The organism is Sphingobacterium bambusae (genome assembly GCF_033955345.1).
Taxonomy (GTDB): Bacteria; Bacteroidota; Bacteroidia; order Sphingobacteriales; family Sphingobacteriaceae; genus Sphingobacterium; species Sphingobacterium bambusae.
Map to the genome: position 1 here is coordinate 2,997,871 of NZ_CP138332.1, position 57,671 is coordinate 3,055,541.

A 57,671-nucleotide genomic window follows, 5' to 3' on the forward strand; every position below is an offset into this window, starting at 1 on the left:
GGCAAAACTAGCGGAAAAGTTGGCGTTGTTCCGTTCCAAAGGAGGGAAAGTTCGTTAGTAGACCTGTTGGTACAGTGCGCTGAATAGCCATTTAAAAGTCTCGATTGTGTTGTGCTTTATAAGGCAGCTGTTTCTATGTACGGTATCCGCTAATTAGCTGTTAGAAAATTTTGTGAATATCAGGGCGGCCATGTTTGATGGTACGGCTATTGCACGAAAGCTTTGGGTGATGTGCGTGACTGTTTTGTGGATTGGTAAAAATAGCGGACGACATCCTAAATTTGATATCTTTGTAAAAAAATAATACATGAAAGATACGACGTTAAGCCGTAAAGAGAAAATAATGAAAGTAGCACTTTCGCTTTTTGCTACGAAAGGCTATGTAGATACGTCAACGAAAGAGATATCGGTAGAAGCGGGCGTTTCCGAGGCTCTTATATTTAAGCATTTTGGGAATAAAGATTCTTTGCTAGCGCATATCATAAAAGCTGGCTATCGTCGTGTGCTATCGCATCATAGGGGCATGATGACCTACCGAAACCCAAAGGAATTTCTGCAGAATATGATTTTTCTCCCCAGTAAATTGGTGGCTGAAGAACCTCTTTTTTGGAAACTGCAGGAACGACTTTCGCATAATAGCTTTTCTAAGCAACAACACGAGCAATTTATGAAACCTGTGCAGCCCATTTTGGTTAAAGCTTTTACTGAGCTGGGTTATAGAGATCCGGAGTTGGAAACACAGCTCCTGTTGTTACTCATCGATATGCTTTGGAAGCGTGAAGCTAGCGGCGATATCAATAATGGCGTAAGTTTGTCGCAGCTGCTGGAAAAGAAATATGAACTACTATAGTGCATGTTTTTGCGTGTTTTTATTTTAAATATGCAAAAATTTGACATTTTCTTTTTTTCATGTATATTCGAGGCGATAAATTACTAGATATGATCAAGAAACTTTTGCTTTTTTTAATATTGGCTGTGTGTATGCTTGCCGCCAAGGCGCAAAAAAAGCCCGATTTCGTACAGGTAATAAACAGCAAGAATGCCTGGGTCGATTCTGTTTTCAATAAGCTGAGTCAAAAAGAGCGCATTGCCCAATTGTTTCTCGTTAGAGCACATACGAATTTGGGTAAGAAATATATTGACTCCGTTGCGCAGGTGATTCGCAAAGAGCAACTTGGGGGGCTAGTGGTCTTTCAAGGTGGCCCTGTGCGTCACGCCCAAATGTTCAACCAGTATCAAAAGTTGAGCAAAGTTCCTTTGTTGATTACCTACGATGGAGAATGGGGCCTTGGGATGCGTATGCCGGACTCCACGCTATCCTATCCTTACCAAATGACACTGGGTGCTATTCAGAACGAACACCTTATCTATGAGATGGGAAGGCAAATCGCACGCGATTTTCAACGCATAGGTATGCACTTTAATTTTGCTCCCGTGGTGGATATTAATAATAATCCGAAAAATCCGGTGATCAACTTCCGCTCTTTTGGTGACAACAAATATAATGTCACCCGCAAAGCAAAGGCCTATATGGATGGAATGATTGATGGTGGAATAATTGCATCACTAAAGCATTTTCCCGGTCACGGGGATACAGATGTCGACTCGCACCATGATCTCCCTCAATTAAACTTCTCCAAGAAACGTTTGGACACCTTAGAAATTTTTCCATTCCGAGCGTTGATCAAGGCGGGTGCGCCAGCCATTATGGTGGCGCATATGAACATTCCATCCTTGGATGCTGCGCCTAATATCCCTTCTTCCATATCAAAGAAAGTAGTCACGGATCTTCTGCGTAAAGAGCTAGGCTTTCGTGGGCTTGCCGTAACCGATGCTATGGACATGAATGGCGTGAAGAAGTTCTTCCCGAATGGCGAAGCTGATGTTATGGCAATCGAAGCTGGCCATGACCTCTTGGAGGTGTCAGAAAACAGTGCCCGCGCCATTGATCTGGTTGAAAAGGCCGTAAAAAGCGGTCGCATCAAGCAAGCGGATTTAGACCAGCGTGTCAAGCGCGTACTGGCCGCGAAATACTGGGTTGGGCTCCATCAATATAGGCCCGTGCCGATGCAAAATCTGTTTACAGACTTAAACAGTAGCGCGGCAAAGCAGCTTGTGCAGCGTCTTGCCGATGCGGCGGTGACCGTCTTAAAGGCCGATCGGCGCATAAAGACCTTTGATCGTCGTGCAGAGACCGCGATTGTATCGGTGGGGATTGGACAGGCGCAGGACTTTGAAAAGGAGATAGCCACGCAGCTAACGGAAAAGACACAGTTTTTTGTTACAGGGAAGGAGACAGAAGATCAGTTAAAGGAATTGCTGAAGGAAATCCGAGGTTCGCGTCAGATTCTTTTGGTTGTTCATGACAACAGGCCGCGTCCGCGCAGTGAGTCAGACCTTTCGGAGCCTGTTCGGGAGTTTGTCGACAAGCTTGCCGGAAGGCGAACGATTACCGTGATGTTCACTAATCCTTACATGTTGGATAACCTTTCTGTCGATCGAAGTAGTGGCATCATCATGGCTTACCAAAATGATGGTTTTATGCAGAAAGCTGCCGTTAAGCTTCTACTTGGGCAGATCAAAGCACAAGGAAAGCTTCCTGTAGCGATCAATAAGAAGTTTCAATATGGCGATGGGCTTTAGGAGGTTCGTTTGGAGATCTGTACAATGTCATGCGGGTTGCTCTATTTGACGTCAACGATTCAAAAAGTAAAAACATATTATAGACAGAATATACAGGAACATCCCCTGCAATATGAATGTTGCCCGTTTCTACGCTAGATAGAAACGGGCAACATTTTTTTTAATGCGATATTGTTAAGTAAAGCGATTCGCTATTAGCATATTGCTAAATCTTTCTCCCAAAAATTGCTACGAATAATGGCGGATATTGATGCATAAACGATATTTTTGTGAGAGCTTAAATTTTGAAAATGGCAAACGAGCGAATCTCTATTTTTGATATGTTTAAAATCGGTATCGGACCTTCGAGTTCGCATACGCTTGGCCCTTGGCGGGCGGCGCAACGTTTCGTTGACCTGCTTAAACAACGGGGAGCGTTACAACATACCGTCGGCGTAAACATATTGTTGTATGGTTCGCTTGCAAAAACTGGCGTGGGCCATGGAACGGATATAGCGACCCTTCTTGGGCTTAGCGGAGACGATCCCGTCACGTTCGATGTGTATCAAGTGATGCCCAAGGTGCATGATATAAAAACTTCCGGAAAGATTTTCTTGGGCGGAGAGAAGGAGGTGCCTTTTTCGTACAAAACGGATCTTATGTTTCTGTACGCCGAAAGCTTACCCTTCCATCCCAATGCCGTTACCTTTCAAGCTTTTTTGGCTGATGGTACGGCGATTTCGGAAACATATTATTCTATCGGCGGCGGTTTTGTGGTTCAGGAGAACGATGCTGATGGCGTGTTGAGCGAGGTGGACCTGCCTTTTCCAGTGGATACGGCACAGGAGCTGATGGTGTGGTGCATGCGTACGGGATTGAAGATCTCGGAGCTAGTGATGGAGAATGAGCTCTCTTGGCGCAGCGAGGAAGAGACGAAGACCGGCGTACTACAGATATTCCATACACTCAAAGATTGTATATACAAGGGCTGCCATACCGCCGGCGTACTTCCCGGCGGGTTGCTCGTGGAACGTCGGGCGGCCAAAATGAACCAGCGGCTTTTAAAAGGTCGGTCCTATGCTGATTACGATACTTGGCTTGCTGCGATACGCGAGGGAGGAAAGGATTTCGGTTATATCCTAGATTGGGTAAGTTGCTTCGCTTTGGCAGTCAATGAAGAAAATGCATCTTTCGGTAGGGTCGTTACGGCGCCAACAAATGGCGCCTCAGGCGTTATTCCTGCCGTGTTACAATACTATATCACTTTCCATGACAGCTACCGCGAGGATAAGATTATGCAGTTTATTGCGACGGCCTCCGAAATTGGTTCTATCTTTAAAAAAGGAGCTACAATATCTGCTGCGATGGGGGGCTGTCAAGCGGAAATAGGCGTGTCATCAGCGATGGCTGCAGGAGCATTGACGGAATGCTTGGGCGGATCCCAGCGACAGGTGCTGATGGCTGCTGAGATTGCCATGGAGCATCATCTCGGCCTTACCTGTGATCCGATTGGCGGCTTGGTGCAGATTCCCTGTATCGAACGTAATACCATGGGTGCGGTGAAGGCAATAACAGCAGCACAGCTGGCGTTAAATTCTAATCCGGATAAGGCCAAGGTAAGCTTGGATGCTGTGGTGAGCACCATGTGGGATACAGCGCAAGATATGAACGTGAAATATAAGGAAACTGCCGATGGTGGTTTGGCGATTAAGGTGCCGCTCAGTCTTCCAGAATGTTAGGCCTTGATTAACGGGATAGAACAATATGCTTGAAACCGCAGGGATTAAAGAAAGGATTTTAATATGAAATATTGTGCCCTAGCTTCAGGGAGTAATGGTAATAGCTATTACATAGCGAATGGGAGCGATGCCGTGCTAGTCGACGTGGGTATAAATACCAAGCATATGGAGTTGCGTATGGCGAGGTTGGGTATTAATCCAGCAAGTATCTCGGCTATTTTCATTACCCATGAGCATTCCGATCATATTTGCGGCCTGTCGGTATTCTGTAAGCGCTATCAAATACCTGTTTATATCACCGCGGGCTCCTACAAAGGATCCCGGTTGCAGCTGCCGGATTATCTGGTGCACATCATCGAGCCCAACGCCAAAGTCGATGTCGGATCCATCTCAGTATATGGAATTCCGAAATACCACGATGCGAAAGAGCCATGCAGCTTTTTGGTAAGCAATGGAGCCTTTAATATTGGTGTGTTGACGGATTTAGGCCGAGCTTGCGATAATGTAAAGCATGTGATCAAGCATGCTGATGTGCTGCTGCTGGAGGCCAACTATGATGAGGAGATGCTCGAAAAGGGTCGGTATTCTTTTTATTTGAAAAATCGAATTCGTAGTGGTTGGGGGCATATCTCGAATCGTTTATCGTTGGAGGTTTTTTTGGAAAGTCGAACACCGCGTTTACGACATTTGATCTTATCGCACTTGTCTGGACAGAACAATACGGTTGAATTGGTGCATGCCACCTTTGCACCCCACTGTACAGATATCAAGCTATCGGTAGCCACTAGGTTCCAGGAAACGGAACTCTTTGATTTATACGCCCTCGCCAAAGAGGAAACGGTTGAAATCCGTTTGGAACAACAATACATGGGATGCCAAACAAGTCTATTTACAAAGGTTGACGAAGCCTAGCTGGCGAAAGGGACGTGGCTTTATGACGATCAAAGAGCGAGTGCTGCATATCGCAGAAGAGAAAGGCCTTTCGAAGGTTGCTTTTTTTAAAGAGTTAGGTCTATCCTATGCCAACTTTAAAGGTCCACAGATGCGATCTTCTTTAAGTGCAGATGCATTGGTCGTTGTGCTGCATAAATATCCTGAAATTAGTCCGGCTTGGTTACTGTTGGGAGAAGGGGTGATGCTACGCGCTACATCTGCTGATGCGGTTTCTACGGATGCATCCCTGACAATCGAGCCGCTCAACAGTGCTTTACAACAGGTTGTGTCTGCACAGGAAAAAACCATAACGCTGTTGGAGCGGCAAATTAGCCTGTTAGAGCAGGAGTTGCAGGCCTATAAGAAATAAGTTTCTACGCTTTTTGGGCAAGCTATAAATTTTGTGTACCGTTGATCAACAGCATGCCAAACAAGGCTGCAATATGCTGCTTGAGTTTTTCTTTCACTTCCTCAATATCGAGTTTTCTACCCAGCTCACGCTCCAATGAAGTGACATCTTTGTCGTCAATTCCACAGGGGATAATATGACCAAAATAACTTAGATCAGTATTCACGTTGAAAGCAAAGCCATGCATCGTTACCCAGCGTGATGCCCGCACGCCCATGGCGCATATTTTTCTTGCTTTCTCGTTGTCCGCATCGATCCATACACCCGTAAATCCATCATAACGTCCTGCACTGATTCCGTAGTCCGCACAGGTGCGAATAACAGCCTCTTCTAAGGTGCGCAAGTACAGGTGGATATCCGTAAAGAAATTGTCGAGATCAATAATAGGGTAACCTACAATCTGTCCCGGTCCATGGTAGGTGATATCTCCGCCGCGGTTAATCTTATAAAAGGTAGCCTGTTTAGCTTGTAGGCCTTCATCGTCCAATAACAGGTATTCCGGATGTCCGCTTTTTCCTAGGGTATACACATGGGGATGCTCCGTGAAGATCAAGTAATTTGGCGTGATGGTGTTCGTGTCATTTACGCGATTGTCATGCTTGATGGCAAGCGTGCTCGCAAAAACAGCTTCCTGCTTATCCCACGCTTCTTGGTAATCCAGCAATCCCCAATCCATGAATTGAACCTCTTTATTCTGCATCTGTTGTTCCATTATCTCTTTTACCCACTGCGGAAGGAGTACAGCAATGTTGTCCTGCAAATTTACACAATTCGAAGAGAAAACATGCTTATCAATATCCGGCCGATGTCAAGAGTGAATAAAAACGATTATCTTTGTATCCTTATACAAAAAGTACGATAAGCAATTGTAGGCCAACAAGGAAAATGAAGGCTCGCATGATGAATTATCGAAATAGCGAGGAACATTATGGCAAGAACAAAAATATACGATACAGCAATAAAACCCGAAACAGCTGTTTTGGTATCGGTCATCACGCCCGATAATACCGAAGCAAAAGCCCATGAATACTTGGAAGAGCTTGCTTTTTTGGTAGAAACGGCTGGTGGTGTGAATAAGGGTGCATTTACGCAAAAGTTGGCCTATCCTGATCGGGCAACCTTTGTGGGAAGCGGAAAGTTGGAGGAAATAAAAGCATACATCATTGCTGAGGAGATCGATATGGTGGTGTTTGATGATGAGCTATCGCCTTCGCAGCTGCGTAATATTGAGAAGGAGTTTCAAATAAAGGTTTTGGACCGCTCGAATCTGATTTTAGATATCTTCGCACGACATGCCCAAACGGCACAGGCGAAAACGCAGGTTGAACTTGCTCAACTACAATATCTATTGCCCCGTTTAACGCGTATGTGGACCCACTTGGAGCGGCAGCGTGGAGGTATCGGTATGCGCGGTCCTGGGGAAAGCCAGATCGAGTCGGATAGACGGATGATCCTGAACAAAATTTCCCTGCTGAAAGACCGTTTAAAGCAAATAGATAAGCAAAATGAGACGCAACGCAAAAATCGAGGTGAGCTTATCCGTGCTGCTTTGGTAGGATATACCAACGTGGGTAAATCGACGATCATGAATATGATCTCTAAATCGGATGTACTGATCGAGAATAAGCTTTTTGCGACTCTGGACACCACGGTACGAAAAGTGGTCATCGACAACTTGCCTTTCTTGCTTTCCGATACGGTCGGGTTTATTCGCAAGCTGCCGCACCATTTGGTGGAATGCTTTAAATCCACCTTGGATGAGGTTCGCGAAGCGGATATTCTCATCCATGTGGTTGATATCTCTCATCCGAATTTTGAAGACCATATCCTTGCAGTCAATGAAACATTGAAAGAGCTCGGCGCTTTGGATAAACCGGTGATTACGGTATTCAACAAGATTGACGCCTACAAGCCGGCCGTAACCGAAAGCGAGGATGGTGAAGAAATCAAAACCACTTTGGACGACTTCCGTAATTCTTGGATGGCGAAAAATGCAAATCCTGCGATTTTTATTTCTGCAACGGACAAAACCAATTTGGAGGAGTTCAAAGAAAAGCTTTATGAAATTGTGGTTGCGCTGCACAATGTGCGCTACCCGTACAATAATTTGTTGTATTAAGCGTATTAACGTTTGTTGGCCACTGCTTGGCAAGCCAACAAACGCTTAAGAAATCTTGTCCCAAGAGATGTTTGGTCCGCGTTGCGCCAAGTAAGCCACCAGCCGTCCATTTTTTTGCTGTGCAAGGCCGGGATCTTCCTTAAATATTTCTATAACAGCATTTCGTGCCTCGCTAAGTATCGCTTGGTCGGATGTGAGGTTGGCTATTTTCATTTCCAATATACCTGATTGCTGCGTGCCCGATATATCACCAGGACCGCGCAATTGCAGATCCACTTCAGCAATTTCAAAGCCATCGGATGTACGCACCATGGTCTCTAGCCTTGTTCTACCCTCCTTACTGAGCTTGTTGCCTGACATTAGGATGCAGAATGATTGCTCTGCACCACGACCAACGCGTCCGCGGAGCTGGTGTAACTGGGATAGTCCAAAGCGTTCCGAATTTTCGATAATCATCACGGAAGCATTCGGTACGTTTACGCCAACCTCTATCACCGTGGTGGCCACCATGATCTGTGTCTCTCCTTTCACAAAACGTTGCATCTCAAAGTCCTTATCCTTGACGGGCATTTTTCCGTGCACAATGCTGATCTTGAAGTTAGGTAGCGGGAATTCGCGCTGCAGGTTTTCCAGTCCGGCCTCTAGATACAGGAGATCCATCTTTTCACTTTCCTTTATCAACGGAAACACCACGTAAACCTGACGCCCCTTGGCGATTTCGTCCCGCATAAAGCCAAACACCCGGAGGCGCTGGTTTTCAAAAAAATGAACGGTTTTAATAGGCTTTCTCCCTGCGGGCAGTTCATCAATCACGGAGATATCGAGATCGCCATACATCGTCATGGCCAATGTCCTGGGTATCGGGGTTGCGGTCATGACGAGCATATGCGGAGGGATACTGTTTTTGCGCCATAACTTGGCCCGTTGTTCGACGCCGAAGCGGTGCTGCTCATCGATTACCACAAAACCTATGTTCTTAAATTTTACCTTATCTTCGATAAGTGCATGTGTGCCAATCAGTATATCTAATGTCCCTTCCTCCAGCTGTTGGTGGATAATCCGGCGCTCTTTTGTGCTCGTGGAGCCTGTTAACAGTTTAACGGTACAGATATCCTCTCCCAAAAGTGCGCTGATGCCTGCAAAATGCTGTTGTGCGAGAATTTCTGTCGGCGCCATCATACAGGCCTGGTAACCATTGTCGATGGCTAGTAGCATGGACATTAGCGCAACGACCGTCTTGCCAGAGCCGACGTCGCCCTGAACTAAGCGATTCATTTGTGCCCCGGTATTGGTATCTAATCGTATTTCCTTCATTACGCGTTTTTGCGCACCCGTCAATGGGAAGGGCAGTCGTTCGTTGAAAAATGTGTTGAAGGAATTGCCGACTTGGTCGAAACGATGCCCACGATACTTCTGTGTGTTAAGCTGTTTGTTGCGTAGTAACCGGAGCTGAATGAAGAATAGCTCCTCGAATTTGAGCCTCCTTATTGCAGCATTAAGGTCGTGTACCGTTTGCGGGAAATGTATGGATAGTAGTGCTTGCTGATAGCCGATCAGTTTATGCTTTTCAAGAAGGTATTCGGGTAAAGGCTCTTGAAGAGAACGCAAGATTGCCTCTAAGGCAGTTTGTTGCAACTTCTGTATGCCTTTAGTGTCCAGATTGAACTTTTTAAGCTTCTCTGTCGACGAATAAACGGGCTGCATGGTGAGGTTGCCTATCTTTTTTTCCTTGTTATCGAAAAGCTCCATCTCTGGATGCGTAATGGAAACTTGCCCATTAAATGCTGTGGGCTTGCCGTACGCAATATAGGCGGATCCTACTTTTAGGGATTTCTTTAGCCATGGGATGCTTTGGAACCAAACAAGCTCCATACTGCCTGTATCGTCTCGGAACTGTGCAACAAGGCGCTTACCTCGTTTCTCGCCCAGCTCCTGCAGGCTTATCAATCGACCAAGAATCTGCGCACCCACCATATCGGCATGTACTTCTTTTATTTTATGGAACTTCGTCCGATCGATATATCGAAAAGGATAGTATTGGAGCAGATCGCCGATGCTAAATAGCTGTAGCTCCAATTTAAGGACATCCGCCTTTTGTGGTCCTACACCTTTCAGGTACGCTATCGGGGTTATTGCAGATAAATCAGCCATTTTAGGAACGGCTAATTTAAGAAAATATTTTTTGTTTAGCCCGTTTTAAGCGATCTATGCTTTAGACGAAGATAGTACAGTTGATCTGTTGCAGCGAAGCATGGATCAATAGGTCAAAATGGGTTTTCCATCTCGACAAGAGATTCCCTTGGGCTTTCTGTAGGCCATGCAGTTGATCCGCGGAGCAATCATTGGGCGATAAATTGCGATGACCAATTCATAATCTTCAATAAGTTCCTGCAGTTGCTGTTTATCCGTTGTATTGTGATAGACTAAATGATCCAATCCACAGATCGTCTGTATATCTATCATTTTCCAATCCTTCGCATTGGTACATGGTTTACTATGAGCTAGGTTAATGATAGCTTCGTACTTTCGGTTGGCCATTTTTTCCAACTCTGGTTCAGGGTGGTCACTATAAGGATTGCTTTGCATCTCTCCTTTACTGCAGCCTGTCAATAGCACGACGAACGCAATAATTCTTAAAAGGGGATTTTTGATTAATAACGGCATAAGTAACTCGATCAAGTGGTTATGGGTTTATGAAGACAGGTCGGTTGTTTTCGCAGCGGATACCTGATGGGGGCATGACAAGCATACAATCCGATATTGTTCCATATTTTTTATTAAAAGCTAACTGTGCCTCCGTAAATCGCTCTACGAGATTCAGGAAGTGTTGGGTCTCGCTGTTTTTGGGATAGGCAATATACGATGCAGGACCTCCACAGGCCTTGCTGCCTAGCGCCGTAAAGTCCCATTGTGCAGGATCTGTACAGGGCGTTTTATTTGTGAGGGCTTGTATTGCGGTGTGTAGTTGGCGAAGCTCTTCCTCCGCAGCTGGCCGAGTGTTAAGTTCTGCTTTGTCACATGCTGCGTAGCATATAGCCAAAATGCTGAAAAAAATCAACAGTAAGGATTTCATATCTTTTACGTTTCGTTGGTTCGTTTCTCTTTATACGAAGGCGACCATGCAAACGCGACAGTGGTCAATTCTTTTATTTAGGAATTTTTCGAAAAATAGATCGTTGATTGCGTTTCGTTAGCGAATTAAGAATTTTCGTAAGGTCTGGAAGTTAAAAAGGATAATGGCCATTAGTAATATGCCGTAGGCTATGTACTTGCGTGGATCAACGGGCTCTCTAAAATAAAAGATGGCTAATAGAAACGCGATAATTGGATTTATATAAAGTAGTACGCCTGTTGTACCGGAGGAGATTCGCGTCAATGCATACATGCTTAAAAACAATGGAATGATAGTAAAAACCACTGCAATGAGGATGATCGATGTCCAAAATACGTAGCCTTGGGGAATGGGGTGCCCCTGAAGGATGAGGATAGGGATAATAAACAGGGAGCAAATGGAGAGCTGAATGGCCAATACATTAAGTTTGTCAAAGCCCTGCAGTACGCGCCCGCTAATGAGATAGAAAGCATATAGGGCGGCAATAGCCAAAGACCACATTCCATCGATAAGGGATCCGCTAGCAAGTAAACTGACACTGACAAGCGCGAAGGCCAAGGCCGCCCATTTCCAAGCGTTGAGCTTTTCCTTGAGAACAATAAATGCGGTAAAAGTAGTAATCAGCGGGCAGATCATATAGCCAAATGCAGCCGACTGGACGCTGATGTAGTTGATCGCGTAGATGTAGGTGTACCAATTGCCAAAAATACATATTGAGGCAAACAGCGTCAGCATTATTGCTCTTTTCTGTCCGTTAAAGGGTAGGCTACTGAAGTGTTTGATATCTTGATGTAGTGCCTTCTTTCTAAATATTAAGATGTACATCCATAAGATTACCAATCCGCTTAGGATACGAAAATTCAGGATGTCGTCAGCAGGCCATCCTTTGAGCCAGCGTACAGGGATGGACATAAAGCCCCAAATCAGGGGGGCTAAAAAAGCCGCAAAAAAGTAGGTTTTGCGGCTCTCCATATTTTCGGTATGTTTTTCCACCTATTAATCTTTCCAGGCAATCACGGATATTTCGACATTCACATTTTTAGGAAGCGTTTTTACAGCGACACACTCGCGTGCCGGCTGGTTCTCCGTGAAATATTGCGCGTAGACCTCGTTGATGGTAGCAAAATCGCCCATATCGCTGATAAAGATGCTGGCTTTTACCACATCGTTAAAGCTATATCCCGCGTTTTCCAATATAGCGGCTACATTTTTTAGTACTTGGTGGGTTTCGTCTGCAACGCCCGAGCTAACAAGTTCCATGCTTCCTGGGATCAACGGGATCTGCCCAGATACATAGAGGGTTTTTCCGGCTTGGATTGCTTGGTTGTAAGGGCCGATTGCCGCAGGCGCATTTTCTGTATTTAAGATTTGTTTTTGTGACATGTTTTAAAGCGTTATAAGAAGATGTAAAAGTTAAGCCAAGTAGGCCGAATTGACTAGCACCAAAAGCTATTTGTCGAAAAATATTTTGTAGACAATAGCCAATACAAACATCGTTATGGCGATTATATTCATAACGCGCATTGCTCTTCGGTTGAAACGAGAAGAAGCCGATAGTTCGGGTTGATTGTCCTTTGGTTTCATGCAGCTAATTTACAATCCAAAATCTGAAATAGCAAAATTGCATAGCCGAATAAATAAACGGAGGATTCTTTCGTTTGTTGTAAAATCATTAACTTGTCTATATTGTCATCGGTGATCTGCGTATGGAGCCTTCCTTATCGTCTTCACCAAAAAAGAGGGATTGTATGCAAAAACAAAAAATAGCACTTGTTAACGGACAAATCATCAATGGGCATGATGTATTTCTGGGCCACGGATTGCTTATGGATGCGGGGCGGATTCAGGGGATATTTCCTAGACAAAATATTCCAGTGGATTACACTCAGGTTGACGTACATAAAAGCATCATCTGTCCGGGACTCATAGATCTACAGATTTACGGAACGGGGAATGATCTGTTCTCTGCGGAACTAACCGTGGATAGCTTAGGCCGAATCGAAGATGGCTTGCTGAGGCAGGGATGTACGTCCTTCATGTTGACTTTGGCAACCAATAGTGCTGCTGTGTTTAAGGAGGCTATTCACGTCTTTCAACAAGCTCCGAGGAAGACCGCCTTAGGTTTGCATTTGGAAGGCCCCTTTCTGAATGCAGCAAAAAAAGGAGCGCACCCAGCGGAACATATGCTTATCCCATCACTTGAAAATATAGAAAGTTTATTGTCTGAAGACCAAGGTGCAGTCAAGATGATGACCGTCGCGCCGGAGTTGATTCATCAAGCGGCTATCGATGTACTACAGAGACGCGGCATCTTGCTGAGTGCGGGACATAGCGCAGCCTCATTTGAAGAAGCGATGCTCGGATTTTCGAAGGGAATACCTGCAGTGACGCATCTATGGAATGCCATGTCGAGTTTCCACCATCGCGATACCGGACTGCCTGGAGCTACCGTTCGGCATGAAGGTGTAATGGCTTCCATCATTGCAGACGGCGTGCACGTGGATTTTGAGGCGCTGAAAATTAGTAAACAGTTGTTGGGCGAGCGGCTTTTCCTTATCACAGATGCGGTAGCAGCCTGCGACAAGGATATTTATCAACATGTGCGGCATGAGGATCACTACACGATGCCGGATGGTACCCTTAGCGGTTCTGCACTCACACTGCTGCAAGCCGTGAAGAATTGTGTTGAGCATGCAGATATCGCGTTGGACGAGGCTTTACGAATGGCTACATCCTACCCTGCGCAGCTTTTGGGAAGAACAGATATCGGAAATCTAAACAGCGGATCTTTGGCTAATGTGTTGGTGTTCGATGCTGATTTTGTGCTGCAACAGGTGTATCTTGAAGGAGAACGTTTCGCTTAAAAAAGATAAGTAACGGACTAAAATAGGGCATTTTTCGTCGCGTAGGCTTAAAAAGTGTAGTTTTGCAATCTATGAATTTGAAACCGATAAAAAGTGCAGCAGCTTTGACCCTTGTGGCATCTGTACTGCTGTTTTCTTGTGCATCGCGTAAGAATAGAAAAAAGGCAAAGGAGCTGAAGTCTCCTGCTGTCGAGCTTGTGCTAGCGGATACCGCGAAATTGGATAAGCCATTGTCTGCGGTCACGCCTCCAGTCGTGACACGGGCGAAGCCCGCGGCAGACGCCCCTATTGAAGCCCCCTTGCGTGTAGAACTGCCGACGGTGAGCCGTGAGTTCCGCGGGGCTTGGGTTGCTACGGTCGCCAATATCAATTGGCCCACGAAAGGTAATTACAACACGGAATCTCAAAAACAGGAAGCTATTGAGTTGCTTGACTTCCTAAAAGATAATAATTTTAATGCCGTTATTTTTCAGGTTAGACCATCCGGAGATGCCCTGTATGATAGTCCTTATGAACCATGGTCCTATTTTTTGACGGGCACAACCGGTAAGCGTCCTGCTCCTTACTATGACCCATTGACATTTTGGGTAGAGGAAGCGCATAAAAGAGGCTTGGAGCTTCATGTGTGGTTAAATCCATATCGCGCTCACCATTCTAGTGGAGGAGCGGTTGGTAGCGAGTCAATGGTACGCAAGGCTCCCGAGATGGTGCTGCGGCTGCGCAACGGGATGTATTGGTTCGATCCGGCAAATCCTAAAACACAAGACCACGCGGCAAAAGTGGTCATGGATATTGTGAAACGCTACGATATTGATGGGGTGCACTTTGATGACTACTTCTATCCCTACGCCGAGTATAATGGTGGAGCTGACTTCCCTGATGACGCATCGTGGAGTGCCTACCGTGGCTCCGGAGGCAAACTTTCGCGAGGCGATTGGCGTAGAGATAATGTGAATCGCTTTATCGAAAGGGTATATAAAGGCATTAAGGCCGAAAAAAACTACGTGAAATTCGGAATCAGTCCTTTTGGTATCTGGAAGCCTGGCTATCCGGCCGGAATCACGGGTTCTTCGCAATATGATGAGTTGTATGCCGACGCTAAACTATGGTTGAATCGTGGGTGGATCGATTATTTTACCCCACAGCTTTACTGGCCGATTGATCCGGCGCGGCAGAGCTTTACAGCACTTTTGCGCTGGTGGGAGTCCGAAAATACGCAAAAGAGGCATGTGTGGCCAGGCTTGAATACGGTGGAAGTGCGCTCGCCAAATCGGCCGCAGGAAATCGTTCGCCAAATAGAGGCCACCCGGCAGCTTATCCCCAACAGTGTGGGCGCCGCACATTGGAGTATTGCGGGCTTGACCAAAAGTCCCAATATGGTGCGCGCGTTGAAAGACGGACCCTACCATAGCAAAGCCCTAATACCGAGGACGCCGTGGTTGCAGGTTAATCCGCTATTGGCACCTACATTGATCTTGACCTCCGAGAAGAGTAGCGTATTTGCAAAATGGCTACACAAACAGCCTGATCAGGTTTTTCAATGGGTAGCATATGCGCAGTATGGCGATGTGTGGGAATATGAGATCCTTGATGGCAGGCAGAGCGAAAGAAGCTTTCCGAAAATGAAAAACGGCCGAGAACTAAGGGCTATTGCGATAAAGGCCATAGATCGTTTAAGCAATGAGAGTGAGTATGTTGCTAAAAGAGCAATTTAGTACTATAACTAATAATTTACAGAACTACCTAAAATTTTTGGGTAGTTTTGTTTTTATGGGTAAGCGGATTGTAGGATTTTTTGTGTTTTTTGTTTGGTGGGTTCTGTCTTTTCAACTGCGGGCGCAGGAACGCCCTACTATCGTGCAGCGTCCGATTACTTGGAATAGCACACGTGAAGATCTTTCGCTGTCCTATCTGGAACAGCGTCATGGCATCAAAAGCGCTTCGGTGGAGATCGTTCCAAAGATGGTGGTGGTGCACTGGACGGATGTGCTTTCTGTAAGTAAAACCATCCGTACCTTTGATCCGGTGCAGCTTCCGGGAAGGCCCGGCCTCAAGAAAGCTAGTCTGCTAAATGTTTCTGCACAGTTTGTTATTGGACGAGATGGTACGATTTTTCAGCTCCTTCCCGAAACAACTTTCGCTCGCCATACAATAGGTCTCAACTATTGTGCTATTGGGATAGAAAATATAGGGTCTGCCCGTTATCCGCTAACCGAAGCGCAGCTCAAAGCCAATACAGCCTTGATCAAATATTTGATGTCGAAGTATGATATTCAGTATGTCATCGGGCATCACGAGTATCAAGCCTTTCAAGGAACCGAATGGTGGAAAGAAACCGACCCCGGTTATTTTACCAAGAAATCTGATCCAGGGAATGCTTTTATGGAACAGCTTCGTTTGAACTTGGGCATGCAGCAGTCGATTGTGGCGAAGTAGTGTCATGCGATAAAATCGAAATTTTCGTTTCTAATGACTTGTCTGCTTTTTTTAATATTTTCTTTCCAAGAGTAGGGGTTTTCATCTACTCAATGTCTGTGTTTTCGTGTTTCTGCATACTTTGTCTGCCTTTTTATGGTTATTTTTATTTAAAAAGTGCATAGTGTTGCAGTTTAAGGAAAAATAACTTACTATTGCTTGAGAAATAGATGAAAAGACTTCCATTGAGCCTTTTTATGAATAAACTTCAAAACAACTACCATGAATAAAGCTTTACTCGTAGCAGTTGCTTTGGGAGGTGTGATACAAGGTGCCTATGCAGGCATTGTTCCAGAGATATTTGGGACAAGTTATCATGCATCGCCCAAAGGTAACTTTCCTAATCAAATTGAGGTTTCCGGAATCGTACGTGATGCTTCTGGACCCGTAGCTGGTGTAACTGTAACGGTGGTCGGTACCTCCGCCGTCGCACAGACCGATCAGAACGGAGCCTTCTCCATTTCGGCAGCATCAGGCAACACACTGCGCTTTTCTGCAATCGGCTACAAATCCAAGGATGTGTCCGTCGAGGGTTCGACCGCAAACGTGCTGTTGGAAAATGATGATACCTCGTTGGATGAGGTGATTGTCACAGCCCTAGGCATAAAACGGGAGAAAAAGGCACTGGGATATGCTGCGCAGGATATTAATGCTGATGAGCTTATGAAAAATAAGAATCCAAATATTATTAATTCGTTGAACGGAAAAATTGCTGGTGTGAATGTTACAAATTCCGGCGGCGCGCCAGGAGCCTCTTCTAATATCGTGATTCGTGGTGGAACTTCTTTGGAGCGCGATAACCAACCTCTTTTTGTTATCGATGGTGTTCCCATGGATAATTCAACTGGGCAAGGAGATAACTCCGCATTTGATGGAAATACCAATATTTCAACGACTAATGGAAACCGAGCGCTCGATCTGAATCCTGAAGACATAGAATCGATCTCCGTTTTGAAAGGGCCATCTGCTGCTGCGCTTTATGGATTGCGAGCTGCTTCTGGAGCTGTGGTTATTACAACGAAGAAGGGTAAAGATGGAGCTACACAGGCATCTATCAGCTCCCGATTTGGAACGAATTGGGTGAATAAGCTTCCCGAGCAGCAAACGTTATATGGTCAAGGGTCCTATTACAATGGATCTCTCGTCGAGCAAACCTTTGAGTCTTGGGGAGATCCCATTGCAGCTGGAGAACTGCGCTATAACAATTTGCGCGACTTTTATGAAACAGCAACTTCCTACGACAATTCTTTTAACATTTCTGGTGGATCGGCAAAAGGGAATTTCTTTTTATCGGGATCTAACATATATCAAACTGGTGTGGTTCCAACGACAGATTTTAATCGATCGACTGTTAGATTCAATGGTGAGCAGAAGCTTGGACGTGTTACCGTCGGCGCAAATGCTTCGTATGCTATGAGTGATACACGTAAAACACTAACCGGATCTGGGCTGTGGGGGGCAGGAGGAAATGGCTATATGGAAGGCGTCCTGATTTGGCCGGGCAATGCGAATATGAAAGATTATTTAAATCCAGATGGTTCCAATAAGCTTCTACTCCCGGAAGTAGCTTTAGAAAATAATATGGATAATCCTTATTGGTTAATTAATAAGAATCCTCAAAATGACAAGACGGATCGGATCATTGGAAATATTTATACCAATATTAATGTTGCGGATTGGTTTGATATTACATATAGACTCGGTATAGATAATTTTACTACGCAGTTTAATTCATTGGTGTCTGAAGGTTCGAGTGTGAAATTGGCATGGCAACAGGGGATGATGTCGAATACGGATAGAAAATACCAATACCTGAATAGCAATTTGATGTTGAATTTCAAGAAGCAAGTGAACGATTGGGACTTTGGTCTTTTGCTGGGTACGACTGCTGAGGATACAAAAATCAAATCTACATCCGTGAGAGGTGAGGGGTTTGTCATTAAAGGATTCGAGAGCATTGAAAATTTTGATCAAACGGATAAGTATTATGCACAGGTATTTAATGACAAGAGATTAGTCGGTGTATATGGTGATTTAAGGATCGGGTATAAAAACTATGCTTACTTGAACTTTACAGGGAGAAATGACTGGTCTTCCACTTTACCAATAGCGAATAGATCATTCTTCTACCCATCGGTTTCAGGATCATTTATTTTTACAGAATTATTGGCAAAGAACGATTTCTTGACATTTGGTAAGTTACGAGCGTCATGGGCTTCGGTAGGCAAGGATGCTACTCCTTACGTTACCAATACTTACCTTTTTGGCCCGGAATTAACGATAGGCGGAGGATTTAGAAATCACTGGACAAGAGGGAATAACCAGTTGCAACCAGAAAAAACTAACGCTTTCGAGGTAGGAACTGATTTACGTTTCTTAAAAGATCGCTTGGGCTTGGAGTTTACCTATTATCAAACAAATTCAATCAACCAAATTTTACAACCAAGAGTTTCCAATGCTACGGGCTATATCTTGACATACTACAATATTGGGGAGCTGAACAATAAAGGTATTGAGTTGACTTTAAATGCGACACCCATAAAAAGGGAAAATTTCACTTGGAATACGGCATTGAATCTATCGCACAATACGGGTAGGGTGGCTGAATTGATAGGCGGATTGGATATTTTATATGTCACCGATGTGCAGGTAGGAACTGGTAAAGCTGCATCTTATAATGACGGAGATTTTATGGCTTTGAGTGGTTCCGTTTGGCAAACAGATGATGATGGAAATCTTTTGCTAGACTACGCGACAGGAAGACCACTGACAACCAATACAACGACGACTTATGTAGGAAACAGAGAGCCTGATTTTATTGGCGGATGGAACAACTCCTTCACATATAAAAATTGGGATCTTTCGTTTTTATTTGATTTTCGTAAAGGAGGTGATGTCTATAACGCATCGGAATATTTGATGACCGTGTATGGTACAGGCCAAAAGACTGGACAGCGAGGAGAGACGTTGCAGTTTACAGGCCGTGCATTGAATCCTGAGACGCAGCAATATGAGACGATTACGAGAGATGTTGTGGCAGATGAGGCATTTTATAAAGATGTATACACAAAGCACACACCAAATTTTATAGAAAATGTCAATTGGTTCAGATTACGCTCTGTTTCGTTGAGTTATTCGTTAAACACGGAATATCTCAAAAGAAGCAAGTTTATCAAGGGGGCAACCTTTAATGCTACGGGGAACAATCTTTGGCTGCTTACGAACTATTCAGGTGTAGATCCTGAGACTAGCGCTGCAGGAGCTGGCGTTGTCGGTTCTGGCTCTGTGGGTGTTGATTACGCGGGAGTTCCCGCAACAGCCGGATTTACGGTAGGTGTTAACTTAAAATTTTAGAAGATGAAGAAGATATTATACCTTTTGGCCATATTGGGCAGTTTTTTTCTGGAAGGCTGTAACAAATGGTTGGATATTAATAATAATCCCAATAGCGCAAATTCGACTGTTCCTTTACCGGAGCAACGTCTGCCTTCCATACTTGCTCAATTTGCGGATGGGTACGAAAGTGCGGGTACAAGAGCTGTCCATGTGACCCATCAATTAGCAAATGTTTATGGGGCAACTACGCGCAACTACTTGCTTACACGGTGGTACTCCGACGCCGCTGCTGCGAATTGGCCTTGGCAAGCTTGGTATGTAAATACCGCGGTAAACATTCAGCCTATGATAGAGGCTGCCGAAAAATTGGAGGCTTATCACTATGTTGGTGTGGGCAAGATCATGAAGGCATGGGGCTTTGGGTATTTGGCTGACTTTTACGGTATACTACCTTATCGGGAGTTCGATAATCCAGAGATTATCACGCCGGCGTTTGATGATGCTGAGTATGTTTACAGTCAAGTTATTCCGCTTTTGGATGAGGCGGTTGTAGATCTTCAAAAAACGCAAGGTGTTGCTGCGCCAGATTTGTCTCTAGGAGACACCTATAACCGAGGTAATGTGGACAACTGGATTAAGCTTGCTTATGGTTTAAAAGCTAGGTTCTTGTCCCATCTCAACAAAAAATCCGTTTACGATGAAGATGCCATTTTACAGGCGTTGCAGAACGCTCCTCAGACAGCGGAAGAATCTACTATTTTCCAATATATTGATCAAACGGAAACGACAACTTCTACAGCTCAATCTGCTCTACAATATGTGAATACATCTGCATCGACTAGATTATCGAAAATGTATTTGGACTACATATTAAATAGATATACCGGTGCGCCAACAGGGGGACAAGATATGCAAGATCCCCGTTTTCAACTTTTGGTTCCGCATGCTCAAGAACCTGATGGAACACTACGGCCATCTATTGGGGTGGATTTTTCCTCAGATGTGGTCTTAACCGGGCCGGTAGCTTATAGTTATTCTCCAACGACCAATAAATTTAGCAATAAAGATTCTGTGTACGTACAATTGCGCGAGGCAGTAGCGGCAAATGGAAGGGTTTTGTCAACGGGAACTTGGTATAACCATAAAGACTCAAAAGGTTTGTTGTTGACTGGCGCCGAGATGAAATTTATTGAAGCGGAAGTTCGTTTTCGAAAGGGTGAGTCGGCTCTTGCCTTAGCGGCTTACAAAGAGGGGATTCGTATTCATATGCAAATCATGGATATTGCTGCGAATGATATAAGTGGCTTCCTAGCAAGTTCTTCTGTCATTCAGAACGCTTCTTCATTGACGTTGAGTCATATCATGATTCAGAAATATATCGCGTTATCTTATTCTCCAGAACAATGGGTGGATATGCGTCGGTTAAACTTTTGTACAGATGCGTCCGGCAATTATAATGAGTTGACAGGTGTATACAAAGGTTATAAGCGGCCTGTACATGTATATACCGAGGCCTATCCTTCAGCAACAGATTGGCCTCGTCGTTTCGCTATGGCAACCTATGAAGTGAATTATAATAGTCAGCAATTGCGCTTGGCTGCTCCTACATTTGATTTACCAACTTATATCAACGAACCGATATGGTGGGATAAGGAAGACTAGTTCGGCTATAAATTCCCGAAAGTTCGCTTTCGGGAATTTTTTTTATTAGCATTTCTTGTTTATGTTTGTTGTACAATTAAAAACGCATAAATATGAAAAGAATAATTGTTGGATGTGCTGTTCTAGCGCTGTTCTTCACATCATGTTCAGCCAATAATCGGCAAAATACCGAAGGTGCAGTCAATGTTGATAGCGCTATGGATACGGCTAGAGCCGAGATTTTGCCTGGTGCCGATCAGCTGCAGGCTTACCTACCATTGTTGAAAGCAAAAAAAGTCGGCTTGATGGGGAATCAGACGTCTATCGTCGGCGCTGAAAAAGAGCATTTGGTGGACGTGTTGTTCAAAGAGAAGGTAGATCTTAAATTTGCCTTTGCGCCAGAACACGGTTTCCGTGGTGAGGTAGAGCGTGGTGAGAAGGTCAGCAATGAGGTGGATACAAAGACAGGTTTGCCGCTTTTTACTTTATATGGAGGAAATGAAAAGCAAGACTCGATTGTAAAGTCGATTGATGTGATGATTTTCGATCTGCAGGATGTTGGTGCACGCTTCTATACCTATATCACTTCGCTACATCGCGTGATGGAGTTGTGTGTAAAACATGGTAAGGAATTGATTGTCTTGGATAGACCTAACCCATGCGGCGACCAAGTGGATGGTCCTGTTCGTCAGGATAATAAGTTCAAATCAAACGTTTCTTTCCATAAGATTGCCATGGTACACGGCCTTACCGTAGGAGAATTGGCAAAAATGATTAATGGTGAGCAATGGCTGGAAAACGGAAAGCAATGTGCACTAACGGTCATTCCGGTTCAACATTGGGATCATAAGGTTCGCTACGAGTTGCCGGTTGTTCCCTCGCCAAGCTTGCCAAACCATCTGTCGATCCGTCTCTATTCGTCTTTGTGCCTGTTTGAAGCAACAGATATATCTATTGGTCGTGGAACAGATTGGCCTTTTCAAGTGATTGGTTACAGCGATCCCGTGTATGGTGACTTCACGTTTACTCCTGGAGAGAAATCCGGCATGACCAAGCATGTAGAAGGTAAAGGGGAGATGTTATATGGTGTTGACCTGCGTAAGCTGGATGCCGATAAACAAAGATTTACCTTGCAATATGTATTAGATTTCTATAAAAAGATGCCAGATAAGGGGAAGTTCTTTGCGCGACCGGAATTCTTTGATAAACTCGCTGGAACAGACCAGCTTCGCAAGATGATTCTTGCGGGAAAAAGTGAGGCCGAGATACGGGATAGTTGGAAGTCTGATCTGGCAGATTATAGGGTAATGCGCAAAAAATACTTGCTTTATCCCGATTTTGAATAACACACTATACCGAAAAGTTGAAACACGCCTTTGTGCGTGTTTTTTTTTGATTTTGCATAAAAGCGTTAAAAAACGCATAAAAATTTTGATTTTAATATTTGTTAACTATATTAGTGCAGGTTTTAGCGTTTACCTTTATTTTATGATGTAAGAAAACGCAGTTTTATTACCTTATTATGGCGTGATTGCTTATTAACAACTAACTAATTAACAATGAGAAAATCATTATTATTTTCTTTGACGGCAACCGCATTTCTGAGTCTCGAAATGGATTCTCTAATTGCGCATCCTTACCGAGTAGTCGTCCCGATGCATGATCATTCTCCGCAACAAGCGCAAGTGAATGGGGTTGTACGGGATGCACGAGGTCCTGTTTCTGGCGTAACGGTAAGCGTCGTAGGCTCGTCGACCTCGTCGATAACGGCGGCGGATGGGAGCTATTCTATTGCCGTTCCAAACAACGCGATACTTCGGTTTTCTTCGATAGGTTATAAACCGCAAGAAGTACGCGTATCTGGAACTTCGCTGGATGTCCTTTTGGAGATCGATGAAAACTCCTTAGAGCAAGTAGTGGTTGTCGGTTATGGTCAGCAGAAAAAGGCAAACCTAACCGGAGCCGTGTCGTCGGTAGATGTGGAGAAGACTTTAGGAAGCCGCCCAATTCCAGATTTCGCTAGGGGTTTGCAAGGAACTGTTCCTGGGCTTTCCATACAGGTTCCCAGCGGAGAAGTTGGCTCTAACCCTGTAATGCGTATACGTGGGCAAATTGCGTCACAAAATGGCTCTAGTAATCCTTTGGTTTTAGTTGACAATGTGGAGGTGCCCAGCGTGCAGGTGGTAAACCCGGACGATATAGAGACGATTACCGTATTAAAGGACGCTGCCGCGAGCTCGATTTATGGTGCTAAAGCGGCCTTTGGTGTTGTCTTGATAACCACAAAAAAAGGAGCTAAAACAGATCGTACGGATGTAAGCTACTCGGGGAATTATTCGTTGCAGTCTCCTTTTGCCGATATACAGCTTGCCGGGATTGAAGGGTTACAATATACCTTGGATGCTCATGATAATATGAAGCAGGCTGGTCCGGCAGGAGGTTTTTGGCGATTAAATTGGGAGAGTTTTGAGAAGATCAAAGCCTGGCAAGAGCAATACGGTGGAACTGTAAAAAACAGCGATCCGGTAGTTTATGGTCGGGATTGGTATTTTGACGGTGTCGATAAATACGGCTATCGTGTCTATGACGCTGCTGATGCGATGATCAAAGATCGTGCATTTTCACAGCTACATAACGTAGGCCTCAACGGCAAGCGTGGCGATACCCAGTACAATTTCTCTGTTGGCTATTTGGGACAGGAGGGTATGATGAAGCCAGCGAAGCATGATGATTATAAACGGTTGACATCCAATTTGAATGTGTCGACAAAAGTATCCGATTTCCTAACCCTACGTGGGGGCGCTATGTATGCAGATGGTACCAAGCGTTATCCAAACTCCACTAATTCTGGCGGATTTACGGCCGACCCTTGGTTGTACTTATACCGTTGGAGCTCGTTATTTCCGATAGGTGTGCAAGAGAATGGTGTAGACCTTCGCGATCCAGCAACAGATGCTTCTTTGGCCCACACAACGACCAAGCGTGATCGTTTCATCAACCTGAACGTGGGTACAACCATTCAGTTAATGAAAAATTGGGATGTTAAAGCTGACTATGCTTACACTTCACAAGTGAATAGCTTGTTTCGCTCACAGCCGACGATTACGGCTGCAGAGCCTTGGTACAGCCCAGTCGTGTGGAATGACGAACTGGGAAATCGCGTGTTTGTGGATGAAAATGGGAATCCAACAGATACCGGTGGTATACCGGGATATAAGTTTCCGATGGTAAATTACGGGACCAAGGCAAACTCCTATGTGTATCGCAATGCTTTTGAATCGCAGAAGCACACCTTCAACGCATTTACCACCTTCCAAAAGAATTTTGCCGATGCGCATGATCTGAAGGTTATGTTGGGTACCAACATTGTGGCGGATGACGAGTTGTCGAACTGGTCCAACCGAACGGAGCTTATCAATAATGACAATCCACAGTTTGATTTTGCAACAGGCGTGCAGACCTCCGGTGGGGCGGCAGATTGGCAGTCTCAGTTTGGTGTTTTTGGCCGTGTCAACTACGCATTTAAGGATAAATATCTGCTGGAAGGGAATCTACGTTATGATGGAACATCGTTGTTTCCGGAACGTTTGAGATGGAGATGGTACCCATCTGCATCCGCAGGATGGGTGGTGAGCAACGAGTCGTTCTTAGAGCAATTAAATCCAGTGTTAAGCTTCCTAAAGCTTAGAGGATCCTACGGTATTATCGGTGATCAATCGGTCTCTAATGGGCTTTATTGGGCACGGATGGGCATTTCTCAAAATAACTGGCTGAGCTCCGATGGACAGCGGTTTTTTCAGCTAGGTACACCGAATCTTATCTCCGATGGTATCGGTTGGCAAAATATCGAACACTTGAATGTCGGTGCGGATGTGCGTTTGTTCAATAATAAATTAGGTTTTGTGTTCGAGTGGTTTCAGCGTTCAACGACTGATATGATTATAGCTGGAGATGCCCTTCCTGCAACACTCGGTGCGGCGGCTCCGAATGGGAATTACGGTAATCTTCAAACAAGAGGTTGGGAAATAGCTGCGGATTACAGCTTGCAATTCGAGAGTGGTCTTCGTTTGAACATCAATGCAAATTTAGCGGATGCTGTAACAATGATAACCAAAGCCGCGGATTACAACACACCTTTTGAAAATAGGAATATCCACAATACTTGGGTAACAGGGAAGCGGTATGGGGATGTGTATGGTTACGTAACGGATCGTCTCTATCAAAAAGATGATTTTATTTACGATGCGAATGGAAATTTTACGCAGACTACCATCGTGTTCGACGGAAATGCCAAACGTACAAATATGTTAGCGGGGGATAATCCGGTTTATCAAACCTTTTTTGAAGATGGCAACCAGATTCTTTTGATGTCTCCCGGCGACGTTAAGTTTGTTGATGTCAATGGTGATGGGTATATCACGCCAGGGAATAATACTTTTGGAAATATGGGGGATCAGGTGGTTATCGGTAACTCTACGCCACGTTACGATTTTGGTTTTCGTTTAGGAGCGGAATATAAGGGCTTTGATTTTGCGGTGTTTGTACAGGGAATTGGTGAAAGGAAAATTTGGGGTGACGGACAGCTCGCTATACCGGGGTATTTCTCGAAAGAAGGAGGCATGCCGAAAGTTTTTGCGACAGATTATTGGCGCGAAGATCGTACCGACGCCTTCTATCCACGTGCATGGAATTACAATGGCTCGAACTCCAGTTTTGTGATGCGTCCGCAGACGAGATACATGCTGGATATGGCCTATGTCAGGATAAAAAACATAAATTTTGGATACAGCGTGCCCACCAAAGTCCTGAACAAGATGCACCTGTCTAGAGCAAGAATTTATGTGTCGCTGGAGAATATGTTCACCTTCGATAACTTGAGAGGCCTGCCGATAGATCCGGAGACGATCTCGGGTAGTTCAATGTTGTTGTCCAACGGTAATTATAACCTAGGTCGCACAGGAACTGCAAACCCGACATTTAAGTCGGCTTCTATGGGTATACAGATTGGTTTATAGTAAAAGGGAAAAAAATGAAACTATCAAAAATAACATATGCTTTAGTTGCACTATCTATTGCCTTCACTGGATGTGACAAATTTCTAGATAGACCTCCCCTGACGACAGAACAGGATGAAACCGCTTGGGTAACGGAGGACAACGTACGTTTGTATGCAAATAAATTCCTGCCTGATTTTTTTGTAGGATATAATACTGGATTTACCACAACTTCTGCTCCATTGATGGGGTATACGTTTAGCGACGATGTCCTGTCCTTGGGTAACCAGAGCAATTTTACGCGAGCTGTACCCATAAGTGCTATTTGGAGCTATTCCAATATTCGATCATTAAATGTTATGGTGGATCGAATCGAAAATAGAATGGGTGCGATTCTTTCTGACGAAGCCAAGTCGCATTGGTTGGGCGTAGCCAAGTTCTACAGAGCCTGGCGCTATGCACAGCTTGTGTTTACATATGGCGATGTCCCCTATTACGATTATCCTGTTAGCGATACCGATTTGGATGCGCTTTATAAGCCGAGAGATCAGCGTGACATGGTGATGGATGCGGTGTTTGATGATCTGAAGTATGCTATGGAGGTTGTTCGTTTAAATGATGGCGACCAGAACTTAAATAGGTATGTTGTGGCCGGTATGATTGCGCGGATAGCTCTGCAAGAAGGTACCTGGCAAAAATATTACTACGAAAACAATGCGCGAGCGCAGAAATTCCTGGAATTGGCGGTCACTGCTGCAGATTTACTCATGAGTAGTGGGCGCTATGATATCGTCACAGAGTATCGCGCGCTATTTACTGCTGAAAGCTTGAAGGATAATCGAGATTGTATTTTCTACAGACATTACGACGAAGCGATTGCTGTGCAGCATTCTATTGCGACCTATTCCAATCTAAGAGAGACCTTGGCGATAGGGCCGACAACAGATCTGCTAAAATCTTACTTATGTCATGACGGGCGTGTGTGGGAGAATTCATCACTTGCTGACGCGGATAAATTTGACTTGTCCACGATGATAAAAACTCGTGATCCGCGTTTCGAGGCTACGTTCCATCGTAATCCTTCCGCGTTGAATAGGGCGTCGTTGTTTTACATCACGAAGTTTCTTCCGAGAAATATTGAGGCAATTCATGAGAATCCGGCAAACTCGCCTGTGGTAAACTTTACGTCTAACCGTAACACGACAGATTATCCTGTGCTACGCTATGCAGAGGTGTTGCTGAACTGGATCGAAGCTAAAGCAGAACTATCCACGTTGGGAGGTGTGGCTGTTACCCAAGACGATATCGAAAAAAGTATAAACAAAATTAGGCAACGGCCGGTTGCGGCGGAAGCTATTGCGAGAGGTGTTGAAAAGACAGCCGGTTTACAATTAAATAGTATACCGGCAGATCCGCAGCGCGATATTTCTGTAAGTCCGCTCTTGTGGGAGATACGTAGAGAGCGGCGGATGGAGTTTGCCTTTGAGTATTCTCGAGTGGCAGACTTAGAACGCTGGAAAAAACTGGAATATATGGATACGCAGGCGAATCCTGATTTGCTATCCGGTGGCTGGATAAATTTTCAAGCGCAGCTTCCGGCATTAATCAATACGGATCTTGGTGTAGTATCGCTTAACGGTACTTATGTAGCCTACAATGGATCCAATGCAGCACAGATGAATGGGTTTTACAGACATCGCAGCAATGCGGATAGGTTGCCGTTTATCAACCAAGTAAATATCAATCCATATTTATCTCCAGTGGGGCGTAACCAAATTGATGATTATGCAGCAAGGGGGTATGTGCTTCGACAAACCCAAGGATGGCCTGAGAACTAAATTCCACATTATTAAACTAAATAGAGATGAAAAATAATATCCTGATTAATAGATATATCACATCGATGTGGCTCCTGTGCGGGATAGTGGCCGTTTTGCTGTCTGGCTGCAAGGATGATTTTCCGGAAAATGTGGCCTCCGACAAGTTTACAGAACTTTCAACAATAAGGATAACGAATGCGGGTGCTGATGGTGCAACTAGTATTGAAGGGGTTATCGATGAAGATCGTAAGACAATTTCTTTTCCTCGAATAGATCCAGAAACGGATTTTGAAAATATTCAATTTGAAGCGGTATTGTCTGATGGCGCTAAATTGGATAAAGAGCGTTATACCTTTCCGTTTACGGAAGGCGACTCGGAGAAAACAATCGTTATCAAAGTGACGAACGCTCCAAGGTACAAGGAGTATTTTGTCACCTTGCGTTTGCGAATTCCCGTTTTTGGTGCAGATGTAGCGAAGCGTAATGTGTTTGACTTTACGAACAATGAATTAGGAAATCCGATCTACGAAACATTTGTGTCGGCCTTAACTCGTGGATCCGGATTTGACGGAGAGCATGTTTTGGTAGTTACGCGTCATGTTGCGGGATCACACCTGTTGAAAGTTAGTGATCTACGGAACGGGGTGGCCAATAAAATTCCATTAAATCTAAGTGGTGTATCTCAGGGTACTTTCGCGGTATCCGTAGGTGATATTGTCAACGGACATACATACATTGCTAATCTTTCCGGTAATACTGCGGCAAGTCCTTTAAAGATTTATCATTGGACCGACCCTAATGTTGCGCCACAAGTTATCGCGAACATCAATGTTGGGACTATTGCCGGTGCAGGTGTTAGGCATGGAGATAACTTCACCATCAATTTAGATGACTCGGGGAATGGTTTTATCTTCTTCGGCGACAATGCAGGGACAAAGGTTTTGCGACTAACGGTTACAAATTATACCACCGTTGGTGATCCGTTAGTAATTACCTCAACGGTGAATGTAGGCTCATGGAGCTCCTTCACGCGGGTGGGTAATACCGATAACTACCTTTTTACAGGGCATGATGCTCCGATTATGGTTGTTAATAGCGCTGGAGCTTTAACGCACACGCTGGGTCGTACGGCAATACCTATCCGCAGCTCGGCCGCAAGAGTGGTGGAGTTCAATGGGGAGCGTTACCTTCTGACAACGACGGCTGCACGTACTGGTTCAGAAGGTACAGTAATGTATCTGTACGATATCACGCGTGGAGCAAATATTGTTGATGCGTTAACCGCTTTTGAACAGTCGGAAAGAAGGCCGCTACTGGAGTACTCCTTTTTGGGTCCAGCAAATACTTCGCCTTCTACACAAACTGGATGGGCTGTGATCAAGGATGAGGAAGGAAACGACGAGACACTTCTGCTTTACTCAGGAGCTAGTGATGCCGGTTTTGTGGTGATGGAAATTCCAAAGAAGGAACCTGAAGATTAATGTTAAAATTATAAAGGGTAAGCGCGGCCGTAAAGTGGTGCTTACCCTGCTCTTTTGTCTACTGATATTTTGCTGTGATGAACCATTTAATGAAAAGAAAGATTTTTATGCTTGCCTGCTCCATTGTGTTGCTTTGGGCTAGCAGTTGTAGTAAAAGTTCGGATGTACCATCTCCAGAACCAGAACCGCCAACCGGCGAAGGAGCACTGTTATTTCCTAAGAAAGAAATGCGTGCCGTCTGGATGACGACGGCTTGGGGCTTAGATTGGCCGCTTGGAGATTACACAGAGGCGGGGCAAAAGCAAAAGTATATTCAATATTTGGACAAGTTCAAGCAGATGAATATAAACGCCATTTTTTTTCAGGTTCGTGCGATGGGCGATGCCTACTATAATTCGGCATATGAACCCTGGAGCGCTTCCCTAACCGGTGCTAGAGGGAATGCTCCAAGTTATGACGTGTTAAAATTCTTGATCGATGAAGCCCACGCTCGAGGCATAGAGTTTCATGCGTGGATGAATCCATATCGAATTGCTACTCGTGCTGGTACATCGACAGCTTATCCGGCATTGCACAGCTCCATCAATGCCAGTTGGGTGGTTAGTCATGAAAAGATTCAAATATACAACCCGGCGCGGCCGGAGGTACGCGAGCGTATTGTCAACATTGTGAAAGAATTGATCTCAACATACCCTGTCGATGGGTTGCACTTGGATGATTATTTTTATCCAGATCCTGCGTCGGCAGGAACCATGGTGTCTGATCAGCAAGATTATGAGACCTATGGGACGGGTTTTGGTACTATTCAAGCATGGCGACGAGATAACGTAGATAAAGCGATACAGGGCATACATCAGGCGGTCGTCGCCACAAGGCCTGAAGTTGTTTTTTCGATATCGCCAGCTGCCAACAAGGATTATAATTTCAATACCTTGTACGCGGATTTAGGAAAGTGGTGTCAACAAGGTTGGGTCGATTTGCTTATTCCGCAACTTTATCAGGAGATTGGCAACAGCTCGAATAATTTTCAGACGAATCTTTCGATTTGGGCACAGTATAATTATAGTGCGGCGCTGGTTATCGGTCACGGTCTTTATAAGTTTGGTGATGCCAGCCAACCGGCAGCATTTCAGACGACGCAGGAACTCGATAGACAGTTCAATTTGACTAAGCTCAATAAAAAGGCTGTAGGTAGTGCGATGTATAGTGCCAAATATATTCTCGACAATAAAATTGGAATCGCCGATAGGCTGTCTGTCTTGTACGAAAATCCTGGGGTTATTCCATTTATGGGGCGGCAAGTGGCCGCTGCGCCTGCAGTCCCCGGATCTTCTAGTATAACGTCCGCTACATTGCGTTGGACAAATACTTCCGGTCGATCGGTTGTTTATCGATTCTCCGATCTCAAGGCGGAAGGGCAGGTCGTTGCGGTCACCAATGCTAATTCTTTGCTGTTAAATCAGCCGGGGTTTTATGTGATCACAGCTTTAAATGTGGACAATCAAGAGAGTGGTGCTACTGTACCAATTGAATTTAAGTAGTGTTTTTACGTTTTCGACAGACAGTGGGGGTATTAAATTTATTGGTTAAAGCTGGTGTTTTTTGTTTTTTTCTGACTGCTGTGCCGCTGCTGGGGATTACCCAACAACCATTCAAGTTTGCTCAGGTTACAGATACACATGTGGGCAGTTCTACGGGTGCGGAGGACTTGCGTTGTACAGTTCGGGATCTCAACAATCAAAAAGATATCGACTTCGTTCTGCTCTCGGGCGATGTTACCGAGTTCGGTTCCGATGAAGAGCTTCAGCTTGCCAAACAAATTTTGGACAGCCTGTATTTGCCACTTTACGTAATTCCGGGGAACCACGATAGCAATTGGTCGGAAAGTGGTGCTAATTCCTTTCGTAAGGTTTTTAATGGAGAGACATTTTTCTTCAGGCACAAGGGCTACATGTTTATGGGGACGGCCTCTGGGCCTAATATGCGCATGGGGCCTGGGCAGGTTCCACGGGAAAACCTTGTTTGGATGGATTCGGTTTTTGCCGCCCATTCGGATGTGGAAACTCCGCTCATCTATATCAATCATTATCCGCAGGACTCTTCGCTCAACAATTGGTACGAAGCTATTGATCGCGTAAAGCAGCGTAATGTGCAGCTTATGCTTTGTGGGCATGGTCATGTTAACAAACTTTACGACTGGGAGGGGATTCCAGGGGCTATGGGACGCTCGAACCTGCGTGCTAAAGATTCGATCGGTGGATACAATATCATCAGCATTGCCAATAACAAGGCTGTTTATCAGGTTCGTCGACCCGCCGTAAAAACGGAAGATCCTTGGTTGCAGGTGGACTTGTTGGATCATCGGATTGGGCAACATGATGTTAGGTCTGGCAGACCAGATTATTCGGTCAATGAAAAATATAAAGCACAGGTGTCGGAGCTGTGGCGGTTTGAAGATGAAGCGGATTTGGGCGCAGGTTTCGCGGAGTACAAGCAGCTCCTGATTACCGGAAATACGGCGGGTTACGTATTTGCGCTGGATAACAAAAGCGGCAGAAAAATCTGGGCGTATAAAACCGGTGGAAAGATCTATGGAACACCTGCTGTCTGGAAAAGGATGGTGGTTGTGGGTTCGTCTGACGGCAATATCTACGGTTTAGACGCAGACAGTGGGAAAGAAAAATGGCGAATACGTACGCCAAAAGCGGTGTTGGGTAGTCCGGTCGTTAATCATGGTGTTGCATTTATTGGATCTTCAGACGGTGTTTTTCGCGCTATTGATGCGGTTTCCGGAAAGATCCGATGGACATTCAATGAAGTCGCTGGTTATGTCTCTGCGAGGCCGACCCTTTACAATGGATTGGTAATCTTTGGCTCTTGGGGCAATGGTTTTTACGCCTTAAATCAGCAGACTGGAAAATTGGTCTGGAGCTGGAGCAATGGGCAGTCGAGCCGTATGTTATCTGCGGCGGCCTGCTATCCTGTGGTGCAGCATGATAAGCTCTACCTCGTGGCTCCAGATCGGTACATGACCTGCTTGAATGCTAAAACGGGCGCTGTTATTTGGCGTAACAAAATGGACGATGTGCGTGTTCGGGAATCGATGGGGATCTCCAAAGATGGTCAATATGTCTATGTCAAAACGATGGACGGTAATTTGTTAGGCGTATCAACAGCGGCTGAGGAAATGCATATCGGATGGCATTCTACCTTGCAGTTGCCCTATGAACTTAATCCGACAGCGATAGAAACCGCAGGTTCGCAGGTTTTGGTGCCTAGCCATTCCGGCCTGCTTTCTGGCGTAGATGCGGTAAGTGGGCAGGTATTATGGCAGTATAAGCTGTCTAATTCAATGATTAATCCTATGTGCGTATCGAAAGGCGGGCATGTAATCGTTTCTTCGATGGATGGCAAAATCGTTAAGTTGAAAGTGAAGTAGGTTAGTGGGTGGTTTTGTATGCAAACATCAACCCCTGTTTTGCTGTGATTTTCAGTAAACTAGTCGTTATCGTAACAAATAGTTTACTTTTTTTTAAGCGGAAATTATAAATACATATAAAATTATCTATGTTTGACGTTGATTATCAGAAGGGATACAGCTGTGTAGGTCGTTGCTGATCATTCTTGCACGAAGGCTCGCTCTACGACGAGTCGATGGCAAAAAAAGAGGGTTAAGGAAAAATAAAAAATAGATGCGTTTTTGTGCGTGTTTCATTTTGAAATTTGCATATTTGTAAGAAAGTAGAATTTGCTGTTAATATGATACGAGTTACGGAAAAGGAGTCGAATTATCAGGACTTGGATAAAATGTCTGTTCATGATCTCTTGACGAACATGAATAAGGAGGATCGTTCGGTTCCATTGGCTGTGGAGAAAGCTATTCCGCAGTTGGAGCGGTTGGTTAAAGTGACGGTTGAGAAAATGAGCCAAGGTGGTCGACTCTTCTATATTGGTGCCGGAACAAGCGGTCGTTTAGGAATATTGGATGCCTCCGAGTGTCCTCCAACTTTTGGTGTGCCCTTCGATTGGGTAATTGGATTGATAGCCGGAGGCGATACAGCGATACGGAGAGCCGTAGAGTTTGCCGAAGATGATAAAGAACAAGCATGGAAGGACATGCTGGCCTACAACGTGAACAAAAACGATGTGGTTATTGGTATAGCTGCTTCTGGTACGACGCCTTACGTTATTGGCGGGCTGACGCGTGCCAACGAAGAAGGCCTGATCACTGGCTGTATCGTTTGTAACACGGATTCGCCCATAGCGCAGGTGGCGCAGTATCCTGTAGAAGTGGTCGTGGGACCAGAGTTTGTTACAGGTTCCACGCGCATGAAATCGGGTACGGCCCAAAAGTTGGTTCTCAATATGTTGAGCACGTCGGTGATGATACAGCTGGGGCGCGTCAAAGGAAATAAAATGGTGGACATGCAGCTTTCTAACGTGAAGCTGGTTGATCGTGGCGTACGCATGGTGATGGATGAAACCGGAGCCGATGAGGAAACGGCAACCATCTTGTTGGAACGCTACGGCAATGTTCGTAAAGCCATAGAGAATAGCAAAGCTTTTAAAGAGTAGTATGGTCTAACTCGACCTGCTACTCCTCATACCATCTATATACCCACTTTTATACCGAAAATGTCACCTTTTATACTATTAGCCTTCTTATTTGTCTATTTTGGGATGCTGCTTGCAGTGTCATATTTTACCTCACGCAATTCGTCGGATAACTCCACTTTTTTTGTTGCAAACCGTAACTCCAAGTGGTACATGGTTGCCTTCGGGATGATTGGTACTGCACTTTCTGGTGTAACTTTTATCTCGGTTCCGGGTGCGGTGGGTACCTCCAACTTTAGCTATTTTCAATTTGTTCTGGGAAACGCATTGGGATTCTTGGTTATAGCCTACGTTTTGCTTCCACTGTATTATCGGATGAACCTCACGTCGATCTATACCTATTTGGAAGAGCGTCTTGGGCATAAGAGCTATAAAACTGGGGCGATGATCTTTTTGGTGTCGCGCACGATCGGATCGGCCTTTCGGCTGTACTTGGTGGCCATCATTCTCCAGAAATTTATTTTTGATGCATGGGCAGTTCCCTTTGGGGTTACTGTGGGCGGTTGCTTGGTGCTTATTTGGTTATACACGAATAAAGGCGGATTGAAGACGATCATTATTACCGATACCCTGCAAACGTTCTGTTTGCTGTTAGCGGTGCTTTTGTCAATCTATTTTATGGCGGACGGCCTTGGTATTTCCGTGTTGGACGCATTTGAGCGTGTCAAAGAAAGTTCGTATGCGCAGATTGTGGTGTGGGAAGATTTATTGGGCAATAAGAACCACTTCTGGAAACACGTCATTGGCGGCGCATTTGCCACTATTGCCATGACCGGGCTAGATCAAGATCTGATGCAGAAGAACCTCAGCATGCGCACCATCGGCGAAGCTCAAAAGAATATGCTGACCTTTACAGCGATCTTTGTTGTGATCAACCTTTTTTTCTTGGCTGTGGGAGCTCTGCTCTACATTTATGTTGCCGATAAAGGGATCGATATTTCCATGTTGCGCACGCCCGATTACCTTTATCCGGAAATTGCGTTGAATAATCTCTCGGTCGCTGCAGGTATCATCTTTATGATGGGTTTGACCGCGGCCACATTTGCGACAACAGATTCTGCATTAACCGCGCTAACCACCTCGTACTGTGTTGATTTTCTGAATTTCAACAAGAAGGAAAACCCGAATGACCCTGCATTGGTGCGTCAACGAAATATTGTGCATTTTGTGTTTAGCGTGGTGATGCTTTTGGTTATTCTTGTTTTTAGATTGATAAACGATGATTCGGTGGTTACGGCCATATTTACGGCTGCCAGCTATACCTATGGCCCGTTACTTGGTCTTTTTGCCTTCGGTATCTTGACTCGCTATACCGTGAACGATAAGCTGGTGCCTTACTTCTGCTTGTTATCCCCGGCGATTTGGTTTGTGCTGAATACGTATTATATCATACCGCATACAGCTTACCGTATCGGTTTTGAGCTGATCGTCTACAACGGATTAACGACATTCCTGTTGCTCTGGATTACCTCGCCCGGAAAGTTGGAGAAGGGAAGCCGTACATTTTAGAATAATTTATTCGAATATTTCCGCAAATGCGCAAAAAATGTATCTTTGTGCCACACGGAGAAATTCGAAAAGAGGGAAATTAGCTCAGCTGGTTTAGAGCACTACCTCGACAAGGTAGGGGTCACTGGTTCGAACCCAGTATTTCCCACAAGAGGTTCAATCGGTTACGATTGAACCTTTTTTGCGTTTGAATCGTAATCATCTCGGCGATGGTAGGGGTTAATCTTTGTTAAAGAGGTGGCGAGGATTTGATGAAGTTTGTGGGAGAGCAAAAAATAAACTAAGTTTGAATAAACAGATCTTTTACACCCATGTATCATTTAATCGTAGAGGCGGTTAGCGCCATCCGTCGTAAAGTAGGTGACTTTGCTCCCGAGTTTGGAATCATCCTGGGCACCGGCTTGGGTAAGCTGGTTAACGAAATCGAAGTCGAACATCAATTGATGTATGCCAATATTCCCAATTTTCCCATCTCTACCGTTGAATTTCATACGGGCAAGCTTATCTTCGGCAAGCTCAACGGCAGGAACGTGGTGGCGATGCAGGGACGTTTGCACTACTACGAAGGGTATAACATGCAAGAGATTACCTTTCCGGTACGTGTGATGAAGGCGCTCGGAATTCAAAAACTTTTCGTTTCCAATGCTTCAGGATCCTTAAATCCAAGCATTCTGAAGGGAGATATCGGCATTATTGACGACCATATCAATCTATTGCCCGATAATCCTTTGCGCGGACCAAATGATGAAGATTTTGGACCCCGCTTCCCAGATATGAGTGAGCCTTATAGTAGGGGCATGATTCATCAGGCATTGGATATTGCCGATAGGCTGAAGATCAGAGCGCATAAGGTGGTGTATGTATCTGCTCCAGGGCCTAATTTGGAAACACGGGCGGAATACCGTTACATGCGTATTATAGGTGGCGATATTGTGGGTATGAGCACCGTGCCGGAAGTGATTGTGGCGAATCATATGGGTTTGCCTGTCTTCGCTATTTCTGCCATAACAGATGAAGGTTTTCATGCTGACTTAAAGCCGGTATCGCTCCAAGAGATCGTGGACGTGGCAGCTGCAGCGGAACCAAAAATGACAAAGATTCTAAAAGAATTGATCGCATTGCAATAAATGTGAATTTTAGCCTTATTTTTGGCATAATTTTAAGAACAACAGGCATTGATGAACAGGTATGTAAAGAAGCTTTTCCTTTTTTTTGTGTTGGCTTTAGCCGGAATTTCCCGGCTTTCGGCGCAGGTCGAGGAAGAATTCAGTAGCGCATTGGATTCCGCCCGGGCGAAGGAAGACAACAAGAAGGACTCGGTTGTTTTTACGGCGAGGTATGTGCGTTATACCACATTGGCGATGATGAAGCAGTCCACACGTACCGTGCAGATCGATACCTCACATGTCAACTTTCAATATTACAACAAACAAAATCTGCCTTGGAATCCGTCGATTAACCTCGGTTCTTACGGATTGGCCACTAGGGATTTGCTTTTTAATCCAAATAAAAGTATAGGTTTTCAGGCTGGTTTTCATGCGATGGAGCGTTATCTACTCCATTCGGATTCCATTCAGTACTTTAGGGCAAGGGCACGTTATTCTGAACTTTATACGGTCGGATTTTTCTTTGATGATCAGGTCTTTCGTGCCCGCTTGGCACAAAACATCACGCCGCAATGGAACGTCGGGGCAGAATATCACGCGACGAATACAGATGGATATTACCTCAACCAAGATTACAATGATCGGAAAGCGGCTGTGTTCAGTTGGTACGAATCGAAAGATAAGCGCTATAATATGTTGTTGAACGCAACCTTTAATAACCTTAATGCTGCAGAAAATGGTTCGGTGGTGGATGAGGGGATTATCGGTGGTGACGTCTTTCAGGATCCGACCAGTACGTCTAATATGGGGTACCGCACACGGCTTATGGGGCAAAATGCTACGCGTCCCTATAACAAATGGCGCGACAATGGCATGTTTGTGCGGCAAGCTTATTTTCTCGGTCATTTGGATACGTTGAATGTCGGGACGCCAGAAATGGAGATACATCCTACCAACGTGCTCGCACACAATTCGTCTATTAGGCAGCGCCAATTTATCTTCTTCAAGAACGAAGCCGATGTTAGTGCGGCATTTCCGATTAACGACGTGGATCTTGTGAATGACACTACAAGCATCACCACCATATCTAATGAGTTTACCTACAGCTTTTATTTGCGTGGTAAGGGAGTCTTCAAAAACGAAGCGAAGCTCGATCTAGCTTTTCAAAATGATCTCATTTGGTATAGGGATAGTTTGACGTCTGATTTCTACCAAAATAGCATGTTGAAAGGTAATTTGGGTTACAAGTTTAGTGATCGCATCGATGTGCGTGCTGCGGTTAACCAGATCGTCGTTGGTCAGCAGGCCGGTGATTTTCTATATGAGGCCAATGCCGATGTCTTTCTAAGTGAAAATGCCGGGGTCATTCATTTAGGAGCGTATTCGCAGAATAAGTCGCCCGAGATGGCTTTTAATCGTTTGAACTATACCTACCACCAGTGGAATAATAGTTTTAATAAGACAAAAACGCAGAACCTGTCCTTTGCTTACGAGAATAAGAAGATTGGATTTTCCGGAAAGGCGGAATATTTTTTAATGGACAATTACCTCTATTTTAGAGAGGTGGACAACCCAGATAATGATGAGCTATTGCTTCGGCAGATTACGCCGGCGCAATCTGGAGCCCTCAACTTGCTCAAGGTAACTGTGGGGCAGAACTTTCGGGTAGGACGGTTCCATTTGGACAATCGCGTTGTGTATCAAAAGACAGATGCACCAGATATACTCGCCACGCCAGAGCTGTATACTTGGCATAGCTTCTATTATGCCAATATTTTGTACAAGGTGATGGATTTCCGTTTAGGGATGGATGTGCGCTTCAATACGCCATTCCGTTCGCCTTCCTATGCTATTAATGCTGGGCAGTTTTATAATGATAATGTGGGAATCAACTATTCCACCTATCCTATTGGTGATGTTTGGTTCACCGGGAACATCGATCGGGTGAATTTGTTCCTGTCTTATAATTTCTTCAATCAGGCGTTTTATCCGAAAGGATACTACACCGTCAGAAGATACCCTATGAACGACGCTAATTTTAGGTTTGGCGTATCATGGAAATTCTATGATTAGCCGTTTAAATTATATGCCTGAGCATAAGCTGGTTGCTGTTTTGTTCGATAAAAAGTAAAAAAATAATTTTGCAAATCAGATTTTACACCTATATTTGCACACGCAATAAGCAAAAAGGCATGGAGAATTAGCTCAGCTGGTTCAGAGCATCTGCCTTACAAGCAGAGGGTCACTGGTTCGAACCCAGTATTCTCCACCAATTAAAAAGGAGGCTTAGCTCAGCTGGTTCAGAGCATCTGCCTTACAAGCAGAGGGTCACTGGTTCGAATCCAGTAGCCTCCACAGATTAAAGTCGGAAGTTTTTACTTTCGACTTTTTTATTTAGCGCAGAGTTGGATTTTTGGGAAAAAATTATACTTTTTTAGCTTCAGCCAGCAGTGAAAGTATTAGATGCTTTGATTCGTCTTTTTGATTTATTTAGGTTGCGTATTGTCCTTATAGTCTAGAGGAAGCATTGTGCTTAGCTTGCTGTACCAAGCCCAGTATCCCTCTTGTATCCAGTTTGCCGCGGGAGCGAAGTTCCCCAAGGCGTCGATGTATACGACGGATTGAGGGGCGAGCAATAAAAGAGATGAGCCATCAGCCTTTTTGTTCCAAAACAGGTAAGCCTCTTCGGGGACAATCGAAGCATGCGTTATACGAAGGTAATTTTCGTAGTGTATTGTCTGCATATCATCTTTGCTCGTTTTTTTTATGACTTGCTCTTCGCTAAGCTCCTCCTTCAGTACATCATATGCTTTTGGTTGTTGAAGTGTAGATCTGAAACGTTCGACGGAGTCTACCGTATAACTGTTTTGAGCGGCATAAAATGCTGGCCAATCGCCACGGAAATCGGTATAGACGCGTTTATTGATCAGCTTCATCAAGCTGTCTACGCGCTGTCGTTCCTGATTCACAACACGTATCAGCTCCCGAACGTTATATCCATCTGCCTTCCAGCTGTGGGAATAGGTGCTTCTTATGAAACGCATGAAAGAGGTCATGTAAGCTGCTTGTCTATTTTTATGCATCTTGTTCGATATTTTTTTACTGTCTTGAAAAGATGCGAAGCCTTCATAATAGAGATGTCCACTGCGGAAGTCCATATGATAATCAAGGAGGTCGTAATTTATCTCGTAGCCAAGCGCTCGGTTGGATATTTGGAGTGGTTCGGTAGCAGATACCTGCAGCACCTTTTCTGTCGCTTGGTATCGAAAACGTAAAACCTCGGGGTTTAGGATCTTTGTTTGCTTAGCAAAGGAGCTCATCCCAATAAAGCTTTCCGTAAAATACATACCCCATTGTTTCCAGCCGTCTTTTAAATAGGCCGTAACCGTGACTTCGTCTATTTCAAGGTTTTTTTGTTGTAATACGGCGTCTTTCTTCGTGTTCCCGTCCACCACCAGTTCAAAGCTAGCCAGCTCGTGTCCCATGGCTGATATGACAAGCTCATACCGGCCTGCAGCGGGAAGCTGAAGGTAGTATTCGCCCGCTTTGTTTGTGCTTGTCCGAACGGTTGAATTGTTGATATACACCGTGGCACCCGCTACAGCTTCGCGCTTTTCCGCATCGATCACCTTGCCTTGCACGACGTGCTGTGCCCAGGTGTTGTGCGCTGTCAAGATCAAGCAGAAGAAAAGGAAATACTTCACGATAGCAAATTACGGGAAATTATTAATAATGAGGCTCTTTTCTAGATTTGCAATCTAGCTTTCTGTATATTTGTTTTTGATAGCTAAGCTAATTTAAGACTTTAATTTGGAGCTTATATTTACAACATGAAGATAATAACACTGCTTGTTACATTGTGTTCGCTCAGCGGTTTCTTGACTGGCAATGCTCAAAGCTCTTCATATCGGAAAGCTTTCCAAAGAGTTTTTGACAATTTTCATAATAACCACGATACTGTTTTTCATGTCAGCTACCAGTACCAAGAGTTTTCTTCCGAGAAAGCGACGGATAGCCTGCTAATGGGTGTGGATGTTTCTGGTTATATTAAAAATAGAAGTATTTTCTTAGACAAAAATGTCGATAGGGATGTGTTTGCGATATCGGCAGACCAGTATGGGATGGACAGTTCGAGGATGGATGTCGCGTCGCTTATGTTTCAGGGAACAAGGTTGACGGACTTTCTCTTATCAAGGCTTGAACCTTCAGTTTTCGGAGACAAGGCTTTGGATGCAGCGATCAAGGGTAATAAAGTGCAATATGAATATGCGATAAAATCCATCCTAGAAGGGGGGAATGAGTATGTCATGCTTATAAAAAAGACCGTTATAGATTTTCATTCCCCAAAAACAAATAGTCCTCACCTTCTCCCGATTAGTCGGGAGATTACCGAATATCTCAAGGTCAACAAGTCCGATGCAGCTATCGAGGAATGTTATGTGCTAAGTGAGGATTTTCATTCCTACGAGGTCTACACCAGCAGGCATTACGAGAGGTTGAAGAAGATGGGTAGTAAATATGTTCCGGTGGAAGTTTATCAATCTGGGCCGAAACACGAGCAAAGGGGAGAAAAAAAGTACGCCTATGCGAATAATTTGGGCATGGTTGTGATGAGGCAGAAGCCCATCGATCTCCAGCTCTTGGAAAAAATTTCCAATATGCAACAGATCGACAACATACAAAGGGATTTAAGAAATATCATATACCACAATTTTGATTCCTTCTGTGTACTTCAGCCTATGAATGAAGAGGTGCGAACAAAATTCCAAGAAGAGAAGCTGTTTTTGATGACGTTGCATGCTCGCTTTGTGGGCTATTTGGACTGAGTGTGCTGGTTGTTTCCGGTTTTTTTACTGCATATTTATGGAGAACTCGTCCGACAGGGCATTGTTGGACAAGTTCGCTTTTAATCGTCCAATGACAAGGTGAGGCAGTGAAGCAGCTCGTCGCTCAAAAAATAGTAGTAGCGCGCGTTAGAACAACAGGAAAAAATTTACATATATCAACTAATAAATAGACTTTTTCACATTATTCATTTCGCTTTAAAAAGTATTTAAATCGGATAGGCCGTCTCGCTCTTGGTTTCAGACAATACAAAATAGGTCTGCACGGTGTTCACCTGTGGCAGCACGGCCAATTTATGTCGTAAGAAGATGTGATAGGCTTCCATGTCCTTTGTCGCGATTCGCAACATAAAGTCGTAGGAGCCGGCCATTTGATAGCACTCCATCACTTCGGGGAATTTGGCCACTTCGCGCTCAAACTCGTTGAGTACTTCCGCGGTATGTGCCTTTAAAAATACTTGGGAGAATGAAATGAGATCTATGCCTACGCGTTTTCTGTCTAGAATGGCCACCGTGCGTTTGATATAGCCATTGGCCTTCAATTTTTTGACGCGCTCGTGCACAGCGGCTATAGATTTGTTTAAATGATAAGATAACTCTTTGTTGCTCAATGAGGCATCTTTCTGTAAGAGGCGGAGTAATTTAACATCGACAATGTCCAGTTCCATAATAAGTTTTTCTTGATTGCTTTCGAAATTACTAATTATTGCTGAAATAATTTCAGATATTATATAATTTATAATAATATTTATTAAATAAGCTATTTACTGTTGAATAATATCTTGTTAAATTCAATTTTTGTAAAATATTTATAATGATATTTATGGAAGCCTTAATGAGTAAGTGCCTGTCGCCTAAGCTTGATAGTAAATTCAAGCATTTATGGTGTTTGGTGGGCAACACCCCAATGTTGGAGCTGCAGTATACCTATCGTGGTAAACAGGGAACGATTTATGTAAAGTGCGAAAATTATAACCTGACTGGGAGCATTAAAGACAGGATGGCGCTATACATTTTATATAAAGCCTATATGAACTGTGCCATTCGCCCTACGGACATGATTGTTGAAGCGACGAGTGGTAACACGGGCATTGCTTTTTCCGCGATAGGCAAGGCATTGGGGCATCAGGTAAAGATCATTATGCCTAACTGGTTGAGCAAAGAACGTATTGATATTATTAAAAGCATGGGTGCCGACATACAGTTGGTCACGAAGGAAGAAGGTGGCTTTTTGGGCAGTATCCGTTTGAGCGAAGAGCTCGCTGCTCAGGGAGGTGTTTTTCTACCTCGGCAGTTTGAAAATCAGTATAATGCGGAAGCACACGAGTTGACTACAGGGAAGGAAATTGTGGAGCAACTGGCTACCGTAGGGAAGATGGCAGACGCTTTTGTTGCCGGTGTTGGTACGGGCGGAACGGTAATGGGTGTAGGTAACCATCTACGCAAAGTTAATCCTTTTGTCAAGATCCATCCTTTGGAACCCGCAGAGAGTCCTACGCTTACTACAGGGTATAAGGTAGGGTCGCATCGTATACAGGGCATTTCCGACGAGTTTATCCCGGCTATTGTGAAGCTGGATCAACTGGATGAGGTGATACAAGCGTCGGATGGCGATTCGATCTTGATGGCGCAGAAATTGGCGAAGCAGCTTGGTCTTGCTGTAGGAATTTCATCGGGTGCCAATGTTATTGGTGCTATTAAACTAAAGGAACAGTTGGGCGCAGATGCCACGGTGGTGACACTGCTATGCGACGATAATAAGAAGTATCTAAGTACGGATTTGGTGAAGGATGAACCCATCAAAGAGGGTTTTTTGGCAACGGAAGTAGATTTCGACGGCTTCCATCCTATCGGCCGTCTTGCTAATCCGATGATCTAGTGTGCAGAGCCAGTAGATGATATCATTAATTTTTTACGAAGGGAGATGATGAAAAATATATTCAAGATAATGTTGGGATTGCTGCTTGCATTCCCTTTAGGGGGGATGGCGCAGACGACTGATAGCCTTGTTTCGCTGGATGGTATTGAGTTTTCAGAAGGAGCAACTGATGCGGATGCCGTTTCCGCCGATTCCTTGCAAAGTGTGCCCGATGATCTTTCGTTTAGCGATGGGCAGGCAGATTCTCTTGCACAGGACAGCGTAAAGACAACTCCGGTGGAACCGCAGGCCATTGAAAGTAAAGCCGAAAAACAATCCCTTTGGGGTATTTTTATTGCCGGCCTGATTGGCGGTTTTGCTGCTTTCATTATGCCCTGCATCTTCCCGATGGTACCTCTTACCGTAAGTTTCTTTACCAAGCGTTCCGGCTCCCGCAGCAAGGGTATTTCGCAGGCTTTGCTCTACGGACTGTTCATCATCGTGATCTATGTAGCGCTGGGCATGTTCATTTCCATCACCTTTGGTAGCGACGCACTCAATGAGTTCTCCACCAATGGGGTATTCAATTTTATATTCTTTTTGGTGCTGCTGCTGTTTGCCGCTTCATTTTTTGGCGCTTTCGAGCTTACACTGCCCAGCAGCTTTGTCAACAAGATCGACGCCAAGTCGGATCAGGGCGGATTGACCGGACTGTTCTTCATGGCCTTCAGCTTGGCTTTGGTATCGTTCTCCTGCACAGGGCCCATTATCGGTACCCTGCTTGTTGATGCCGCCTCCAAAGGCGAACGCATGGGGCCGGCCATTGGTATGCTCGGGTTCTCCGTTGCACTAGCGCTACCTTTTGTGCTATTTGCTATGTTTCCTTCCATGCTGAAGTCCCTGCCGAAATCTGGCGGATGGCTCAACAGTGTGAAGGTCGTGCTGGGCTTTCTCGAGTTGGCCTTGGCTCTCAAGTTTCTGTCTAATGTCGACCTCGCCTACCATTGGAACTGGCTGGATCGGGAAGTATTTTTGGCACTCTGGATTGTTATCTTCGGCATGATGGGGCTGTACTTGATCGGCAAGATCAGCTTTGCCCATGATAGCCCGGTTACGCATCTTTCCGTACCACGTACGATTTTTGCTATTGTGGTCTTTTCCTTTGTGGTGTATATGGTTCCCGGTATGTGGGGAGCACCGTTAAAGTCTATATCGGCATTTCTGCCGCCATCAGCCACGCAGGATTTTGACCTTTCGGTTGCCAATTTCGCTGCCGCAACGCCAACCCACGCCGACGGGAAGACCAAGAAATACTATGAGATTTTCCATGAGCGCGGAACGCCCAAGGGATTCGAGCCTTATTATGACTACGAAGAAGGTATTGCTGTGGCTAAGGAGTTGGGCAAACCGGCACTGATTGATTTTACCGGTTGGAACTGTGTGAATTGCCGTAAGATGGAGGCTAACGTCTGGACGGATCCGAAGGTAGCGGCACTCTTACGCGAGGAGTTTGTGATGATCGAACTCTTTGTAGATGATCGTACGGAACTGCCCGCTGCGGAGCAATATGTGTCTGCCTACTCCGGTAAGAAGATCAACACGATAGGCAAGAAGAACAGTGATTTCCAAGCGGCAACGTTCAATAGCAATTCGCAACCGTTGTATGTTATTGTAGGAAGTGACGGCAAGGCCTTGCTGCCACCTACCGGTGCCAACTATGATGTTGCAGCCTATGCCGCTTACCTGCAACAGGGAATAGATCTTTTTAACAAAAAATAAGGGTTTCTTACTATTTATTCACTAATAAACGGGTAAACTCCGAAACGCCGATAATAATCGTAATGCGAATATTATCGGCGTTTTGCGTTTAATGGTGAGTGATCGCTTCTGCTGCGTATGCGTAGAGCGTGTAGTTTGTATCGAAGTGGGGCTTGGCTTTTTATTTTTGGCATTGCTTCTTGTGGGTTGCTGATTACCCAAGTTATGTCGGGATGAACGATCTAACTAAATGCTATATCCAGCCATAAGTGTGTTTTTTGGATACACTTGTGGCTGATTATGAATTTTTATATTCAGCCATAAGTGTTTATATTTGTATAGTTGTGGCTGAATATAAAATCTAACAAGTATGGCTATCAAATCGATTATTGGAAGAACCGATGAGCAGCAAATCCTTTCAGAGGCGCTAAAAACTCCTGAAGCGGAATTGATCACTATCTTCGGGAGAAGGAGGGTTGGTAAGACCTATCTGATCAGGAAGTATTATGAGAAAAATATGATCTTTGAGTTTTCCGGCGTGCACGATGCAAAGCTTAAAGATCAGCTTACCAACTTCAGAAATATACTGGGGGGATTACTGAACCAGCATATCGCCCACGAAGTTCCGGAAAGCTGGACAACAGCTTTTGAAATGCTGAAAAAGTATGCCGCTCCACTATTGAAAAAAGGAAAAAAAGTTATTTTTTTTGACGAATTTCCTTGGCTGAGCTCTGCAAGATCAGGATTTCTGTCAGCCTTCGAATACTTTTGGAATTCATGGGCGTCAAGACAGGACAACCTTATCGTGGTCATCTGTGGATCGGCTGCATCTTGGATGATACAGAAGATTGTGAACAACCGGGGAGGGCTGCACAATAGGATCACCAGAAAAATACGTCTTTTGCCCTTTAACCTTGCGGAGACAGAAGCATACCTGAAAAGTAGACAGATAAACCTAGACCAGTATCAAATCACCATGCTGTATATGGCCATGGGCGGAATTCCACAATACCTTAAAGATATCCGCCCTGGACAAAGCGCAGCACAGAATATCGACCGTATGTGCTTTGCAAAAGACGGAATACTGAAAGAGGAGTTCAAGAACCTCTATCACTCTTTGTTTGCAAAGGCAGACAAGCACATGGCCATTGTGAAAGCCCTCGCGGAAAGATCGTCGGGAATGACCAGAAAAGAGGTCATTGCGGCCTGCCGATTGACTACAGGAGGTACTACAACCCTGCTTCTGGAAGAGTTAGCCGAATCCGGTTTCATCTCGGCTTACCTGCCATTTGAGAAGACTACCAGAGAAAGCGTCTATAAATTATCAGATGAATTTTCTCGGTTTCATCTTAAATTTTTGGAAAATGCTCGCGCTACAGGAGATGGGACATGGTTGAGGCTTTCAGCGGCACCGACCTGGCGTAGTTGGAGTGGAACAGCATTTGAGAGCGTATGCATGAAGCATACTAGACAGATCAAAAAAGCGTTGGGGATTTCCGGGGTTTACACCGAAGAGTCCATCTGGCGACATGCGCCCAAGAGAGGGAAAGGTGCTCAGATCGACCTGCTGCTAGACAGAGCTGATTTCTGCATTAGCTTATGTGAAATGAAATTTTCTACCACAACATTTACCATCGACAAGGGTTATGCCGAAGAACTTAAAAACAAGGTAGCCGTATTCATGCAGGATACAAAAACCAAAAAAACACCTTTTTTTGTCATGGTTACTACATACGGCACCAAAGATAATCAGTATAAAACAGGGTTGATCCAAAATGAAGTAAAGCTGAATGATCTATTTTTATGAAAAAAACTACCGATTAGCTTTAAAGCCTCAAAGGTTTCATATCAATATCGCAAACGGACATTTAGTTTCACGCTATGACCTATTACAACATTTTTTTGGCAATTTATAAGACATATTAGCTATTTTGCATGAAATCGAATAGCAGTTTAATAATTTGACTGCGCGATCTTGTGATGGCGCAGGCTCTTTTTAAGATTTTTTGTTTAGAGTCTTTTTATTTTGATGTTGCGAAATGCGACCGAGTCGGTATGGTTCTGCAGGGCTATCCTGCCCGATTCAAATTTACCAAAATTGGGATATGCTTTCATGCCACTGCGCTGTATACCCTCTTGAAAGGCCTTGCTCTGCACATCTCCCTCGAAGGTCAATACATCGTTGAGCCAAAAACTTACTTTTCCGTCTTTTTGCACGATCCGGCTTTTGTTCCAGGTATTGAAGGGCTTCGGCTTGGAGTTTTCGCCATTACAGGCGACAGCATATAAACAGCCTGCCCAGTGCGTGGAGTCTATTTGGTGTCTATGTTCAGCGTATTCGTTGTCCAAGAGTTGCATCTCTAGCCCGGTGGCGAAGGTAGCGGCAAAACTACTGTCCTCCTGCACATTTAAAAAAACACCGCTATTTCCGCCTTTGGCTACCTTCCATTCTAAAGCAAGATCAAAATCATGATATGTGCTGTCGGTAACCAGATCGCCGAAAATACCTTCCTTCTTTTTGGGATCGCAGACAAGCTCGCCATTGCTGACAGTCCACTTTGAATCGATATTGCCTTTGTTATAAAGATGCCATCCCTGTAGGGTATTTCCATCGAAAAGAAGGCTCCATCCAGCATCGGATTCGGATTGGCTGAGCTGGTTCGGCGCTTCTTTGCTAGAAGTGCAGCTAATCAATGCTAATAATGTCGATGACAAGAGTAAGGGTAAAAATTTCATGTTGCCTATTTTAGTCTATACGAATATAGCGTTTGTTGGTAGGAGTGACAAGGTGATCTTGCCATACACTTGCCGGTTCATCCGCGATGCTGGGCTTGATTTCTTTTGCTTAGATCGGCTCCTTTCGTCAGTTCTCTAAACTTGATGATTATTTAATCTGTTGACAATCATCTATTAACATTAAAGCGGTTACTTTGAAAAAACGAATATGAAGCGAGAAGTTGAATTAGTCGTTATTTCCGACGTACACCTCGGAACCTATGGATGTCGCTCGGAAGAGCTCTTAAGATACCTAGCGTCCATCAATCCCAAGAAGCTTATTCTCAATGGTGATATCATTGATATCTGGCAGTTTCGGAAAAGCTATTTCCCCGAGTCTCACCTGCGGGTGTTGAAGTATATCTTGGATCTTGCCTATCAGGGCTGTGAGGTAACCTATATTACGGGCAACCACGACGAGATGCTGCGCAAGTTTGGGAAGATGCAGTTTGGGCATATCACCCTTACCAATCGGCTGTTGCTAGACTTGGACGGCAAGAAGAACTGGATTTTTCATGGTGATGTTTTCGATGCATCCATTCAGCATACAAAATGGCTAGCCAAGCTTGGCGGTTGGGGATACGATCGTTTAATTCAGCTCAATAATGTGGTGAACTGGGGTTTAACAAAATTGGGCAGAGAAAAATACTCGCTGTCTAAACAGATTAAAAACTCTGTTAAGAAAGCGATTAAATTTATCTCCGATTTTGAAGATACTGCCTCCCATTTGGCGATAGAAAACAAATACGATTACGTGATCTGCGGACATATACATCAGCCTCAAATTCGTCGAGTAGACACGAAAAAGGGCAGCGTCATGTATATGAATTCTGGAGACTGGATCGAGAACCTTACTGCATTGGAATACAACCATGGAGCTTGGGAGATGTTCAGTTACGAGGAGAAAAAAGAGCACCTTGTCGACTATCCTACGGAGGCTATACAGTTTCGCAATAACTTGGAAGAGCTACTGGAGAACATCATCAAGGGCACGGTCTAAAACCGGCTAATTTCCTGAATCTGTTCGAACACAAATTTCTGTGTGAGTTCATCTTTTAATTGCCCCTCGGCATCCAATTCATCCTGCACCTTGGCGAGGTGTATTTTTAGTGGTAGTACATGCATGCGCATGTAGTTGCATACGCCCGTAAAGTGGTCTAGCCCTCTAATGTTTCCATATTTTCCCGTAGAGACACCCACCAATGCCACTTTCTTGTGGTAGAAGGAAGCCGGGAAGGCGCAGGCGTCGATAAAAACTTTTAATATACCAGGGAAGCTACCGTTATATTCGGGAATAATGAAGATAAATTTTTGGGCGGCAGATACCATTGCCTGAATGGGTTCAAAGGCAGCGCTACGCTTGCCATAAAGGTCTGACGAGCTCACGTCAGGTGGAAGGTCTGTCAATGAAAAAAGTTGCCAAGATTCGCCGCGTCGTTCGAGCTCATCTTGGTAGTAATGAGCGATTTTCATCGAATTGCTTCGCTCTCTGTTTGTTCCTGATATAATTAGATTCATGTGAATAGTACTGTTACAAAAAGCCCCAAAATCTTTATAAAGTGATAACGCTATTTTTCGTATCTTAGCGACCTTAGCCGTTGGTTAAGAGCTTTTGCCAAAAATACTAATTTTAACATCATTTAAGCATTTCCTTCATATGGACAATGTAAATTTGCGTTAATTTTGGGCAAGATCTATATCATCGGCATTTAGATTTTAGAAAGGATTTCAATCTCATGGGAAAAATTATAGCAATTGCTAACCAAAAAGGTGGCGTAGGAAAGACAACGACTTCGATCAATTTGGCGGCTAGTTTGGCCGTTTTGGAACATAAAACGTTGTTGGTGGATGCGGATCCACAAGCGAATTCCACGTCGGGTATTGGCTTTGATCCACGTGGCATAAAAGCCAGCGTGTACGAGTGCTTGGTCAACGATCTTGATCCTCGTGACGCCATTCAGCATACCGACACCCCAAACCTAGATCTATTGCCCGCGCATATTGACTTGGTGGGTGCCGAGATTGAAATGATCAACATGCACGAGCGGGAGTTTAAGATGCTTAAGATGTTGGAAGTGATCAAGGACGATTACGATTTTATTATTGTCGACTGTTCCCCTTCTTTGGGCTTGATTACCATCAATGCCTTAACCGCATCAAATTCCGTGATTATTCCTGTGCAGTGTGAATATTTCGCGTTGGAAGGTTTAGGTAAATTGTTGAATACGATCAAAATAGTGCAAACTCGTTTAAATACCAATCTAGAAATTGAGGGTATTTTGTTGACCATGTATGATGTGCGTCTACGCCTGTCTAACCAAGTGGTGGACGAGGTGCGTACGCATTTTAGTGAGTTGGTTTTCGATACCATTATTCAACGTAACACAAGGCTGAGCGAGGCGCCAAGCTTCGGGATTTCCGTTATCATGCACGATGCTTCTTGCAAAGGGGCGGTGAATTACCTCAACCTAGCGCGTGAGATCTTACAGAAGAACGGTTTAGTTACAGAAAATACGCAAACAGCGACAGTATAAAGTATGGCATTACAGAGAAAAACAGGACTAGGAAAGGGATTGGGCGCTTTATTGCAAAGTGAGGATGTCCAAATGCCTCAAAGTGCGGGTGGAAACAGTGCTGTAGCTAAGGATGGCACGTCTGCAGCTGCTGGCAGCATCAATTTTATTAAAATTGATCAGGTTGCGGTAAACCCTTTTCAGCCACGTACGGATTTCGATGAGCAGGCGCTACGTGAGCTTGCCGACTCGATAGAGGTGCAGGGGCTTATTCAGCCAATTACCGTTAGGCAGCTGGGAAAGAACGAATACCAACTGATCAGTGGTGAGCGTCGTTTGCGGGCGTCTAAGCTTGCCGGCATCGATGAAATTCCGGCCTACGTGCGTACGGCTAACGACCAACAGATGTTGGAGATGGCCTTGATCGAAAATATACAGCGTGAGAACCTGAATGCCATCGAGGTGGCGCTAAGCTTCCAGCGCATGATCGAGGAGTGTAACCTGAAACAGGAGCAGCTCGGTGAGCGTGTCAGTAAAAACCGTTCTACGGTGACCAACTATTTGCGTTTGTTGAAATTGCCTCCCGCCATTCAAGCAGGTATCCGTGATGGAGAAATTTCTATGGGTCATGCGCGGGCGTTAATCAACGTGGGCGAGGTTGATAAGCAGCTTTTTGTATACCAAGAGATTGTAGAGAAAGGGCTTTCGGTGCGTATGACGGAAATTTTGGTGCGTAATATACAGCAGCAGAGCAAGCCTGCGAAGGCGCCTGTGGGAAAGCAGCTTGATTTTCAATATCAAAAAATTGAGGATGATTTAGCATCCCGTTTTTCTACGCGTGTACGCGTTAATTTAAAGAATAGTAAAGGCAAGGGAGCTATAGAGATTCCTTTCGATAGCGAAGACGATTTAAGCCGTATCTTGGAGTTATTGGATTGGTAATGCGATACATCATTATAGCGTTGTTTCTATTAACCTCCATCGCTGGGGTTCGTGCGCAGCAAGACTCGACCAAGGCAGTCCCTTTGAAGGATAAACTGCAGGTCGCCGATTCGATCGCCACTGCGCAGGATACCACAAAGAAGGAGGAGACAAGAAAAGAGCGGAAGGAGCGGGAGCGGGCGCAGAAAGAACGCGATAAGTACTATTACAAGGGTATAAAAAAAGATTCTGCTCGTCTGGAGATTGAGCATGTATCTCGCGTGGCCTGGAAACGCTCGCTGATGTTGCCCGGCTGGGGACAGTATACCAACGGTGGACTGTGGTGGGTAAAGGTACCCATTATCTATGGCGGACTGGTTTCTGGCTATTTGGTCTTTGACTACTGGCAATGGTACTACAAGAAATTTTTGGATGAATTGGCTTGGCGAGTTGAAACCAATGGACAAGAGGCGCCGCGTGATCCTGATTTAGAATTTTATCAGATACCTGGCCTTGTCGCTCAGAAAGACTATGCGCGCAGAAACCGAGATCTCACGATCTTGGTCACCGTAGGCTTTTGGGGGCTTAACGCCATAGAAGCTTATGTGGACTCCATGTTAAAAAACCGTTGGAACATCGGCTCCGATATGACGATGAAAATTGGTCCTACCCTGATGCCATCCTATAGTTTCTCTGGAAACAGCGCGTTGGGCGGTTTGGGCGTGGCGCCGGGAATAAAGCTAACCATGAATATTAGATAAACTAAACCGCATGTTGGAACTGCGCTATTGCACGTTTGAGCAACATCGGAATTAGACAAGCAAAACAAATACATAGATGAAAATAGTACTATTGGGATATGGAAAAATGGGGCAGCAAATCGAACAGTTTGCGCAAAAAAGGGGCCATGAAATCCAACTCATTGTGGATAAAGAAAATCGGGAGTCGATTACAGCCGAAGATTTGCGCGGCGCGGATGTGGCGATCGACTTTAGCGAGCCTGCTGCAGCCATAAACAATATTAGCTTGTGTTTCGAAGCTAATCTTCCTATCGTGGTTGGTACAACAGGTTGGTACGAACATCTAGAAGAGATCAAATCCGTTTGTGAGGAGGCTGAACAGTCCTTGCTGTACGGATCTAACTTTAGTATTGGTGTAAACGTGTTCTTTCATGTGAATAGGTTGTTGGCCAAGGCAATGGCTCCTTATAAGCAATATGATGTGCAAGTCGAAGAGATTCACCATATTCACAAATTGGATTCGCCAAGTGGCACGGCTATTACCATTGCTGAAGGCATCTTGGACGGTATCGATGATAAATCCAAATGGATTAACAATCTTATTGGCGAAGGCGAAGAGCTTGTGCCCAAGGCGGACGAACTGTTGATCGAGAGCCATCGCATCGATGAGGTTCCGGGCACACACACGGTGCTTTATAGTTCGGAGGTAGATCAGATTGAATTTAAGCATACAGCACATAGTAGGGCGGGTTTTGCTCTGGGTGCGGTGATTGCAGCCGAATGGTTGCAAGGTAAGAAGGGGTTCTATCAGGTTACGGAAATGTTTGATTTTTAGTTGCTCGCAAGCTGCTAAAAATTCGCTGTTGACGGGTAATCGAGCGTAGCGAGCTCATCGAATATAATATTGACTTTTTAATTTTAAGATATGTGGTATATCATTTTTACAGTATTTACCGTTGCCGCGTTGTACGGACTTTGGTTACTGTATAAAAAAGCTGGAAAGCAAGGCTGGGAAGCTGTTGTCCCTTTCTATAGAGAGTATGTTATGGCGCAACTTACAGCAAGGCCTACTTGGTGGGTTATTTTGCTGTTGGTGCCTATTGTCAATATTTTTATTTTTTACGGCCTCTACCTCGATCTGTTGAAGAGCTTTGGAAAACGCCGTTTTTGGGAAACGGCCGTTGCCATCTTGCTGCCTTTTATTTTTCTCCCTCTTTGGGGGCGCGATCCAAAGGTGAAATATCTTGGGCAAGCGAATACGGAAGAGTTTAACAAGAAGTATTTCTATAAAAAGACTGTCGGACGCGAGTGGGCGGATGCCATTATTTTCGCTACGGTAGCTGCAACCTTGATACGTGGCTTTCTCTTAGAAGCTTACATGATTCCTACGGGATCGATGGAGCGTAGTTTATTGATTGGTGATTTTCTTTTTGTGAGTAAGTTGAACTATGGGCCGCGTGTGCCTATGACACCTCTTGCATTTCCCTTTGCGCACCATACCATGCCTATCACCGAGGGAAAAGCTTACTCTGAGCTAATCCAATTGCCCTATAAACGCCTTCCCGGATTCCAAAAGATAGAACGTAACGATGTCGTAGTTTTCAATTTCCCAGCAGGGGATACCGTGATACTGGAACATCAAGATCAAAGTTACTATGATATCGTCCGCTATATGGGCAAAGAAGCTGTGCACAATCAATTCACGGTGGTTACCCGCCCTATTGATAAGCGAGAAAATTACATCAAGCGCTGTGTGGGCCTTCCAGGCGATGTGGTATCGATGGAAAATGCGCAGTTAGTGGTCAATGGTCAGCCTGGCTTCGTTCCGCCGGAAATGCAGATGGACTATTTGGTGCAGACTGATCAAAATGGATTGAATCCGGAACGGATGAAAGATCTTCGTTTAGAGTATGGACCAACCGATCAAGAGAACGTCTTCAAAGTATTTATGACAGTTGATGAGGCCGCTATTGTCAAAGGTTGGGGGAATGTAAAGGAGGTGGTGATGAATGTATTGGACAAGTCACAAGCCTTGGGCGACACCTACCCACATAACGACAATTATAAGTGGAATTTCGATAACTTCGGACCGATCACCATTCCTGCACAAGGATGGACAGTAAACCTTGACTCGCTTACTGTTCCGATGTATGCCCGTGCTATCCGCGATTACGAAGGGAATACGCTGGAAAAAAGAAACGACGGATATTATATAAATGGCGCAAAAGCCGCGTCCTATACCTTTAAACAGAATTATTACTGGATGATGGGGGATAACCGCCATAACTCACTTGATTCAAGAGGTTGGGGCTTTGTACCTGAAGACCACATTGTGGGTAAAGCGCTATTCACGTGGATGAGTTACGACGAGCAGGGTAGCTTCTTGAGTAAAATCCGTTGGAGCCGTATTTTCAAAGGTATTAAGTAGTACTTCGTCCGTACTACGAGATGTTTAGACGCAAATTGAAGGATGTGGTATAGTATTTTCGTTGTATGGACAGTAGGAAGTATCTACGGGCTCTGCTTGCTCTTTGGTAAAGCGGGGCGTAGCGGCTGGGCAGCCATTGTGCCTTTCTATCGGGAATACCTAATGGCGCAGTTGACCGCTAGGCCGCGTTGGTGGGTATTGTTGTTATTCTTGCCTATTGTCAATATCTTCGTTTTCTATGCCCTCTATCTTGATCTGCTGAAGAGTTTTGGCAAACAAAGATTTTGGGAAACGAGTGTCGCCATACTGCTTCCTTTTATCTTTTTGCCCCTCTGGGGACACGACCCAAAGGTTAACTATTTGGGAGCATCCCACACCGAAGAGTTCCATAAAAAATACCCCTACAAGAAAAGCTTTATACGCGAGTGGGCAGATGCCATTATATTTGCTTCGGTTGCGGCAACGCTGATTCGGGGATTTTTGCTGGAGGCTTACATGATTCCTACCGGATCGATGGAGCGCAGGCTGTTGGTGGGTGATTTTCTGTTCGTCAGTAAATTGAATTATGGACCCCGTGTCCCCATGACGCCTTTGGCATTTCCTTTCGCGCACCATACCATGCCCTTGACTGGGGGCAAAGCTTACGTTGAATGGATAAAAGTTCCCTACACCAGGTTGCCGGGCTTTCAAGAGCTCAAACGAAATGACGTTGTCGTATTCAACCTGCCGACAGAAGCAGATGCGCCTTACAACCGACCTATCGATAAGCGGGAGAACTATATCAAGCGCGCTGTCGCGATAGCGGGTGATCAGGTCGAAATGATCAATGGAGAGCTTTTAATCAATGATCAAAGGAGCTACGATTCCGACGATTTGCAGCAGGCCTACATGATTTATACTGATGGATCAGGGCTTGATGAACAGCTTTTGATCGACAAACGTATCGATTACGCCAGAAATCCGAGTGATGGAGCTCCCTTCAAAGAGCCCTATTTAATATATGTGACCAAAGAAGAGATCGCGGAAGTAACAAGTTGGACAAATGTGAAACAGGTGTTACCTTATGACAATGCTGGTTCTGCATTTCCGCACGATCAGGTGAATAGGAAGTGGGACTACCATAATTTCGGGCCCCTGCTTATTCCAAAAGCTGGCGATAGGATTAAATTGGACAGCTTAACCATACCCATCTATGCCCGCATTATATCGGTCTACGAAGGAAATACGCTGGAACAGCGGCCGGATGGTATTTACATTAATGGACAGCAGACAGACCACTACCAGATCAAGATGAATTACTATTGGATGATGGGGGATAATCGTGATAATTCTGCTGACTCCAGAGAATTTGGTTTTGTACCTGAAGACCATATTGTTGGTAAAGCACTTTTTACTTGGATGAGCTACGATAAGGACGGTAGCTTTTTGAGCAAGATTCGCTGGAACCGGATCTTTAAAAAGATTGAGTAATATCGTTTAAGTGGTTACTTGAATTACGTAAGGTATACTTTGTAGATATATATATATTCGAGCGGTAGCACAGGTGCAGCAGATGCGGATGGCTACCGCTCGAATGTTTTATCAGGCTTTTAGCGCGGCGAGGTAGCGTTTTATCGTTTCTTCCAGTCCCCAGTAAAGGGCATCTGCGATTAAGGCATGACCAATGCTGACCTCCAAGAGGCCCGGAATATGTTCATTGAAATAGCGCAAGTTATTACTGTCTAAGTCATGGCCGGCGTTGAGTCCTAGACCCACCTGCTGTGCTACTTTTGCTGCTTTAAAATAAGGGGTAATAGCCTCTTCCTTGTCGAAACCATATTTTGCGGCGTAAGCTTCGGTATATAGCTCTACCCGATCGGTGCCAGTTTCTGCGGCAGCTTCTACCATCTCCTCATCAGGGTCGACGAAGATCGATACCCGTATTCCTTGCTCCTGAAACAGTTGTACCATCTCCTTGAGGTAATCACGATGCTTGATGGTGTCCCAACCATGGTTGGAAGTGATCTGTCCCAGCGCATCAGGTACTAAGGTCACCTGCGTAGGTTTATTCGCCAATACCAAATCAATAAATTTCTGTTCCTGGCAATTTCCTTCAATATTAAACTCGGTGCTTATTTCGGCCTTTAGATCGTAAACGTCCTGATAGCGGATATGTCGTTCGTCCGGACGCGGGTGAACCGTGATTCCCTCGGCGCCAAAGCGCTCACAGGCAAGGGCGGTAGACAATACATTCGGGACATTTCCTCCACGGGAGTTACGCAGTGTGGCAATTTTATTGATATTTACAGATAGCTTCGTCATCAGGCTTTTCTTTTTCTTACAAACTTATAGAAATTTGGTCTTATATAAAATTAATTTGGAGCTCGCTAGATCACGCTTAAAAAGCAAAAAAGTACTTTATATTTCTTAAATTGCACTACGTACATGGAAAATTTCGATCTCAATATATTTAACGGCTTCCGCCTCTTGGATATCATCGATATCTTTTTGGTGGCTATTATCATCTATTATATCTATAGCTTGATCAAAGGTACAATAGCCGTGAATATCCTGATCGGGATAGGGCTTTTCTACGGCATTTACTTGGTGGTGAAACAGATGGAGATGCGCCTGCTGACGGAGATTTTCGGCGGCTTTATTTCCGTAGGTTCCATTGCTCTTATCGTCGTTTTCCAGCAGGAGATTCGTCGCTTTTTGATTCATATTGGGAAAAATATCTCCCTGCGGCGCAAGAAGTTCTTTTGGTCTTTCTTAGGCTCAAAGAAGTCAACGCAGGTGGATAATAGCGAACGGATTAAGCCCATCGTTGATGCCTGTCGTAGCATGTCAAAATCGCGCACTGGGGCGCTGTTGGTTTTCTCCCGTTATTTTGATGAGGAATACTACCAATCTAGTGGCGAGTATATCGATGCGCCACTGTCTAAGCGTCTGTTAGAAAGCATCTTTTTCAAGAACAGCCCCTTACATGATGGAGCCGTGGTTATTGTTGATTTCCGGATCATGACAGCGAGTAGCGTGTTGCCTATTTCGGATAGCGAAGACCTCCCACCACAGTTCGGT

General features: G+C 44.7%; 45 protein-coding genes and 3 tRNA genes (2 of these 48 only partly in view). 37 read left to right on the plus strand and 11 right to left on the minus strand.

The features are described from left to right. The 6 genes from pncA to SCB77_RS12575 all read left to right on the plus strand — a co-directional run. Positions 1-58 carry the 3' portion of a bifunctional nicotinamidase/pyrazinamidase gene (pncA, locus tag SCB77_RS12550; RefSeq protein ID WP_320182350.1) on the plus strand. The gene continues 533 nt to the left of window position 1, outside the view, so the window shows 58 of its 591 coding nt (coding positions 534-591); its start codon lies off the left edge, out of view; the stop codon is at positions 56-58. Between the two features lie 249 nt (positions 59-307). Continuing rightward, positions 308-850 carry a TetR/AcrR family transcriptional regulator gene (locus SCB77_RS12555; protein ID WP_320182351.1) on the plus strand — a complete coding sequence of 181 codons (543 nt, stop codon included), beginning with the start codon at positions 308-310 and terminating at the stop codon, positions 848-850. 89 nt (positions 851-939) lie between these two features. Then, a complete protein-coding gene (locus SCB77_RS12560; RefSeq protein WP_320182352.1) occupies positions 940-2,643 on the plus strand; it encodes a glycoside hydrolase family 3 protein in 1,704 nt (567 codons plus the stop codon). Positions 2,644-2,933: 290 nt separating this feature from the next. Then, complete coding sequence (locus SCB77_RS12565; RefSeq protein WP_320182353.1) at positions 2,934-4,361, plus strand: L-serine ammonia-lyase; 1,428 nt, start codon at positions 2,934-2,936, stop codon at positions 4,359-4,361. 63 nt (positions 4,362-4,424) lie between these two features. Continuing rightward, complete coding sequence (locus SCB77_RS12570) at positions 4,425-5,273, plus strand: MBL fold metallo-hydrolase (RefSeq protein WP_320182354.1); 849 nt, start codon at positions 4,425-4,427, stop codon at positions 5,271-5,273. A gap of 22 nt (positions 5,274-5,295) precedes the next feature. Continuing rightward, complete coding sequence (locus SCB77_RS12575; protein ID WP_320182355.1) at positions 5,296-5,664, plus strand: hypothetical protein; 369 nt, start codon at positions 5,296-5,298, stop codon at positions 5,662-5,664. Between the two features lie 22 nt (positions 5,665-5,686). On the opposite strand, the gene lipB is transcribed toward SCB77_RS12575, so the two are convergent. Then, positions 5,687-6,403 (minus strand): lipoyl(octanoyl) transferase LipB, encoded by a 717-nt coding sequence (gene lipB / locus SCB77_RS12580; RefSeq protein ID WP_320186622.1) that lies wholly within the window; start codon positions 6,401-6,403, stop codon positions 5,687-5,689. Positions 6,404-6,631: 228 nt separating this feature from the next. On the opposite strand from lipB, the gene hflX reads away from it, so the two are divergent. Further along, entirely contained in the window at positions 6,632-7,822 is a 1,191-nt protein-coding gene (gene hflX / locus SCB77_RS12585; RefSeq protein WP_320182356.1) for a GTPase HflX, read from the plus strand. A 45-nt stretch (positions 7,823-7,867) separates the two neighbouring features. Here the strand turns inward: hflX and recG are convergent, their stop codons facing one another. From recG to SCB77_RS12610, 5 genes are all read right to left on the minus strand, one after another. Further along, the gene (recG, locus tag SCB77_RS12590) at positions 7,868-9,973 is read right to left on the minus strand and encodes an ATP-dependent DNA helicase RecG (RefSeq protein WP_320182357.1); all 2,106 of its coding nucleotides are present in this window, start codon (positions 9,971-9,973) and stop codon (positions 7,868-7,870) included. Positions 9,974-10,078: 105 nt separating this feature from the next. Beyond that, complete coding sequence (locus SCB77_RS12595; protein WP_320182358.1) at positions 10,079-10,501, minus strand: hypothetical protein; 423 nt, start codon at positions 10,499-10,501, stop codon at positions 10,079-10,081. 4 nt (positions 10,502-10,505) lie between these two features. Then, a complete protein-coding gene (locus SCB77_RS12600) occupies positions 10,506-10,895 on the minus strand; it encodes a hypothetical protein (protein WP_320182359.1) in 390 nt (129 codons plus the stop codon). A gap of 117 nt (positions 10,896-11,012) precedes the next feature. Then, on the minus strand, positions 11,013-11,927 hold the full coding sequence (locus SCB77_RS12605) for an EamA family transporter (protein WP_320182360.1): 915 nt from the start codon (positions 11,925-11,927) through the stop codon (positions 11,013-11,015). A 3-nt stretch (positions 11,928-11,930) separates the two neighbouring features. Further along, complete coding sequence (locus tag SCB77_RS12610; protein ID WP_320182361.1) at positions 11,931-12,317, minus strand: RidA family protein; 387 nt, start codon at positions 12,315-12,317, stop codon at positions 11,931-11,933. 365 nt (positions 12,318-12,682) lie between these two features. On the opposite strand from SCB77_RS12610, the gene nagA reads away from it, so the two are divergent. The 18 genes from nagA (at position 12,683) to SCB77_RS12700 (ending at position 39,129) form a co-directional block, all read left to right on the plus strand. After that, complete coding sequence (gene nagA, locus SCB77_RS12615) at positions 12,683-13,798, plus strand: N-acetylglucosamine-6-phosphate deacetylase (protein WP_320182362.1); 1,116 nt, start codon at positions 12,683-12,685, stop codon at positions 13,796-13,798. A 71-nt stretch (positions 13,799-13,869) separates the two neighbouring features. Next, positions 13,870-15,513: a glycoside hydrolase family 10 protein gene (locus SCB77_RS12620; protein WP_320182363.1), complete on the plus strand. Its 1,644-nt coding sequence runs from the start codon at positions 13,870-13,872 to the stop codon at positions 15,511-15,513. A gap of 55 nt (positions 15,514-15,568) precedes the next feature. Beyond that, positions 15,569-16,234: an N-acetylmuramoyl-L-alanine amidase gene (locus SCB77_RS12625; RefSeq protein WP_320182364.1), complete on the plus strand. Its 666-nt coding sequence runs from the start codon at positions 15,569-15,571 to the stop codon at positions 16,232-16,234. A gap of 261 nt (positions 16,235-16,495) precedes the next feature. Beyond that, a complete protein-coding gene (locus SCB77_RS12630; RefSeq protein WP_320182365.1) occupies positions 16,496-19,627 on the plus strand; it encodes a SusC/RagA family TonB-linked outer membrane protein in 3,132 nt (1,043 codons plus the stop codon). Positions 19,628-19,630: 3 nt separating this feature from the next. Then, positions 19,631-21,271 (plus strand): SusD/RagB family nutrient-binding outer membrane lipoprotein, encoded by a 1,641-nt coding sequence (locus SCB77_RS12635; RefSeq protein ID WP_320182366.1) that lies wholly within the window; start codon positions 19,631-19,633, stop codon positions 21,269-21,271. A 92-nt stretch (positions 21,272-21,363) separates the two neighbouring features. After that, on the plus strand, positions 21,364-22,596 hold the full coding sequence (locus SCB77_RS12640; RefSeq protein WP_320182367.1) for an exo-beta-N-acetylmuramidase NamZ family protein: 1,233 nt from the start codon (positions 21,364-21,366) through the stop codon (positions 22,594-22,596). A gap of 213 nt (positions 22,597-22,809) precedes the next feature. Then, complete coding sequence (locus tag SCB77_RS12645) at positions 22,810-26,265, plus strand: SusC/RagA family TonB-linked outer membrane protein (protein ID WP_320182368.1); 3,456 nt, start codon at positions 22,810-22,812, stop codon at positions 26,263-26,265. Positions 26,266-26,279: 14 nt separating this feature from the next. Then, positions 26,280-28,082 carry a RagB/SusD family nutrient uptake outer membrane protein gene (locus SCB77_RS12650; RefSeq protein WP_320182369.1) on the plus strand — a complete coding sequence of 601 codons (1,803 nt, stop codon included), beginning with the start codon at positions 26,280-26,282 and terminating at the stop codon, positions 28,080-28,082. A 26-nt stretch (positions 28,083-28,108) separates the two neighbouring features. Beyond that, positions 28,109-29,545 (plus strand): DUF4623 domain-containing protein, encoded by a 1,437-nt coding sequence (locus SCB77_RS12655; protein WP_320182370.1) that lies wholly within the window; start codon positions 28,109-28,111, stop codon positions 29,543-29,545. A gap of 89 nt (positions 29,546-29,634) precedes the next feature. Then, positions 29,635-31,086 carry a glycoside hydrolase family 10 protein gene (locus SCB77_RS12660; RefSeq protein WP_320182371.1) on the plus strand — a complete coding sequence of 484 codons (1,452 nt, stop codon included), beginning with the start codon at positions 29,635-29,637 and terminating at the stop codon, positions 31,084-31,086. 23 nt (positions 31,087-31,109) lie between these two features. Beyond that, entirely contained in the window at positions 31,110-32,984 is a 1,875-nt protein-coding gene (locus tag SCB77_RS12665) for an outer membrane protein assembly factor BamB family protein (protein ID WP_320182372.1), read from the plus strand. Positions 32,985-33,304: 320 nt separating this feature from the next. Then, positions 33,305-34,120 (plus strand): N-acetylmuramic acid 6-phosphate etherase, encoded by an 816-nt coding sequence (gene murQ, locus SCB77_RS12670; RefSeq protein WP_320182373.1) that lies wholly within the window; start codon positions 33,305-33,307, stop codon positions 34,118-34,120. Between the two features lie 60 nt (positions 34,121-34,180). Next, positions 34,181-35,668, plus strand: coding sequence for a sodium:solute symporter (locus SCB77_RS12675; RefSeq protein ID WP_320182374.1), 1,488 nt, complete (start codon positions 34,181-34,183; stop codon positions 35,666-35,668). Positions 35,669-35,741: 73 nt separating this feature from the next. Further along, positions 35,742-35,816: transfer RNA gene (locus SCB77_RS12680), tRNA-Val, on the plus strand. A 163-nt stretch (positions 35,817-35,979) separates the two neighbouring features. Then, the gene (locus SCB77_RS12685; protein ID WP_320182375.1) at positions 35,980-36,795 is read left to right on the plus strand and encodes a purine-nucleoside phosphorylase; all 816 of its coding nucleotides are present in this window, start codon (positions 35,980-35,982) and stop codon (positions 36,793-36,795) included. A gap of 51 nt (positions 36,796-36,846) precedes the next feature. Beyond that, a complete protein-coding gene (locus tag SCB77_RS12690) occupies positions 36,847-38,847 on the plus strand; it encodes a putative porin (protein ID WP_320182376.1) in 2,001 nt (666 codons plus the stop codon). 121 nt (positions 38,848-38,968) lie between these two features. Next, positions 38,969-39,046 (plus strand) — tRNA-Val (locus SCB77_RS12695). 8 nt (positions 39,047-39,054) lie between these two features. Beyond that, positions 39,055-39,129 (plus strand) — tRNA-Val (locus SCB77_RS12700). A 131-nt stretch (positions 39,130-39,260) separates the two neighbouring features. On the opposite strand, the gene SCB77_RS12705 is transcribed toward SCB77_RS12700, so the two are convergent. Further along, positions 39,261-40,478, minus strand: coding sequence for a carboxypeptidase-like regulatory domain-containing protein (locus SCB77_RS12705; protein ID WP_320182377.1), 1,218 nt, complete (start codon positions 40,476-40,478; stop codon positions 39,261-39,263). Positions 40,479-40,604: 126 nt separating this feature from the next. On the opposite strand from SCB77_RS12705, the gene SCB77_RS12710 reads away from it, so the two are divergent. Further along, positions 40,605-41,600 carry a hypothetical protein gene (locus SCB77_RS12710; protein WP_320182378.1) on the plus strand — a complete coding sequence of 332 codons (996 nt, stop codon included), beginning with the start codon at positions 40,605-40,607 and terminating at the stop codon, positions 41,598-41,600. Between the two features lie 227 nt (positions 41,601-41,827). Here SCB77_RS12710 and SCB77_RS12715 read toward each other — a convergent pair whose 3' ends face one another. Continuing rightward, the gene (locus tag SCB77_RS12715) at positions 41,828-42,286 is read right to left on the minus strand and encodes an Lrp/AsnC family transcriptional regulator (RefSeq protein ID WP_320182379.1); all 459 of its coding nucleotides are present in this window, start codon (positions 42,284-42,286) and stop codon (positions 41,828-41,830) included. A gap of 146 nt (positions 42,287-42,432) precedes the next feature. Here SCB77_RS12715 and SCB77_RS12720 point away from each other — a divergent pair, with 146 nt between their 5' ends. The 3 genes from SCB77_RS12720 (at position 42,433) to SCB77_RS12730 (ending at position 47,041) form a co-directional block, all read left to right on the plus strand. Next, the gene (locus tag SCB77_RS12720) at positions 42,433-43,497 is read left to right on the plus strand and encodes a PLP-dependent cysteine synthase family protein (protein WP_320182380.1); all 1,065 of its coding nucleotides are present in this window, start codon (positions 42,433-42,435) and stop codon (positions 43,495-43,497) included. A 48-nt stretch (positions 43,498-43,545) separates the two neighbouring features. Continuing rightward, positions 43,546-45,255 (plus strand): protein-disulfide reductase DsbD family protein, encoded by a 1,710-nt coding sequence (locus SCB77_RS12725; protein ID WP_320186623.1) that lies wholly within the window; start codon positions 43,546-43,548, stop codon positions 45,253-45,255. A gap of 349 nt (positions 45,256-45,604) precedes the next feature. Then, a complete protein-coding gene (locus SCB77_RS12730; protein ID WP_320182381.1) occupies positions 45,605-47,041 on the plus strand; it encodes an AAA family ATPase in 1,437 nt (478 codons plus the stop codon). A 203-nt stretch (positions 47,042-47,244) separates the two neighbouring features. Here SCB77_RS12730 and SCB77_RS12735 read toward each other — a convergent pair whose 3' ends face one another. Then, positions 47,245-47,970: a 3-keto-disaccharide hydrolase gene (locus SCB77_RS12735; protein ID WP_320182382.1), complete on the minus strand. Its 726-nt coding sequence runs from the start codon at positions 47,968-47,970 to the stop codon at positions 47,245-47,247. Positions 47,971-48,178: 208 nt separating this feature from the next. Between SCB77_RS12735 and SCB77_RS12740 the strand changes: the two genes are divergently transcribed. After that, positions 48,179-49,009 carry a UDP-2,3-diacylglucosamine diphosphatase gene (locus SCB77_RS12740; protein WP_320182383.1) on the plus strand — a complete coding sequence of 277 codons (831 nt, stop codon included), beginning with the start codon at positions 48,179-48,181 and terminating at the stop codon, positions 49,007-49,009. Here the strand turns inward: SCB77_RS12740 and SCB77_RS12745 are convergent. Further along, positions 49,006-49,527, minus strand: a complete 522-nt coding sequence (locus SCB77_RS12745) for an NADPH-dependent FMN reductase (RefSeq protein ID WP_320182384.1) — start codon at positions 49,525-49,527, stop codon at positions 49,006-49,008. The two genes, SCB77_RS12740 and SCB77_RS12745, sit on opposite strands and share 4 nt — an antisense overlap. Before the next feature lie 218 nt (positions 49,528-49,745). Here SCB77_RS12745 and SCB77_RS12750 point away from each other — a divergent pair, with 218 nt between their 5' ends. The 6 genes from SCB77_RS12750 (at position 49,746) to lepB (SCB77_RS12775) (ending at position 56,081) form a co-directional block, all read left to right on the plus strand. Further along, positions 49,746-50,543 carry a ParA family protein gene (locus tag SCB77_RS12750; protein ID WP_320182385.1) on the plus strand — a complete coding sequence of 266 codons (798 nt, stop codon included), beginning with the start codon at positions 49,746-49,748 and terminating at the stop codon, positions 50,541-50,543. Positions 50,544-50,546: 3 nt separating this feature from the next. Next, complete coding sequence (locus tag SCB77_RS12755; RefSeq protein ID WP_320182386.1) at positions 50,547-51,464, plus strand: ParB/RepB/Spo0J family partition protein; 918 nt, start codon at positions 50,547-50,549, stop codon at positions 51,462-51,464. Continuing rightward, entirely contained in the window at positions 51,464-52,204 is a 741-nt protein-coding gene (locus tag SCB77_RS12760) for a DUF5683 domain-containing protein (protein WP_320182387.1), read from the plus strand. The genes SCB77_RS12755 and SCB77_RS12760 overlap by 1 nt, the downstream gene beginning before the upstream one ends. 76 nt (positions 52,205-52,280) lie before the next feature. Continuing rightward, positions 52,281-53,018 (plus strand): 4-hydroxy-tetrahydrodipicolinate reductase, encoded by a 738-nt coding sequence (gene dapB / locus SCB77_RS12765; protein WP_320182388.1) that lies wholly within the window; start codon positions 52,281-52,283, stop codon positions 53,016-53,018. 90 nt (positions 53,019-53,108) lie between these two features. Beyond that, the gene (gene lepB, locus SCB77_RS12770; RefSeq protein WP_320182389.1) at positions 53,109-54,611 is read left to right on the plus strand and encodes a signal peptidase I; all 1,503 of its coding nucleotides are present in this window, start codon (positions 53,109-53,111) and stop codon (positions 54,609-54,611) included. Between the two features lie 42 nt (positions 54,612-54,653). Beyond that, a complete protein-coding gene (lepB, locus tag SCB77_RS12775) occupies positions 54,654-56,081 on the plus strand; it encodes a signal peptidase I (protein ID WP_320182390.1) in 1,428 nt (475 codons plus the stop codon). Positions 56,082-56,192: 111 nt separating this feature from the next. Here lepB (SCB77_RS12775) and SCB77_RS12780 read toward each other — a convergent pair whose 3' ends face one another. Next, entirely contained in the window at positions 56,193-56,912 is a 720-nt protein-coding gene (locus tag SCB77_RS12780; RefSeq protein WP_320182391.1) for a pyridoxine 5'-phosphate synthase, read from the minus strand. Positions 56,913-57,035: 123 nt separating this feature from the next. On the opposite strand from SCB77_RS12780, the gene cdaA reads away from it, so the two are divergent. Further along, positions 57,036-57,671 carry the 5' portion of a diadenylate cyclase CdaA gene (gene cdaA, locus SCB77_RS12785; protein ID WP_320182392.1) on the plus strand. 159 nt of this gene lie beyond the right edge of the window, so the window shows 636 of its 795 coding nt (coding positions 1-636); the start codon lies at positions 57,036-57,038; the stop codon falls past the right edge of the window.

What these genes read in the sequence shown, in the direction of transcription:
- SCB77_RS12555 (WP_320182351.1), top strand. Translation starts at nt 308, where the DNA reads ATGAAAGATACGACGTTAAGCCGTAAAGAGAAAATAATGAAAGTAGCA.
- SCB77_RS12560 (WP_320182352.1), top strand. Translation starts at nt 940, where the DNA reads ATGATCAAGAAACTTTTGCTTTTTTTAATATTGGCTGTGTGTATGCTT.
- SCB77_RS12565 (WP_320182353.1), top strand. Translation starts at nt 2,934, where the DNA reads ATGGCAAACGAGCGAATCTCTATTTTTGATATGTTTAAAATCGGTATC.
- SCB77_RS12570 (WP_320182354.1), top strand. Translation starts at nt 4,425, where the DNA reads ATGAAATATTGTGCCCTAGCTTCAGGGAGTAATGGTAATAGCTATTAC.
- SCB77_RS12575 (WP_320182355.1), top strand. Translation starts at nt 5,296, where the DNA reads ATGACGATCAAAGAGCGAGTGCTGCATATCGCAGAAGAGAAAGGCCTT.
- lipB (WP_320186622.1), bottom strand. Translation starts at nt 6,403, where the DNA reads ATGCAGAATAAAGAGGTTCAATTCATGGATTGGGGATTGCTGGATTAC.
- hflX (WP_320182356.1), top strand. Translation starts at nt 6,632, where the DNA reads ATGGCAAGAACAAAAATATACGATACAGCAATAAAACCCGAAACAGCT.
- recG (WP_320182357.1), bottom strand. Translation starts at nt 9,973, where the DNA reads ATGGCTGATTTATCTGCAATAACCCCGATAGCGTACCTGAAAGGTGTA.
- SCB77_RS12600 (WP_320182359.1), bottom strand. Translation starts at nt 10,895, where the DNA reads ATGAAATCCTTACTGTTGATTTTTTTCAGCATTTTGGCTATATGCTAC.
- SCB77_RS12610 (WP_320182361.1), bottom strand. Translation starts at nt 12,317, where the DNA reads ATGTCACAAAAACAAATCTTAAATACAGAAAATGCGCCTGCGGCAATC.
- nagA (WP_320182362.1), top strand. Translation starts at nt 12,683, where the DNA reads ATGCAAAAACAAAAAATAGCACTTGTTAACGGACAAATCATCAATGGG.
- SCB77_RS12620 (WP_320182363.1), top strand. Translation starts at nt 13,870, where the DNA reads ATGAATTTGAAACCGATAAAAAGTGCAGCAGCTTTGACCCTTGTGGCA.
- SCB77_RS12625 (WP_320182364.1), top strand. Translation starts at nt 15,569, where the DNA reads ATGGGTAAGCGGATTGTAGGATTTTTTGTGTTTTTTGTTTGGTGGGTT.
- SCB77_RS12630 (WP_320182365.1), top strand. Translation starts at nt 16,496, where the DNA reads ATGAATAAAGCTTTACTCGTAGCAGTTGCTTTGGGAGGTGTGATACAA.
- SCB77_RS12635 (WP_320182366.1), top strand. Translation starts at nt 19,631, where the DNA reads ATGAAGAAGATATTATACCTTTTGGCCATATTGGGCAGTTTTTTTCTG.
- SCB77_RS12640 (WP_320182367.1), top strand. Translation starts at nt 21,364, where the DNA reads ATGAAAAGAATAATTGTTGGATGTGCTGTTCTAGCGCTGTTCTTCACA.
- SCB77_RS12645 (WP_320182368.1), top strand. Translation starts at nt 22,810, where the DNA reads ATGAGAAAATCATTATTATTTTCTTTGACGGCAACCGCATTTCTGAGT.
- SCB77_RS12650 (WP_320182369.1), top strand. Translation starts at nt 26,280, where the DNA reads ATGAAACTATCAAAAATAACATATGCTTTAGTTGCACTATCTATTGCC.
- SCB77_RS12655 (WP_320182370.1), top strand. Translation starts at nt 28,109, where the DNA reads ATGAAAAATAATATCCTGATTAATAGATATATCACATCGATGTGGCTC.
- SCB77_RS12660 (WP_320182371.1), top strand. Translation starts at nt 29,635, where the DNA reads ATGAAAAGAAAGATTTTTATGCTTGCCTGCTCCATTGTGTTGCTTTGG.
- murQ (WP_320182373.1), top strand. Translation starts at nt 33,305, where the DNA reads ATGATACGAGTTACGGAAAAGGAGTCGAATTATCAGGACTTGGATAAA.
- SCB77_RS12675 (WP_320182374.1), top strand. Translation starts at nt 34,181, where the DNA reads ATGTCACCTTTTATACTATTAGCCTTCTTATTTGTCTATTTTGGGATG.
- SCB77_RS12685 (WP_320182375.1), top strand. Translation starts at nt 35,980, where the DNA reads ATGTATCATTTAATCGTAGAGGCGGTTAGCGCCATCCGTCGTAAAGTA.
- SCB77_RS12690 (WP_320182376.1), top strand. Translation starts at nt 36,847, where the DNA reads ATGAACAGGTATGTAAAGAAGCTTTTCCTTTTTTTTGTGTTGGCTTTA.
- SCB77_RS12710 (WP_320182378.1), top strand. Translation starts at nt 40,605, where the DNA reads ATGAAGATAATAACACTGCTTGTTACATTGTGTTCGCTCAGCGGTTTC.
- SCB77_RS12715 (WP_320182379.1), bottom strand. Translation starts at nt 42,286, where the DNA reads ATGGAACTGGACATTGTCGATGTTAAATTACTCCGCCTCTTACAGAAA.
- SCB77_RS12720 (WP_320182380.1), top strand. Translation starts at nt 42,433, where the DNA reads ATGATATTTATGGAAGCCTTAATGAGTAAGTGCCTGTCGCCTAAGCTT.
- SCB77_RS12725 (WP_320186623.1), top strand. Translation starts at nt 43,546, where the DNA reads ATGAAAAATATATTCAAGATAATGTTGGGATTGCTGCTTGCATTCCCT.
- SCB77_RS12730 (WP_320182381.1), top strand. Translation starts at nt 45,605, where the DNA reads ATGGCTATCAAATCGATTATTGGAAGAACCGATGAGCAGCAAATCCTT.
- SCB77_RS12735 (WP_320182382.1), bottom strand. Translation starts at nt 47,970, where the DNA reads ATGAAATTTTTACCCTTACTCTTGTCATCGACATTATTAGCATTGATT.
- SCB77_RS12740 (WP_320182383.1), top strand. Translation starts at nt 48,179, where the DNA reads ATGAAGCGAGAAGTTGAATTAGTCGTTATTTCCGACGTACACCTCGGA.
- SCB77_RS12745 (WP_320182384.1), bottom strand. Translation starts at nt 49,527, where the DNA reads ATGAATCTAATTATATCAGGAACAAACAGAGAGCGAAGCAATTCGATG.
- SCB77_RS12750 (WP_320182385.1), top strand. Translation starts at nt 49,746, where the DNA reads ATGGGAAAAATTATAGCAATTGCTAACCAAAAAGGTGGCGTAGGAAAG.
- SCB77_RS12755 (WP_320182386.1), top strand. Translation starts at nt 50,547, where the DNA reads ATGGCATTACAGAGAAAAACAGGACTAGGAAAGGGATTGGGCGCTTTA.
- SCB77_RS12760 (WP_320182387.1), top strand. Translation starts at nt 51,464, where the DNA reads ATGCGATACATCATTATAGCGTTGTTTCTATTAACCTCCATCGCTGGG.
- dapB (WP_320182388.1), top strand. Translation starts at nt 52,281, where the DNA reads ATGAAAATAGTACTATTGGGATATGGAAAAATGGGGCAGCAAATCGAA.
- lepB (WP_320182389.1), top strand. Translation starts at nt 53,109, where the DNA reads ATGTGGTATATCATTTTTACAGTATTTACCGTTGCCGCGTTGTACGGA.
- lepB (WP_320182390.1), top strand. Translation starts at nt 54,654, where the DNA reads ATGTGGTATAGTATTTTCGTTGTATGGACAGTAGGAAGTATCTACGGG.
- SCB77_RS12780 (WP_320182391.1), bottom strand. Translation starts at nt 56,912, where the DNA reads ATGACGAAGCTATCTGTAAATATCAATAAAATTGCCACACTGCGTAAC.